This is a genomic window from Arthrobacter sp. Y3224198 (assembly GCF_059090025.1).
This window is the reverse complement of sequence record NZ_JBNHFG010000011.1, coordinates 56314-112245: the sequence shown is the minus strand read 5'-3', so window position 1 is coordinate 112245 and position 55932 is coordinate 56314. Positions and strand designations below refer to the sequence as shown.

The 55932-nt window shown below is 66.4% G+C and carries 55 protein-coding genes and 1 pseudogene (2 of these 56 cut by a window edge); 29 read left to right on the top strand and 27 right to left on the bottom strand.

Annotated features, from left to right (window positions below; genetic code table 11):
- The 3 genes in view from AC5RUF_RS08610 to AC5RUF_RS08600 are tightly spaced (each overlapping or abutting the next) and all read left to right on the top strand, a layout consistent with a single transcriptional unit that may run on beyond the window.
- Positions 1–488 carry the 3' portion of a (Fe-S)-binding protein gene (locus tag AC5RUF_RS08610; protein ID WP_494130287.1) on the top strand. 331 nt of this gene lie to the left of the window's left edge, so only the last 488 of its 819 coding nucleotides appear in the window; the start codon falls outside the window, past its left edge; it ends in the stop codon at positions 486–488.
- On the top strand, positions 485–1984 hold the full coding sequence (locus AC5RUF_RS08605; protein ID WP_493996726.1) for a LutB/LldF family L-lactate oxidation iron-sulfur protein: 1500 nt from the start codon (positions 485–487) through the stop codon (positions 1982–1984). Before AC5RUF_RS08610 ends, AC5RUF_RS08605 begins: the two co-directional genes overlap by 4 nt.
- On the top strand, positions 1981–2601 hold the full coding sequence (locus AC5RUF_RS08600; protein ID WP_493996725.1) for a LutC/YkgG family protein: 621 nt from the start codon (positions 1981–1983) through the stop codon (positions 2599–2601). Before AC5RUF_RS08605 ends, AC5RUF_RS08600 begins: the two co-directional genes overlap by 4 nt.
- Positions 2602–2607: 6 nt before the next feature.
- On the opposite strand, the gene AC5RUF_RS08595 is transcribed toward AC5RUF_RS08600, so the two are convergent.
- The 4 genes from AC5RUF_RS08595 to AC5RUF_RS08580 all read right to left on the bottom strand — a co-directional run bounded on the left by AC5RUF_RS08595 (position 2608) and on the right by AC5RUF_RS08580 (position 7938).
- Complete coding sequence (locus AC5RUF_RS08595) at positions 2608–3999, bottom strand: DUF5129 domain-containing protein (RefSeq protein ID WP_494130286.1); 1392 nt, start codon at positions 3997–3999, stop codon at positions 2608–2610.
- 60 nt (positions 4000–4059) lie between these two features.
- Positions 4060–5163 carry an alpha/beta hydrolase gene (locus AC5RUF_RS08590; RefSeq protein ID WP_494130285.1) on the bottom strand — a complete coding sequence of 368 codons (1104 nt, stop codon included), beginning with the start codon at positions 5161–5163 and terminating at the stop codon, positions 4060–4062.
- 205 nt (positions 5164–5368) lie between these two features.
- A complete protein-coding gene (locus AC5RUF_RS08585; protein WP_493996722.1) occupies positions 5369–7108 on the bottom strand; it encodes an L-lactate permease in 1740 nt (579 codons plus the stop codon).
- A gap of 122 nt (positions 7109–7230) precedes the next feature.
- Positions 7231–7938: a YoaK family protein gene (locus AC5RUF_RS08580; protein ID WP_493996721.1), complete on the bottom strand. Its 708-nt coding sequence runs from the start codon at positions 7936–7938 to the stop codon at positions 7231–7233.
- A 126-nt stretch (positions 7939–8064) separates the two neighbouring features.
- On the opposite strand from AC5RUF_RS08580, the gene AC5RUF_RS08575 reads away from it, so the two are divergent.
- Both AC5RUF_RS08575 and AC5RUF_RS08570 read left to right on the top strand, forming a co-directional pair.
- Complete coding sequence (locus tag AC5RUF_RS08575; protein ID WP_494130284.1) at positions 8065–9876, top strand: gamma-glutamyltransferase family protein; 1812 nt, start codon at positions 8065–8067, stop codon at positions 9874–9876.
- A gap of 114 nt (positions 9877–9990) precedes the next feature.
- Positions 9991–10953 carry an L-lactate dehydrogenase gene (locus AC5RUF_RS08570; protein WP_493996258.1) on the top strand — a complete coding sequence of 321 codons (963 nt, stop codon included), beginning with the start codon at positions 9991–9993 and terminating at the stop codon, positions 10951–10953.
- A 55-nt stretch (positions 10954–11008) separates the two neighbouring features.
- Here AC5RUF_RS08570 and putP read toward each other — a convergent pair whose 3' ends face one another.
- Together putP and AC5RUF_RS08560 are read right to left on the bottom strand one after the other, a co-directional pair.
- A complete protein-coding gene (gene putP, locus AC5RUF_RS08565; protein WP_493996257.1) occupies positions 11009–12520 on the bottom strand; it encodes a sodium/proline symporter PutP in 1512 nt (503 codons plus the stop codon).
- Between the two features lie 62 nt (positions 12521–12582).
- The gene (locus AC5RUF_RS08560; protein WP_494130283.1) at positions 12583–13311 is read right to left on the bottom strand and encodes a DUF72 domain-containing protein; all 729 of its coding nucleotides are present in this window, start codon (positions 13309–13311) and stop codon (positions 12583–12585) included.
- A gap of 117 nt (positions 13312–13428) precedes the next feature.
- Here AC5RUF_RS08560 and AC5RUF_RS08555 point away from each other — a divergent pair, with 117 nt between their 5' ends.
- Positions 13429–13944: an SRPBCC family protein gene (locus tag AC5RUF_RS08555; protein ID WP_494130282.1), complete on the top strand. Its 516-nt coding sequence runs from the start codon at positions 13429–13431 to the stop codon at positions 13942–13944.
- Here the strand turns inward: AC5RUF_RS08555 and AC5RUF_RS08550 are convergent.
- Complete coding sequence (locus tag AC5RUF_RS08550) at positions 13941–14636, bottom strand: hypothetical protein (RefSeq protein ID WP_494130281.1); 696 nt, start codon at positions 14634–14636, stop codon at positions 13941–13943. The genes AC5RUF_RS08555 and AC5RUF_RS08550 overlap by 4 nt on opposite strands.
- Positions 14637–14775: 139 nt before the next feature.
- Here AC5RUF_RS08550 and AC5RUF_RS08545 point away from each other — a divergent pair, with 139 nt between their 5' ends.
- The 4 genes from AC5RUF_RS08545 to AC5RUF_RS08530 all read left to right on the top strand — a co-directional run bounded on the left by AC5RUF_RS08545 (position 14776) and on the right by AC5RUF_RS08530 (position 17335).
- On the top strand, positions 14776–15765 hold the full coding sequence (locus tag AC5RUF_RS08545; protein WP_494130280.1) for an LLM class flavin-dependent oxidoreductase: 990 nt from the start codon (positions 14776–14778) through the stop codon (positions 15763–15765).
- 44 nt (positions 15766–15809) lie between these two features.
- Positions 15810–16292: an acyl-CoA thioesterase gene (locus AC5RUF_RS08540; RefSeq protein ID WP_493996252.1), complete on the top strand. Its 483-nt coding sequence runs from the start codon at positions 15810–15812 to the stop codon at positions 16290–16292.
- 104 nt (positions 16293–16396) lie between these two features.
- A complete protein-coding gene (locus tag AC5RUF_RS08535) occupies positions 16397–16939 on the top strand; it encodes a DUF421 domain-containing protein (protein WP_494130279.1) in 543 nt (180 codons plus the stop codon).
- 192 nt (positions 16940–17131) lie between these two features.
- Positions 17132–17335: a cold-shock protein gene (locus AC5RUF_RS08530; RefSeq protein ID WP_146362594.1), complete on the top strand. Its 204-nt coding sequence runs from the start codon at positions 17132–17134 to the stop codon at positions 17333–17335.
- 365 nt (positions 17336–17700) lie between these two features.
- Here the strand turns inward: AC5RUF_RS08530 and glsA are convergent, their stop codons facing one another.
- Positions 17701–19515, bottom strand: coding sequence for a glutaminase A (gene glsA, locus AC5RUF_RS08525; RefSeq protein ID WP_494130278.1), 1815 nt, complete (start codon positions 19513–19515; stop codon positions 17701–17703).
- A 210-nt stretch (positions 19516–19725) separates the two neighbouring features.
- Between glsA and AC5RUF_RS08520 the strand changes: the two genes are divergently transcribed.
- From AC5RUF_RS08520 to AC5RUF_RS08495, 6 genes are all read left to right on the top strand, one after another.
- Positions 19726–19929 carry a cold-shock protein gene (locus tag AC5RUF_RS08520; protein WP_493996249.1) on the top strand — a complete coding sequence of 68 codons (204 nt, stop codon included), beginning with the start codon at positions 19726–19728 and terminating at the stop codon, positions 19927–19929.
- Positions 19930–20165: 236 nt separating this feature from the next.
- Positions 20166–21458, top strand: coding sequence for an Nramp family divalent metal transporter (locus AC5RUF_RS08515; RefSeq protein WP_494130277.1), 1293 nt, complete (start codon positions 20166–20168; stop codon positions 21456–21458).
- A 186-nt stretch (positions 21459–21644) separates the two neighbouring features.
- Positions 21645–23018, top strand: coding sequence for a serine/threonine-protein kinase (locus AC5RUF_RS08510; RefSeq protein WP_494130276.1), 1374 nt, complete (start codon positions 21645–21647; stop codon positions 23016–23018).
- A gap of 68 nt (positions 23019–23086) precedes the next feature.
- A complete protein-coding gene (locus tag AC5RUF_RS08505) occupies positions 23087–23482 on the top strand; it encodes a YchJ family protein (protein WP_494130275.1) in 396 nt (131 codons plus the stop codon).
- Between the two features lie 152 nt (positions 23483–23634).
- On the top strand, positions 23635–24690 hold the full coding sequence (locus tag AC5RUF_RS08500) for a zinc-dependent alcohol dehydrogenase family protein (RefSeq protein WP_494130274.1): 1056 nt from the start codon (positions 23635–23637) through the stop codon (positions 24688–24690).
- A gap of 133 nt (positions 24691–24823) precedes the next feature.
- Complete coding sequence (locus AC5RUF_RS08495; RefSeq protein ID WP_494130273.1) at positions 24824–25852, top strand: zinc-binding dehydrogenase; 1029 nt, start codon at positions 24824–24826, stop codon at positions 25850–25852.
- Positions 25853–25917: 65 nt separating this feature from the next.
- Here AC5RUF_RS08495 and AC5RUF_RS08490 read toward each other — a convergent pair whose 3' ends face one another.
- Positions 25918–26568 carry an NADPH-dependent F420 reductase gene (locus tag AC5RUF_RS08490; RefSeq protein WP_494130296.1) on the bottom strand — a complete coding sequence of 217 codons (651 nt, stop codon included), beginning with the start codon at positions 26566–26568 and terminating at the stop codon, positions 25918–25920.
- 116 nt (positions 26569–26684) lie between these two features.
- On the opposite strand from AC5RUF_RS08490, the gene AC5RUF_RS08485 reads away from it, so the two are divergent.
- Positions 26685–27782, top strand: a complete 1098-nt coding sequence (locus AC5RUF_RS08485; protein ID WP_494130272.1) for a HoxN/HupN/NixA family nickel/cobalt transporter — start codon at positions 26685–26687, stop codon at positions 27780–27782.
- A gap of 28 nt (positions 27783–27810) precedes the next feature.
- Here the strand turns inward: AC5RUF_RS08485 and AC5RUF_RS08480 are convergent, their stop codons facing one another.
- Positions 27811–28419 carry an NADPH-dependent F420 reductase gene (locus tag AC5RUF_RS08480; protein ID WP_494130271.1) on the bottom strand — a complete coding sequence of 203 codons (609 nt, stop codon included), beginning with the start codon at positions 28417–28419 and terminating at the stop codon, positions 27811–27813.
- Between the two features lie 109 nt (positions 28420–28528).
- Between AC5RUF_RS08480 and AC5RUF_RS08475 the strand changes: the two genes are divergently transcribed.
- Positions 28529–28963, top strand: coding sequence for a MarR family winged helix-turn-helix transcriptional regulator (locus AC5RUF_RS08475; RefSeq protein ID WP_493997330.1), 435 nt, complete (start codon positions 28529–28531; stop codon positions 28961–28963).
- Between the two features lie 9 nt (positions 28964–28972).
- Here AC5RUF_RS08475 and AC5RUF_RS08470 read toward each other — a convergent pair whose 3' ends face one another.
- The 7 genes from AC5RUF_RS08470 to AC5RUF_RS08440 all read right to left on the bottom strand — a co-directional run bounded on the left by AC5RUF_RS08470 (position 28973) and on the right by AC5RUF_RS08440 (position 34311).
- The gene (locus AC5RUF_RS08470; protein ID WP_494130270.1) at positions 28973–29842 is read right to left on the bottom strand and encodes an urease accessory protein UreD; all 870 of its coding nucleotides are present in this window, start codon (positions 29840–29842) and stop codon (positions 28973–28975) included.
- Positions 29817–30584 carry an urease accessory protein UreG gene (gene ureG / locus AC5RUF_RS08465; RefSeq protein ID WP_494130269.1) on the bottom strand — a complete coding sequence of 256 codons (768 nt, stop codon included), beginning with the start codon at positions 30582–30584 and terminating at the stop codon, positions 29817–29819. Before ureG ends, AC5RUF_RS08470 begins: the two co-directional genes overlap by 26 nt.
- Entirely contained in the window at positions 30577–31260 is a 684-nt protein-coding gene (locus AC5RUF_RS08460; RefSeq protein WP_494130268.1) for an urease accessory protein UreF, read from the bottom strand. Before AC5RUF_RS08460 ends, ureG begins: the two co-directional genes overlap by 8 nt.
- A 2-nt stretch (positions 31261–31262) precedes the next feature.
- Entirely contained in the window at positions 31263–32969 is a 1707-nt protein-coding gene (locus tag AC5RUF_RS08455; protein WP_494130267.1) for an urease subunit alpha, read from the bottom strand.
- A gap of 2 nt (positions 32970–32971) precedes the next feature.
- Positions 32972–33289 carry an urease subunit beta gene (locus AC5RUF_RS08450; RefSeq protein WP_493996273.1) on the bottom strand — a complete coding sequence of 106 codons (318 nt, stop codon included), beginning with the start codon at positions 33287–33289 and terminating at the stop codon, positions 32972–32974.
- Positions 33286–33588 (bottom strand): urease subunit gamma, encoded by a 303-nt coding sequence (locus tag AC5RUF_RS08445; protein WP_493996274.1) that lies wholly within the window; start codon positions 33586–33588, stop codon positions 33286–33288. Before AC5RUF_RS08445 ends, AC5RUF_RS08450 begins: the two co-directional genes overlap by 4 nt.
- A gap of 114 nt (positions 33589–33702) precedes the next feature.
- Positions 33703–34311, bottom strand: a complete 609-nt coding sequence (locus tag AC5RUF_RS08440) for a hypothetical protein (protein ID WP_494130266.1) — start codon at positions 34309–34311, stop codon at positions 33703–33705.
- Positions 34312–34538: 227 nt separating this feature from the next.
- Here AC5RUF_RS08440 and AC5RUF_RS08435 point away from each other — a divergent pair, with 227 nt between their 5' ends.
- A complete protein-coding gene (locus AC5RUF_RS08435; RefSeq protein WP_494130265.1) occupies positions 34539–35435 on the top strand; it encodes a phosphodiesterase in 897 nt (298 codons plus the stop codon).
- Between the two features lie 17 nt (positions 35436–35452).
- On the opposite strand, the gene AC5RUF_RS08430 is transcribed toward AC5RUF_RS08435, so the two are convergent.
- Entirely contained in the window at positions 35453–35878 is a 426-nt protein-coding gene (locus tag AC5RUF_RS08430) for a pyridoxamine 5'-phosphate oxidase family protein (protein ID WP_493996277.1), read from the bottom strand.
- Positions 35879–36015: 137 nt separating this feature from the next.
- On the opposite strand from AC5RUF_RS08430, the gene AC5RUF_RS08425 reads away from it, so the two are divergent.
- Complete coding sequence (locus AC5RUF_RS08425; RefSeq protein ID WP_494130264.1) at positions 36016–37689, top strand: catalase; 1674 nt, start codon at positions 36016–36018, stop codon at positions 37687–37689.
- 111 nt (positions 37690–37800) lie between these two features.
- On the opposite strand, the gene AC5RUF_RS08420 is transcribed toward AC5RUF_RS08425, so the two are convergent.
- Both AC5RUF_RS08420 and AC5RUF_RS08415 read right to left on the bottom strand, forming a co-directional pair.
- Positions 37801–39246 (bottom strand): stealth family protein, encoded by a 1446-nt coding sequence (locus tag AC5RUF_RS08420; protein WP_494130295.1) that lies wholly within the window; start codon positions 39244–39246, stop codon positions 37801–37803.
- Between the two features lie 439 nt (positions 39247–39685).
- A complete protein-coding gene (locus AC5RUF_RS08415) occupies positions 39686–40177 on the bottom strand; it encodes a GNAT family N-acetyltransferase (RefSeq protein WP_494130263.1) in 492 nt (163 codons plus the stop codon).
- A 152-nt stretch (positions 40178–40329) separates the two neighbouring features.
- Here AC5RUF_RS08415 and AC5RUF_RS08410 point away from each other — a divergent pair, with 152 nt between their 5' ends.
- Together AC5RUF_RS08410 and AC5RUF_RS08405 are read left to right on the top strand one after the other, a co-directional pair.
- Complete coding sequence (locus tag AC5RUF_RS08410) at positions 40330–40998, top strand: DUF6318 family protein (protein WP_494130262.1); 669 nt, start codon at positions 40330–40332, stop codon at positions 40996–40998.
- A gap of 116 nt (positions 40999–41114) precedes the next feature.
- On the top strand, positions 41115–41894 hold the full coding sequence (locus AC5RUF_RS08405; RefSeq protein WP_494130261.1) for a hypothetical protein: 780 nt from the start codon (positions 41115–41117) through the stop codon (positions 41892–41894).
- Here AC5RUF_RS08405 and AC5RUF_RS08400 read toward each other — a convergent pair.
- The 3 genes from AC5RUF_RS08400 to AC5RUF_RS08390 form a co-directional block, all read right to left on the bottom strand.
- Complete coding sequence (locus tag AC5RUF_RS08400) at positions 41891–42685, bottom strand: MSMEG_6728 family protein (RefSeq protein WP_494130260.1); 795 nt, start codon at positions 42683–42685, stop codon at positions 41891–41893. The two genes, AC5RUF_RS08405 and AC5RUF_RS08400, sit on opposite strands and share 4 nt — an antisense overlap.
- Before the next feature lie 6 nt (positions 42686–42691).
- On the bottom strand, positions 42692–43288 hold the full coding sequence (locus AC5RUF_RS08395) for a GNAT family N-acetyltransferase (RefSeq protein WP_494130259.1): 597 nt from the start codon (positions 43286–43288) through the stop codon (positions 42692–42694).
- Positions 43289–43355: 67 nt separating this feature from the next.
- Complete coding sequence (locus AC5RUF_RS08390) at positions 43356–43991, bottom strand: DUF1684 domain-containing protein (RefSeq protein ID WP_494130258.1); 636 nt, start codon at positions 43989–43991, stop codon at positions 43356–43358.
- 22 nt (positions 43992–44013) lie between these two features.
- Between AC5RUF_RS08390 and AC5RUF_RS08385 the strand changes: the two genes are divergently transcribed.
- Together AC5RUF_RS08385 and AC5RUF_RS08380 are read left to right on the top strand one after the other, a co-directional pair.
- Positions 44014–44760, top strand: a complete 747-nt coding sequence (locus AC5RUF_RS08385; protein ID WP_493996283.1) for a TSUP family transporter — start codon at positions 44014–44016, stop codon at positions 44758–44760.
- A 79-nt stretch (positions 44761–44839) separates the two neighbouring features.
- Positions 44840–46138 (top strand): cell division protein PerM, encoded by a 1299-nt coding sequence (locus AC5RUF_RS08380; RefSeq protein WP_494130257.1) that lies wholly within the window; start codon positions 44840–44842, stop codon positions 46136–46138.
- Here AC5RUF_RS08380 and AC5RUF_RS08375 read toward each other — a convergent pair.
- Positions 46135–46563: a hypothetical protein gene (locus AC5RUF_RS08375; RefSeq protein WP_493997846.1), complete on the bottom strand. Its 429-nt coding sequence runs from the start codon at positions 46561–46563 to the stop codon at positions 46135–46137. The two genes, AC5RUF_RS08380 and AC5RUF_RS08375, sit on opposite strands and share 4 nt — an antisense overlap.
- A gap of 40 nt (positions 46564–46603) precedes the next feature.
- Between AC5RUF_RS08375 and purN the strand changes: the two genes are divergently transcribed.
- The gene (purN, locus tag AC5RUF_RS08370; RefSeq protein ID WP_493997847.1) at positions 46604–47179 is read left to right on the top strand and encodes a phosphoribosylglycinamide formyltransferase; all 576 of its coding nucleotides are present in this window, start codon (positions 46604–46606) and stop codon (positions 47177–47179) included.
- A 65-nt stretch (positions 47180–47244) separates the two neighbouring features.
- Here the strand turns inward: purN and AC5RUF_RS08365 are convergent, their stop codons facing one another.
- Positions 47245–48597, bottom strand: coding sequence for an MFS transporter (locus AC5RUF_RS08365; protein WP_494130256.1), 1353 nt, complete (start codon positions 48595–48597; stop codon positions 47245–47247).
- A gap of 137 nt (positions 48598–48734) precedes the next feature.
- Between AC5RUF_RS08365 and AC5RUF_RS08360 the strand changes: the two genes are divergently transcribed.
- The 4 genes from AC5RUF_RS08360 to AC5RUF_RS08345 all read left to right on the top strand — a co-directional run bounded on the left by AC5RUF_RS08360 (position 48735) and on the right by AC5RUF_RS08345 (position 54230).
- A complete protein-coding gene (locus tag AC5RUF_RS08360) occupies positions 48735–49724 on the top strand; it encodes an endonuclease domain-containing protein (protein ID WP_494130255.1) in 990 nt (329 codons plus the stop codon).
- A gap of 371 nt (positions 49725–50095) precedes the next feature.
- A complete protein-coding gene (gene purH / locus AC5RUF_RS08355; RefSeq protein WP_494130254.1) occupies positions 50096–51709 on the top strand; it encodes a bifunctional phosphoribosylaminoimidazolecarboxamide formyltransferase/IMP cyclohydrolase in 1614 nt (537 codons plus the stop codon).
- A 176-nt stretch (positions 51710–51885) separates the two neighbouring features.
- On the top strand, positions 51886–53121 hold the full coding sequence (locus tag AC5RUF_RS08350; RefSeq protein ID WP_494130253.1) for an NADP-dependent isocitrate dehydrogenase: 1236 nt from the start codon (positions 51886–51888) through the stop codon (positions 53119–53121).
- 143 nt (positions 53122–53264) lie between these two features.
- The gene (locus tag AC5RUF_RS08345) at positions 53265–54230 is read left to right on the top strand and encodes a bile acid:sodium symporter family protein (RefSeq protein WP_494130252.1); all 966 of its coding nucleotides are present in this window, start codon (positions 53265–53267) and stop codon (positions 54228–54230) included.
- Between the two features lie 292 nt (positions 54231–54522).
- Here AC5RUF_RS08345 and AC5RUF_RS08340 read toward each other — a convergent pair.
- Both AC5RUF_RS08340 and AC5RUF_RS08335 read right to left on the bottom strand, forming a co-directional pair.
- Positions 54523–54960: pseudogene (locus tag AC5RUF_RS08340) on the bottom strand (Hsp20/alpha crystallin family protein); the annotation flags it as partial.
- A gap of 194 nt (positions 54961–55154) precedes the next feature.
- On the bottom strand, positions 55155–55932 hold the 3' portion of the coding sequence (locus AC5RUF_RS08335) for a glutamate-cysteine ligase family protein (protein WP_494130251.1). It continues 689 nt past the right edge of the window; 778 of the gene's 1467 nt are visible here — the last part of the coding sequence; the start codon falls outside the window, past its right edge; the stop codon is at positions 55155–55157.

Here is a 55932-nt window from a genome sequence, read left to right as displayed (position 1 = left end):
GAACCTACGAACTCTCCGCCCTGCTCACCGATGTCCTGGGCATCACGGACGCGGCCGCACAGCTGGGCTCCTGGTATCCGCACCGGATCACCTATCACCCCAGCTGCCACGGAATGCGGCTGCTGCGGCTGGGGGACCGGCAGGCGGACCTGCTGCGCACCGTGGCAGGCCTGGAACTGGAACCACTGCCGCAGGCGGACCAGTGCTGCGGTTTCGGCGGCACCTTCTCGATTAAAAACGCCGACGTCTCCTCGGCCATGCTGGCGGACAAAAACACCAACATCCGGGCCACGGGCGCTGACCTGTGCACCGGCGGCGATGCCTCCTGCCTGATGCATATCGGCGGCGGACTGTCACGGGAAGGCAGCAGCGTCAGTACCCTGCACTTCGCCGAAATCCTTGCCAGCACCCGCGAACACCCTGCGCCCGCGCCGGCGGAGATCCTCGCCGGGGGCAGTACCTCCGTGGCGGAAGGAGCGGGCCGATGAGCTCCACCTACCTTGGCATGCCAACCGTCTTCGGCGAGGGCAACCTGCACGCCACCGAGCCCTTTCCCCAGGCTGCGCGGCGGGAACTGGGCAACACCCAGCTGCGCGCCAACCTGGGCCATGCCACGCACACCATCCGCGACAAGCGGCTGCGCGTGGTGGCCGAACTGCCGGACTGGGAAGAGCTGCGCGAGGCCGGCAGCGCCATCAAAGCCTCCGTGATGGCCCGCCTGCCCGAGTTGCTGGAGGAGTTCGAAGCGAACTTCACCGCCCGCGGCGGAACCATCCACTGGGCGCGGGACGCGGCGGAAGCCAACCAAATAGTCCGGGACCTGATCCGCGACGCCGGCGCGGACGAGGTAGTCAAGGTCAAGTCCATGGCCACGCAGGAAATCGGGCTGAACGAATACCTCGAAGAGCAGGGCATCGCCGCGTTCGAAACCGACCTGGCGGAACTCATTGTCCAGTTGGACCATGACAAGCCCAGCCACATCCTGGTGCCGGCCATCCACAAGAACCGCAGCCAGATCCGGGACATCTTCCTGCGTGAAATGCCCGACGTTGACCCGGACCTCACGGACGCCCCGGCACGGCTGGCCGAAGCGGCCCGGCTGCACCTGCGCCGGAAGTTCCTCTCCGCCAAGGTGGCAGTTTCCGGCGCCAACTTCGCCATCGCCGACTCCGGGACACTCGCCGTCGTCGAATCCGAAGGCAACGGCCGGATGTGCCTGACGCTGCCCGAAACCCTCATCACGGTGATGGGGGTGGAAAAGCTGCTGCCATCCTGGCAGGACTTGGAAGTGTTTATGCAGCTGCTGCCGCGCTCCTCCACGGGGGAGCGGATGAACCCGTACACGTCTATGTGGACCGGGGTTACCGAGGGCGACGGGCCGCAGGACGTTCACTTGGTGCTGCTGGACAACGGGCGGAGCGCCGCGCTCGCGGACGAGATGGGGCGTTCGGCACTGCACTGCATCCGCTGCAGCGCCTGCATGAACGTCTGCCCGGTGTACGAGCGGACCGGAGGGCATGCCTACGGGTCCACTTATCCGGGGCCGATCGGTGCCATTCTGTCACCGCTGCTGACCGGGATCACATCTGAAGAGAATGCCTCCCTGCCGTACGCATCGTCGTTGTGCGGCGCCTGCTACGACGCCTGCCCGGTCAAGATCAACATTCCCGAGATCCTGGTCCACCTGCGCTCCGAAGATGTGGAAAGCCGGCGGAAGAGCGGCAAAAAGAAGCTTCCGGGGCAGATGGATGCAGCCATGAAAGCCGCGTCCTGGGCCATGGGAGGCGGACACCGGATGGCGTTGGTGGAAAAGGCGTTGCCGCTGGGACGGCTGGCGGCAGGTCCGGACAGGAAAATCAAGAAACTTCCCGGCATAGCCGCCGGGTGGACACAGAGCAGGGACCTCCCGGCTCCGCCTGCACGGTCCTTCCGGGACTGGTGGGCCAAGGAGCACGGGAACACATCGTCGAAAGAGAAGGCATGAGTGCGCGTACGGAGATCCTGGACCGGCTGCGGTCGGCCCTCCATGACGCACCGGTAACGCCGGATGTACCCCGGGATTACCGGCATGAGTCCGGCCTGGCTGAGGGCGAACTTATTGAGCTGCTCAGCGACCGTTTGGCCGACTACAAAGCGGGAGTCTGTGTGGTGGAGGAGGCAGATGTGCCCTCCCGCGTGGCCGAGCTGCTCAAGGACACCCCTTCCTACGTGGTGCCGGAGGGACTCGAGGAACAGTGGACCTCCCTTGCAACCGGAAAGGTGGTTGATTCCCCGGAGGAACCGTTGAGCATCCCCCAGCTGGACGCCATCGGCGCGGTGGTGACCGGTTGCGCTGCCGCGGTGGCTGAAACAGGCACCATCATTTTGGACGGCAGCCCGGGCCAGGGCCGGCGCGCCATCTCCCTGGTCCCTGACCACCACATCTGTCTGGTGCGGGCCCGGGACATCACCGGGGTGCTGCCGGAAGCGGTGCGCCGGTTGGACGGAACCCATCCGCTGACCTGGATCAGCGGCCCGAGTGCCACCAGCGACATTGAGCTGGAACGGGTGGAGGGTGTGCACGGCCCGCGCCGGCTGGACGTGGTGATTGTCCGCAGCTGACGAGCGCTAGCGTGCCACGGCCGCATCGGCGGCAGGGCGGCGGGAGGATCCCACACCGATTTTCGCGGTGGCGGCCTGCAACCGGCTGTCCAGGGTGGCCACGGAATAGCGGGGCGCCGGGAAGGCGGCATCCACAATTCCGGGGCGCTGCCCGTCCTCGCCCGGCATCCGGCACGCACTGTCCATGGCATCGCGCATCAACCGGCGTTCGCTGTCTGTTTCCGCATAGGTGTCTATGGCCGCCTCCGCGTGCAGGGTGAGCAGGTCCGCCAGCTTTGCCTGCGCCGCCCGGAGGCAATCCAAGGCATCGTCCGGGGCAAGGCTGCCGTCCGCCAGTCCCGCACCCCAGGAGATGAGCTCCTGCCGGGCGGCGGACTGGAAGCCGAACAGGGCGGCCGTGCTCCCGGAGCCGCTGAGCAACGGGTCCCGCCCAGCCAGGGCCGTCAGTGCGTCCAGCTCGGTTGTAAGGGGACCGGCCTGCCGGTCCCAGGCCCGTTCCCAGCCCGGCGCCTTGGTCAGCAGCGTGTTGGCGTCCGCAATGATGTCGTCCAGGCGGTCCAGCCGCAGCACCGCTCCGGCGTAAGCGGTGACAACGGCGGTGCTTCCGGGGCTGCCCAGGTCGGTGAGGCTTGCCGCGGCCCGGTTCCGCTCAGTGGCGGTGGCATAGCCGGCCATAAAGGTACGGTGAAGCTCCAGTACCCGGGAGCCGTAGCGGGAGTCCGCGGGGATGGTCCGGGCATTGAGCTCGGTCACCTCCAGGTCCAGGCTCACGGACGCATACGCTGCATCGGCCTCCTGCAACAGGACGGTGTTCTTCTCCCTGCGGTTCCTGCGACGGGAGAAATGCGCCCGCAGCCAGAGGAAGCCTGCGAGCACTCCGGCACCCCCGGCACCGTAGGCGGCGTCGCTGGCGTACCAAGGCTGGTTGATGAGGTCCGCTGCCTTGTCGACGGCGGCGGCCGTTCCCTCGGTCCACCGGCCCTCAGCGAACAGCTGCTCGGCCTCCTGAAGGACCTCGTCCTTCTGCTGCACGGACAGGATACGGTCCTTGCCGAAGTAGGTGCTCGCGGAACCGCTCCCGGCATCAACAACGAACACAAACAGGCCGTCGGCCCAGCTGCGGCCGTCCGCAGCGATCCACTGCGGATGCGCGGTTTCCACGAAGTCCAGGAACCCGGCGTTGGGGTCGGCTCCCGTTTGTGCGTTGTAGGTGTACACCAGGACGGTGGTGGAGCCGCGGAATTCGGTCCGTTCAAGGGCCGCCAGGAGCGCGTCGTGCTCCAGGATCCCGGCGGTGTCCTCCACGTACACGTTTCGGGGCTCGAGGGCATTCCCGGCCCCGGCGCCTCCGATTAGGCAGAACAGGACCAACAGCAGGACAAACGGAGCGCGGCGCATGACTTCCCTTCGCGAGTGAACCCCATGAGCCTAACCGCGGTCCCCGCGCGGATGCGGAACCTACGCGCTGATCCGCGGTTTGTGGCGCTGGTGCGTGTGCCCGTGGCGGTGCGCTCCGTGGGCGGGCCGGTGCCCGGAGCCCGGCAGCGACGGAACCGCGGTCACGGACGCCAGGAAGCGGACCGTTTCCTGCAAGGTCTGGGCGGCTTCCGGCCGGTCCAGCCGGAACTGGTACTCATGGCCAAGGGCAGGTTTGTACTCCTTGGGCCAGAATCTGCGGGTGACCGGAACCCCGAGTTCCTCCAGTCTGTCCGCCAGGGGAACGGATTGGGTAGCCGTCAGCGGATCAGCGTTGCCGGCGGCAATGTAGGTGGGCGGGAAGTGCCCGTTTACATGGTCGAAGATCGACATGTGTTCGGCGGCGTCGGTGGATGCCCAGTCCTTGGACCCGGTATAGGCCCACAGTGCCTTCCGCAGTCCCCACCCGAACGTGCCGGGAAGCTTTGCGACTGACTGGAAGTCGTACACCCCGCAGTTCAGCACGATCCCGCGCAAATGCTGCGGTGCCGCGGCAGGGGTTACTCCGGTGCGGCGGGCGTAGGCGGGGTTGGTGATGCCCAAGGCCAGCTGGGCGGCAAGCTGCGCCCCTGCGGAGTCGCCGGCCAGCACAATCCGGTCCGGGTCCAGGCCGTATTTATCGGCATGCTCGCGCAGATAGGCGAGGGAGGCGTTCAGCTCGCGGACCGCCGTCGGATAGCTGGCTTTGGGGGAGATGCTGTAACCCACCCCCACCACCGCATAGCCGTAACCGGCGAGGACCCGGAGATAGGGTTCCACGTCCTTCTTGGACCCCGAGATCCAGGCACCGCCGTGAACCCAGACCACCACGGGCAGCGGCTCGGTGGCACCGGTGGGCAGGAAAAGGTCCAGGGTGGGGTCGACGGCGGAACCCAGGTAACGCAGCCCCCGGTGGCCGGTGATGCTGCCCTTGGGCAGGTGCTGGGCGATTCTGGACGGCTGGAGCTTTCCGGCGCCGTTGAAGACACCGCGGATCAGGAAGGCCGAGGGCCGGGGATCCCAATGCAGGGCGGCAGCGGCGGCTGTTCCGGCAACGGCGGCCGCCCCGGCCAGGAACCCCGCTGCCGTCAGCGACAGGACATTCACGTTTTTCAGGGTAGGGGCGGAAAATGTGCTGTTTTTGACGGGGTTGCCGCCTGACAACGGCTTTCAGGCAGGGCGGGTGCGGGATCTCATACGGTCTCGTGGCCGGGGCCACCGGTCGCGGGCCCGGGGCCGACCGCCGGGGCCACCGGTCGCGAGTCCGGTCGCGAGCCCCGCCGCGGCATCGGAGGCGGCCGGAGGCCGGACGCTAAGGCAGCATCCACTCCAGGACCGGTGTGGACTGCAGATACACCAGGATGCACAGCGCCAGCAGCAGCAGCGCGCTCCAGCCCACCACCTTGCGCAGCAGGACCGATTCCTGGCCGCTCATGTTCACGGCTGCGGCACCGATGGCCAGGTTCTGCGGGCTGATCAGTTTGCCCATCACGCCGCCGCCGGTATTCGCGGCCACCAGCAGCTGCGGGTTCAGCCCGGCTTCGAGCCCGGCGGTCTGCTGCAGTTTCGCAAACAGGGCGTTGGCGGAGGTGTCGGACCCGGTCACTGCGGTGCCTATCCAGCCGAGCACGGGTGAGAGGAAGGCGAAGAAGGGACCGGTGGCCGCCAGCCAGGTGCCGATGGACACGGTTTGGCCGGAGAAGTTCATCACGTAGGCCAGGGCCAGCACCGCGAGGATGGTCAGCGCCGCCGAGCGCATCCGGACGGCGGTAGTCCAGATCTCCCGCAGGGCTGCTCCGACAGGCAAGGGATACCGGCCGTTTTCGTTGAAGCGGGAGTAGGCCACGGTGACAATCAGGCCGGTAATCAGCAGCAGCGTGCCGGGGCTGATGAGCCATTCGAAGGAATAGACAGTTGAGGACTGCCGCTGGCCGTTGCTGTCCAGCAGTGCATCGTGCAGCACCGGCCACGGGATCTTGATGATGGTTTTCTCCAGCGCTTCGGGAACGTTGACGCCCCACGTCCACAGGTTCACGAAGCCAAACACCACGATCACGGCAACATACGGGAACAGGGCCATCCAGGCCCGCGACGGCGTCAGGCGGTCATCCGCGGTGTCATGGGCGGACGTCTGGACGTCCGCGGCGGCTCCGGACCCGGCGGGGGTCCAGCCGGCGACCCGGGCCTCCGCGAGTTCGGCATTCATCCGCTGGCCGGCCTCCGCTCCGTTCCGGGGATGCCAGATACGCAGGAAACCCACCGCCGCCAGCATGGCGGCCAGTGAGGCCACTATGTCGGTGAGCTCGTAGGAGAAGTAGTTGGAGCAGAGGAACTGGAATACGGAGAACACGACGCCGGTGAACAGCGCCACCGGCCAGCAGTCGCGCAGGCCGCGGCGCCCGTCGAGGATAAACAGCAGGATCAGGGGGACAAACAGGGCGAGCACCGGGGTTTGGCGCCCCACCACGGCCCCGATGTCCTCTCCGGCATAGTTGGTGAGGTTGGCTGCGGTGGTGATGGGAATCGCCAGCGCCCCGAAGGCCACCGGCGCGGTATTGGCCACCAGCACTGCCGTGGCAGCACGGATGGGCGCGATGCCCAGCGCCAGCAGCATGGTCACGGTGATGGCCACCGGGGCGCCGAATCCGGCCAGGGCTTCCAGCAGTCCCCCGAAGCAGAATGCCACCAGGATCGCCTGGACCCGAAGATCACCGCCGCCAATGGCATCAAACACCCGGCGCAGGTCCTCGAACCGGCCGCTGAGGACGGTCACCTGGTACAGCCAGACGGCCATCACAATGATCCAGACCACCGGGAACAGGCCGAAGGCGGCGCCCTGGGTGGCGGAGAGCAGCGCCAGTCCCACCGGCATGCCGAAGCCGAAGACCCCGACGGCGAGAGCGGCCAGCAGTGCCCAGGCCCCGGCCACGTAGGCACGGGTTTTGGCAAAGGCAAGCAGCAGGAAGAAAAGCAGCAGGGGCAGCAGGGCCACCAGTGCCGAAAGGGCCACGCTGCCTGCAACCGGATCAGTGCTGGGAGTGAAGCTCTCCATGGAGACCTCGAGTCAGTCCGCTGAGTGGAGTAAGCGTCCCTTAAGCCTACGGCGGCCCATCCGGCGGGTAACCCCTGACCGCCGGGCGGCACGTCCCGGGCCGGAAATGGGTGCCCCGGGCTTTAATCCGCGACCAGTTCCCCGGCGCCGCGTTCGCGGTGGTGGCGTACGTAACCGGCCGCTGCCACGGCAATGGAAATGACCGCGGAAATAGCCAGTCCCAGCCACAGCCCCACCTTCAAGGCGAGCGCACCGGTCAGGGCCCCGAGCATGATCAGCCCGATGGCCAGGACACGGCGGACCCAGAACCGGCTGTTCCCCCCGGCCAGCCGGGAATCGGAGGCCAGACCCGTGATGGTGGAGGTCACCACCACGGTGGTGATCTCGGCGACCTTCAGCCGTTTGGCGGTGGCAGCCTGGACGCCCATCGCAGTGGCGAGGGCCGACGTCGTAATGCCGCTCAGGAGCTCGTCCCCCTGGACATCGGCCAGCAGGGTGAACACCGCCAGGGCGGAGATGAAACCGGCCACCAAGATGAGCGCAATGGAAGTGCGCGGACTCCAGCCTTCCGGCCCCTTGCGCAGCATGCGTCCGGCGAGGGCGGCACCGAGCATAAAGAAGGCGAGAGCCAGGGCGGGCCGCAGGATGGGCAGGCCGGTACCGCCGGCGAAAGCCATGGCCAGCAGCACCACGTTGCCGGTCATGTTGCCTGTGAAGACGCGGTCCAGGCCCAGGTACCCGACAGCGTCGACCACGCCGGTGGAGAAGGTCAGGGCCAGCATAAGCCACAGATGCACGCGTTCGGTGGGTACGGCGTTCAGGCGCTTCACTGGGGACTATCTCCTTAGGCGGGCTTATTGGCCCGGGACACATCCCGGGCCGAAGGTCCGATTGTATTCAATAGCGGGCGGTGCAAGGATGCCCCTGACCGCCCCTCCCGCATGAAAGACGCTGCCGTGACCTATACCCCGCCCGCTTCATTCACCACCCGGCCCACCCTGCAGGGGAGCTTCGGGATGAGCGCATCGACGCACTGGCTGGCGACGGCGTCGGCCCAGGCCGTTCTTGAACGGGGCGGCAACGCCTTCGACGCAGCGGTGGCTGCCGGGTTGGTGCTGCATGTGGTGGAACCGCACCTGAACGGTCCCGGCGGGGACATGACGGGAGTGTTTGCCACGGCGGCCAATCCGTCCGAACCCGTGGTGCTGATGGGACAGGGCCCGGCCCCGGCCGGCGCCACGCGGGAGCACTACCTCGCCGAAGGGTTGGAACTGGTTCCCGGGGCAGGTGCCCTGGCGGCGGCGGTGCCGGGCGCCGTGGACGCCTGGCTGCTGCTCCTGCGGGACCACGGCAGCTGGGAGCTGGGAGACGTGCTGGCCTTCGCGACGGGCTATGCACGGAATGGGCATCCGGTTGTGGGGCGTGTGGGGGCCACCATCCAGGCCGTGGCAGAGCTGTTTAGCGATCATTGGCCCACGTCCGCGGCGCAGTGGATGCCCGAGGGGAGGGCGCCGCAGGAGGGCGAGATCATCCGCAACGAAGCGTACGCGGCGGTGCTGGACCGGCTGGTGGCCGCCGGCGCTGGGGAAGACAGCCGTGCCGCGCGCATTGATGCCGCACGGAGGGAATGGCGCGAAGGGTTTGTGGCCCGGGCCGCCGTTGAATTCCTTGCCGCTCCGCACCGGCATTCCTCGGGGACGGACCATGCCGGCGTCATTTCCCTGGCTGACTTCGCCGGCTTCGAGGCAGGCTTCGAGCCCGCGGTGACGTATGAGTTCCGGGGCTACACCATCGCCAAGACCGGCGCCTGGGGGCAGGGCCCGGCGCTGCTGCAGACCCTGGCCATCCTGGCAGGGTTCGGGGACGAAAGGCTGGACCCCTCCACGGGCCTCGGCGCCCACACCATCCTGGAAGCCCAGAAGCTGGCGATTGCGGACCGGGAGGCCTATTACGGCGATGCTCCGGTACCCCTGGACTACCTGCTCAGCGAGGAATATGCCGCCGGCCGGCGGGCACTGATCGGTGACACTGCCTCCCCTGAGTTCCGGCCCGGCACGGTGCCCGGCTATGTGCCCTTCATTCCGCCGCTGCGCACGGAGTACCGGCCGCCGGCCCTGGCCCGGGAGGCGGCCGGCTTCGCCGGCGTGGGCGAACCCACGGTGGCGCCCACCGGAGAGACCCGCGGGGACACCTGCCATATCGACGTGGTGGATCAGTGGGGAAACATGGTCTCCGCCACCCCGTCCGGCGGCTGGCTGCAGTCCTCGCCCACCATTCCGGCACTGGGGTTCTGCCTGGGCTCCCGGCTGCAGATGACGTGGCTCCAGGAGGGGGCGCCGTCCACCCTGGCACCGGGTAAACGTCCGCGGACCACACTGACCCCCACCCTGGTGCTGCGGGACGGTGAACCCGTCACTGCGCTGGGTTCCCCCGGCGGCGACCAGCAGGACCAGTGGCAGCTGCTGTATCTGCTGCGCACCATTGTGGGCGGCTACACCCCGCAGCAGGCCATTGATGCCCCGGCCCTGCACACCACCTCCATCCCGGGCTCGTTCTGGCCCCGCACCTGGACCCCGGGCGGTGCCGTGGTGGAGGACCGGCTGGGCGGGGAGGTCATCACAGACCTGGAGGCGCGCGGCCATGTGGTGACGAGGGCGGGGGACTGGTCCCTGGGGCGCCTCTCGGCAGTGACGCGGGCTGCCGGAACCGGCCTGATGCAGGCCGCCGCGAACCCCCGGGGGATGCAGGGATACGCCGCCGGCCGCTGACGCAGGCATATCCGCCCCGAAAGGGACCGGACGGGTCCGTGCTCCGTTCCGCTGTGGGAAGCGCCCGCCTATCGTGGGAGAGGGGTCCCTTCCTACTGCGAGTGAGGCAGCGCCATGGCCAATATCACCACCCGACCCGTCACCAAACTCGGAATCGTGGGCGCCGGAAGCGTCGGCACCTCGTTGGCCTACGCGGCCATCATCCGTGACACCGCCCGCGAGATTGCCATCTACGACATCGATGCCGTCAAAGCGGAGGCCGAATCGCTGGACCTGGCCCACGGCACCCAGTTCACCGGAGCCAATACGGTTACCGGCGGAGGCAACATTGAGGCGCTCGCCGGTTCCGACGTCATAGTGATAACCGCCGGGGCACGCCAGCAGCCGGGCCAAAGCCGGCTCGACCTGGCCGGCACCAATGTGCGGATCCTGGAGTCGCTGATGCCGCGGCTGATGGAACAGGCCCCGGACGCGGTGTATATCCAGGTCACCAACCCTGCGGATGTCCTGGCGGTAGCGGCGCAGAAGATCGGCGGGCTGCCCCGTAACCGTATTTTCTCCTCCGGCACTGTCCTGGATACCTCGCGGTTGCGTCTGCTGCTGGCCCGTGAGGCACACGTGCTGATGACCAGCGTGCATGCCACCATCATCGGGGAGCACGGAGACTCGGAATTCCCCGTCTGGTCCAACGCAACCATCGGACCCGTGCCCATCCGGGAGTGGCAGGTCAGCGGACGCCAGGTCTTCACCGATGAGTTCCTGGCTGCTGCCACCCATGACGTGGTCAACGCCGCCTATCAGGTGATCGAGGGCAAGGGAGCCACGAACTATGCCATCGGCCTTGCCGGTGTGCGGATTGTGGAAGCGGTCCTGAATGCCGAAAACGCCGTGCTCCCGGTATCGGCCACGCTCGCCGGGGAGTACGGGATCCGGGGAGTGGCCCTGTCGCTGCCCTCTATCGTGGGGCACAACGGCGTCTACAAGATGCTGGAGATGCCGCTGGATGACGCGGAGAAAAACAAGCTGATGGACTCGGCGGAGACCCTGCGCAAGACACTGGATTCCTTGGGGATTTAGACAGCTCCGGCGGCGCCTTCCCAATCCGGAGAGGACGCCGCCGGTTGTGCGGGACCTAGCGGACCCGTGCCGGCTCCGCGCCGTACGCAGCAGGCTCCTTGGCCAGGCGCACGGCGTCGTCGAACTCGGCCTCCACCTCCGCGGATGGCTTGTGCGTCAGCAGGCTGACCACCACGGACAGCAGCACGTTGATCACGAAGCCGGGCACGATCTCGTAGAGGGTGCCGGACAATGCATCGATGCTGCCCCAGACGTATGCGGTGACCGCACCGGCGATCATGCCGGTGAGCGCGCCGGAAGTGCTCAGGCGCCGCCAGAACAGGGCCAGCAGGATGGTCGGTCCGAAGGAGGCGCCGAAGCCTGCCCAGGCGAAACCGACCAGGTCCAGGATGGTGTCATTGCGGCCCAGGGCAATCAGGATGGAAATCACGGAGACCACCAGCACACCCAGCCGGCCCAGCAGCACCAGGAACTTGGGCGATGCCTCGCGCTTCAGCACAATCCGGGATAGGTCCTCCACCAGGGCGGAGGAGGTGACGATCAGCTGGGAGGAGATGGTGCTCATGATCGCGGCCAGCACGGCGGCCAGGACAAAGCCGGCCACCAGCGGGTGGAAGAAGATCTGCGCCAGGCTCAGGAACACAGCTTCGGGCTCATCCAGGGTCAGGGCGTTCTGCTGGAAGTAGGCCACGCCCACCAGCGCCGTGAGGATTGCCCCCACCACGCTGAACAGCATCCAGCCGACGCCGATGCGGCGTCCGGCCTTCGCGTCGGCGGGGGAGCGCAGGGCCATGAACCGGACAATGATGTGCGGCTGGCCGAAGTAGCCCAGGCCCCAGGCCAGGGCGGAAATGATGCCCAGCGCGGTGCCGCCGGCAATCGGGTCCAGCATGTCCGGGTTCACCTCGCGCAGTGAATCCGTCATGCCGCCGAAGCCACCCACCTTGGTCAGGCCCACCACGGGCACCAGCACCAGGGCGGCCACCATCATCAGGCCCTGCACGACATCGGTGTAGCTGGCGGCCAGGAAGCCGCCGAAGAGGGTGTAGGCAATGGTGACGACGGCGACGATCAGCATGCCGGTCACATAGGTGGAGCCGAAGGAGCTCTCAAAGAAGACACCGCCGGCCACCATGCCGGAGGAGACGTAGAAGGTGAAGAAAACCAGGATGATCAGCCCGGAGACCACGCGCAGCATCCGGGAACGGTCCCGCAGCCGGTTCTCCAGAAAGCTGGGCACGGTGATCGAATTGTTGGCCACCATCGTGTAGGTCCGCAGCCGCGGCGCCACGAACTTCCAGTTCAGCCAGGCACCCACGGTCAGCCCGACGGCGATCCAGCCCTCCACCAGACCCGAGACGTAGATGGCGCCGGGCAGGCCCATCAGCAGCCAGCCGGACATGTCGGATGCGCCGGCACTGAGCGCGGCAACTCCCGGTTTCAGGTCCCGGCCGGCCAGCATGTAGTCATCCAGGTCATTGGTTTTGCGGTACGCCCAGAACCCGATTCCGAGCATGGCGAGCATGTAGATCGCCATGGCGATCACTTGGTACGTCTGGTCAGTCATTTACTTGGTGCCGTTTCAACTAGGGTGCGAGTGAGGAGTACGGCGTCCAAGTATGGCAGAGATCACACCGCCGTGAGTTCGCGCAGCCGCCGCGCGTTACGCACCGCGTGCCCCTCGCCGTCGTTGTTGAAGTAGGCGTACACGTCCCGGCCTTGCTGCTCCCATTCCCGGATCCGTTCCGCCCACCACTGCAGATCCGCCTCCGAGTAGGAGCCGGCGTACAGGTGCTCCGGGTCAGGGCCGTGCAGGCGGACGTAGACAAAATCGGCCGTGGCCCGCAGGATGCACGGCAGGTGCGCGCCGCTCATGACGGTGTACGCCGCGCCGCGCCGTTCGAGCAGGGCGAAGACCTCCTCGGCGTTCCAGCTGTCGTGGCGGAATTCCACCGCCACCCGGATCTGCGGCGGCAGGTGGGCCAGCACGTAGTCCAGGCGGTCGTCGTCGCGCTCCATGTCCGGAGAGAGTTGGAACAACAGCACGCCGGCGCGGTCGCCAAGTGCCTGGAAGCAGCGGTCAATCCGTCCGATCCACTCATCCGGGTCCCGCAGCTTCCGGGCATGGGTGAGCCCTCTTGGGGCCTTCACCGAGAAAACGTAGCCCTCCGGCAGCCGGTCGCGGTAGGCGGCGAACGCCTCCTCCCGCGGCCAGCGGTAGAAACTGCCGTTCAGTTCCACGGTGTCGAATTCCTCCGCGTACCTTTCCAGCCACACGCGCGCCGGCACACCCTTGGGGTACAGCACGTTCCGCCAGTGGTTGTAGGCCCAGCCCGATGTTCCGATATGGATGCTCACCCCATCCAACCTAGCCGCTGGCCCGGCACGGTTGCGGGATTGTGCCGGCCGGGCAGGGGTTTCACACTGGAGGCAGGCCCTGACATGCCCGCCGTCCCCGTGCAACTAGGAGCGCCCATGAACAGCAGGCTTCCCGATGAGGAGTTTCCCGACGACGGCGAGGACTTCCTACACATGGTGCGGGACCTTGCGGCCAGCCCGCTGGCAATCTATTCGGCGTGGACGGATTTCTCCAGCATCACGTCCTGGTGGGGGCCGGAGGGCTTCATTGTGCCGCCGGACCGTGTATCTGCCCATGAACAGGTGGGCGGGGAATACCAGGCCTGCATGATCAACGTGGTGAGCGGCGACGAACTGTGGTGGGGCGGCGAATTCCGCATCCTTGATCCGCCGCACCAAATGGAAGCAACTCAGCAGTGGCAGGAGGCGGATGGCACCCCCACCGGTCCGCAGCGGCTGATCAACGTGGATTTGCAGCCGCTGCGGGATCGGGACGGAGAAGCCGTGACCCGCATGACGTTCCGCCATGGGCCCTTCAGCGACGACCGCGAACTGCGTTTACACCTGAGCGGCTGGGACGCATCGTTTTCCAGATTGGCAGGCTACCTGGCCCGGCGGCGAAGGCCGGACTAGGCGTCGGCTTCCCGGGTGCCAGCGGTTGCCTCGCGGGCCGCGGCCAGCGCGCTCGCGGTCATTTCGTCGGCCAGCGTCAGCACGTCATACAGGCCGGTTTGCTGAACGTCCTGACTGAACGCGTGGACGCGCGTACCGGCATCGTCCGGGCCCGGCAGGGCGAACACCAGGATGGCTGGCCGGAACTTCAGGTGTTTCAGGGCATCCTGGTGCCGCCAAGGGTCCTGGCTTGGAGCCGGCCGGTACTCACGGCTTAGTTCCACCAGGACGCTCTCGCCTATCCGGGACGCGGTTGCGCCCGGAGAAGGGAAGGCCCGGACCATGGCGTCGAGCACTTGTTCCGGATGTTTGGGCGACAGCCACGTTTCCTCTTGGTTGTAGCGTTCCCGGGCCAGGGCAAGCATGTGCTGCTGCGGCAGGGCCAACGGCCGGCGCATCCGGTTGGCCAGGACCACGGCGGCGAAGGTCCAAGCTCCCCACCACAGCACGTCGCGGAGGACCAGGGCCGGGTGCCATGGATTATCGTCCTGTACCAGGCTCAACAGGAGCCAGGTGACTGCTGCCCCGAGGAAGCCCAGGACCTTCCGCCTGAAGGGCGTGAAGAACAACACAAGGCGGGACAACAGCGGCAGGTCCCGTACCGGTTTGGCCGGGCGGGTCCGGTGTGCGGCCCGCTTCTGAGACTGGGACATGGCAGGAGTGTGGCACCGGCGATGGGGGAAGGGAACCGTGGTGGAACGGGTCACGAAATAAGCTGGCAGCCCCTGCGGTTGCATTTAGCGTGCCGGGACAAAACCGCCCGGCATGCAGGCAACTGAAAGGCAAGCCCCCATGACTGTCCCGCTCTCCATTCTCGATCTCGCCATCATCGATGAGGGCGAGAGCGCGAGGGATTCCTTCGCTTCCTCGCTGGCGCTGGCCAAGGAAGCGGAAAAGCTCGGCTACACCCGCATCTGGTACGCGGAGCACCACAACATGCCCACCATCGCCTCCTCCGCCACCAGTGTGCTGATCGGCTACATTGCCGCCCACACCGAAAGCATCCGGCTGGGCGCCGGCGGCGTGATGCTGCCCAACCACGCCCCGCTGACCATTGCCGAGCAGTTCGGCACCCTGGAGACCCTGTTCCCGGGCCGCATCGACCTGGGCCTTGGCCGGGCACCGGGCAGTGACCAGAAGACCATGCGCGCCCTGCGCCGCGACCCTATGTCCGCGGACAGCTTCCCGCAGGATGTCCAGGAACTGCAGGGCTACCTGACCGGCAACACCCTGATCCCGGGCATCAGCGCGACGCCGGGAGCGGGCACCAACGTGCCGCTGTACATCCTGGGATCTTCCCTCTTCGGCGCCAAGCTGGCCGCAGCCCTGGGCCTGCCGTACTCCTTCGCCTCGCACTTCGCCCCGCAGGCTCTGCAGGACGCGGTCAGCATTTACCGCCGGGACTTCAAGCCCTCGGCGCAGCTGGCCGAGCCGTACGTCATTGCCGGCGTCAACGTAGTGGCCGCCGAAACCTCGGAAGAGGCGCAGCAGCTGTTCAACGATTCCATGCGCCGCCGGGTGACCCAGCTCTTTGGCCGCGACCGTACATTCACGGATGAAGAAGCCGATGCCATCCTGCAGTCCCCGGGTGGACAGCAGGTCAAGCAGATGGGCCGTTACTCCGCAGTCGGTAACCCGGAAGAAGTCCGCGACTACCTCGACTGGTTCACCGGGCACGCCCAGGCGGACGAGCTGATCGTCGCCACGCAGACCGCCACCCTGGAAACGCGTCTGCGCTCCTTCCAGCTGCTGGCGGAGGCTGCGCTGCCGGTCAGCGCCTAGGCGAGCGGTGAGGCGGCGTGTTGCTGCTGTGCTAGATATGAAGGATGAGCCCTAGCAACACAGCCGCACCCGCCCCCATCCGCTGCGCGGTTCCCATGCGGTGGGGAGACATGGATGCCTACGGACATATCAACAACGTGGAAATCGTGCGGATGCTTGAAGAGGCACGCGTGCATGCCTTCGGCCCTCCGGGCGGCACGGGAGGGCCGGGAGTGGCACCCGCCGTCCCGCTGTTCACCAACGTTCCAGCCGGCACGCAGTCGCTGGTTGTCGAACACCGCATCCGGTATGTGGCGGAGCTGGCCTACCGGAACATCCCGGCCGACGTCGACGTCTGGATCAGCGCGCTCAAGGGCGCCAGCCTCACGCTCGGCTACGTAATCTCCGATCCGGTGACTGGCAAACCCTGCGTGCGGGCGGAAACCACCCTGGCGTTTGTCGACGGCGCCACGGGCGCGTTGCAGCGGCTCACTCCCGAACAGCGGGACATGGCGGCCCCTTACCGGGGCGACCCGGTCTTCGGCTGACCCGCTGCGGCCCCTCAGGTACGGGAGGCACCTTATGCGGGCCCGGCCCCGGCGCTAGCATCGGGAAATCTTCCCTGATATTTCCTAGTGCAAGGAGATGCGCTGTGGAGCACAACCTTGGTATCGCCCCGCTGGAAGCACTCTGGGTTGTCCTGGGGGCCGTAGGCATCTACGCGGCGTTTTTCCTGTTTGTCCGGGCCTTCGGCCTGCGTGCGCTGGCCACCTGGTCCACGCTGGACAAGGCTGTGGTCATTGCCCTTGGCTCCCTGCTGGGCCGGGTAATTCTGGGCTACACGCCCACCCTGGCGGCCGGCATCGTGGGGCTGGCCACCCTGTTTGCCATGCTGCGGTTGGAGCGCTGGATACGGGAGAAGGACGTGGCGTTCCTCGCCAGCCGCCCCATCCTGCTGATGGCCGGCAGCGAGGTGCTTCCCGACGGACTGCGCAAAGCGCGCGTCCTGGATGAGGAGCTGTACTTCAAGCTGCGGCAGGCCGGCATCCGGAACTTCTCCGAGGTGGCCGCCGCCATCCTGGAAACCACCGGTGACGTGACCGTGCTGCGGCGGGGACAGCGGATAGACCCGCTGCTGCTGAACCGGGTGCCCGGCCGGTCCCGGATCCCCGCCGACCTGCTCCTGCCGGAGTAGGTGTGCAGGCCGCCGTTTGGACTTTCGGCCCCGGTCCTGTAGGCTGAAACGCAGTTGTTGTGTTGCGCATTTTGTATTTCAAGCGGCGAAACCCAAACGGGCTAGCCGCTTTTCTGTAAAAGCGGTAAAGGAACACCGCGACTGAAACCTCCCGAAAGTCGGGAAGTGTTTCAATCCAGAAGGAATATTAAAATGGCTACAGGTACCGTGAAATGGTTCAACTCCGAAAAGGGCTTCGGCTTCATTGAGCCCGACGACGGCAGCGCCGACGTCTTCGCTCACTACTCCGCTATCAACTCCAACGGCTACAAGTCGCTGGACGAGAACCAGAAGGTTAGCTTCGACACCGAGCAGGGCCCCAAGGGTCCGCAGGCCTCGAACATCCAGGCCCTCTAATTTCTTAGAGACTTTGTAACGGCTTCAGTGCCGTAACAGCATCAAGCAGGACGGGTTCGCCCGTCCTGCTTTTGCGTTAACGGCCCCTTCCCCACCCAAGCGGCACACCCACGCTGACCGTGGTTTCAAAGCCGCTGATGCAGCGGTGCCGGCATGCACGGTGCTGTGCTGTTACTGCTCTGCCGCCCCATCCGGCTGGCCCGCCTGCGTAGCGGCGCAGGCGTCCGGGTAAGGCGGCTTTAATATTCCTGCGAGCTCTGCGAGCAAGGAATTTCGTTGCCGCCGTCCCGGGCACCGGTGCCGCGGACCTGCCGCGGGCACCGGTGCCGCGGACCTGCCGCGGACACCGGAGCCGCGGACACAACCTAGTCGCGAATCCGCACAGCAGCCTCGCGCAGATACTGTTCCACGCGGGTGTACGCGTCCTGGGTCAGCGCCTTCCACAGGTTCATGCTCAGCACCGGATCCTTTTCGGCCAGGTCCTCGATCGCCTCAGCGGTCAGCACCTTCAGCTTCAGCGGTCCGGCGGCCTTCACTGTGGTTTCCTGGCGCTTGTCCTCGCCCATGGCCATTTCCCCGAAGGTCATGCCCGGACCCAGGGTGGCGAGCTTGACCCGGACGCCGTCCGGCCCGGGCATGGAAGTGGTGATGTGCCCGGAGACGATAAAGAACACACCGCCGAAGCGCTGGCCCACGCGCCGGACCACATCGCCGTCGTCGAACGTGCGGTCTTCCATCCTGTCCTGCAGCAGCCTGGCCTGCTCCGGTTCCAGCGGGCCGAGCGCGGGGGAGTCGGCCGGTTCAATGGCGTCCGGCAGCACCAGCTCGGTGCCGTAGCCTTCCAGCAGCTTGTTCTCGCTCCACTCGATGGCGGCGGAGCGGGTGGCGAAGGAGGCGGTGTCCCGGCCCTTCTCCAGCAGTGCCTCGGTCACCGAACCCTCGATATCAACCAGGGCCAGTTCGCGTCCGTCCCTGCGCAGCATGTCTTCCGCCTCGGCGATCAGCCGGATGGCGACGTCGGACACCTCGTCCACGCTGCGCAGGTCGGCCACCACAATTTCGACGTCGTCGTCCAGCTCGCTGAGCGCACGGACCATCGATTCGGCGCCCGCGAAGAGCAGGTCCCCGTTCAGTTCGATTACCTGTACGCGGTGGCCGTGACCCGCGAGGATCTCCGCCGCTTCATCGGTGCGGCGGATGCCCGAGGGCGTGGCGGTGATGTCATACATGGCCCGGATGGCCGAGCGGCCGGTGCGGGCGGCCCGCACAAAGTGCAGTCCGAGGTCCTTGGACAGCCGCTGGCTGACGGCGACGCCCCGCACGCTGTTGCCGTGTTCGTCCAGGGGCGGGGAGTATATGGCGAGGCCTACCTGCCCCGGCAGGACGGCGAGAATGCCGCCGGCCACGCCGGATTTGGCGGGCATGCCGACGCTGCTGATCCAGGAGCCCGCGTCGTCGTACATGCCGCATGTGGTCATCACCGACAACACGCGTTCCACCGAAGCCAGGTCAAGGACTTCCTCGCCGGAGAGGGGATGCCGTCCGCTGTTGGCCAATGTGGCGGCCATCAGTGCCAGATCCCGGGCGTTCACCATGACCGAACACTGCCGGAAGTAGTCCTTGATGATCGGTGCCGGATCGGATTCGATGATGCCGAAGGAGCGCAGCAGGTAGGCCAGTGCGGTGTTGCGGTGGCCCGAGCGCACCTCGGAGGTGTAGATCCGCTGGCTGACGGAGAGGTCCCGGCCGGCGAAGGCGGAGTAGGTGTCCAAAATGCGCTTGAACCGGGTCCGGCCGCCGGAGCCTTTGACCAGGGACGTTGCAGTGAGGGCGCCGGCGTTAATCATCGCGTTGGCGGGCCGGCCGGTGCCCTCCGCCAGCGAGATTTCGTTGAAGGAATCCCCGGACGGCTCCACGTCCACCTTTTCGTCCACGGCGTCCATGCCCAGGTCGGCCAGGGCCAGGCCGTAAGTGAACGGTTTGGAGATGGACTGGATGCTGAACTCTTCGCGGGTGTCGCCCACTTCGTAGACATAGCCGTCGGCAGTGGCCAGGGCTATGCCGAAACAGTCCGGATCCACGCTGGCCATGGCAGGGATGCCGCTATACGGTGTGCCGTCCTTCAACCCGGCCAGTTCGGCGTGGATCTTGCGGAGGTAGTGCTCAATGGGGGAGTCCATACTTCCAGACTATGGGCTCCCAGAGGGGTGACTCTGCTCAGGGCCCCGTTGTATGCTTATAGCAGTTGCGGAGTTGCGCAATATGTAAGTTCAAGCGGCGAAACCCAGATCCAGGGCCAGCCGCTTTTTCTGTAATTTGCCACCAAGGACGACGCAGCCTGAAACTCCCCGACGGTCGGGGCTGGTTTCGCTTTAGAAGGATGATTAAAAATGGCAACAGGTACCGTGAAATGGTTCAACGCTGAAAAGGGCTTTGGCTTCATCGAACCCGATGATGGCAGCGCCGATGTTTTCGCCCACTACTCCGCTATTAACGCCAGTGGCTACCGGTCTCTCGAAGAGAACCAGAAGGTCAGCTTCGACACCGAGCAGGGCCCCAAGGGTCCGCAGGCCGTCAACATCCAGCCTGCCTAATTAGACTTACAGGTCCGTTTCACGGGCCCGCTTGACTCAGGAGCAGGACGGGAGAAATCCCGTCCTGCTTTTGTTTTGCCCGGGGCCGCAGTGCTGCCGGCCGAACCCGACGCATACCCGCCGTTTCTTTTCCCGCGCATATCCCGGATGTAAGAATGACCATGCCGGGTGATGCGCGGCACACTACTGCGCAGGTATCCTCGCCCGGCTCCTCGGCCCAAGGTAAGGAACCCGGAATGTCCAACATCCCCCAGAGACCGCTTAACCACGCACACGCAGTGGACGACGACGGCGGCGCCCCCGCCAAATGGAAGGTGATCGGCCCGGGCCTGGTGGTGGCGGCAACCGGCGTCGGTGCCGCCGATATGGTGGCCACGCTCGTGGCCGGCTCGCGCTACGGCTACGCCCTGCTGTGGGCCGTCGTCCTGGGTGTTGTCCTGAAGATCATCCTGGTGGAGGGTGCGGGCCGCTTCACGCTGGCCACCGGCCGCACCATCTTTGAGGGCTGGCGTTCCCTGGGAAAGTGGACCACCTGGTATTTCGGCCCCTACATCATGGTGTGGGGTTTCATTTACGGCGCCACCGCCATGTCCTCCGCCGCCCTGCCGCTGGCCGCCGTGTTCCCGGCCCTTCCGCTGACTGCCTGGGCAGTCCTGATGGGTCTGGCCGGTTTCGTGATGGTCTGGTTCGGGAAATACGCCACGTTCGAGAAGATCACCGCCGTCCTGGTGGGCCTGATGTTCGTGACCGTGGTGGGGCTCGCAGTGATTGCCACGCCCAACATCCCGGCGATGTTCGCCGGACTGGTTCCGATGATCCCCGCGGGCGGCGTCGTCTACACTCTGGCGCTTGCCGGCGGCGTGGGCGGCACCATCACCCTGGCCGCGTACGGGTACTGGCTGCGGGAAAAGGGCTGGTACACGCCCAAATGGATGCGGGTGATGCGGATCGACAATTCCATGGCCTACGTGATGACCGGGATTTTCGTGGTAGCCATGCTCATTGTCGGCGCTGAAGTGGTGCGGTCTGCCGGCGTTGCCCTTTCCAGCGGCGACGCCGGCCTGCTGGACCTGTATGACGTGCTGAAAGCCGAGTACGGAAACGTGGTGGGCACAGGCTTCCTGGTGGGCTTCTGGGCGGCGTCCTTTTCCTCGATCATCGGGGTGTGGAACGGTGTCTCGCTGATGTTCGCGGATTTCTGGGGAAACATCCGCGGCAAGGAATCCGGGCATCCGGATACCCGGGTAGGCGGCAAGTACTTCCGCTTCTACGTCCTGTGGCTGACTTTCCCGCCGATGATCCTCTTCCAACTCGGCCAGCCGATCGCCCTTATCCTGGCCTACGGAGTGCTGGGTTCGCTGTTTATGCCGTTCCTTGCCCTGACGCTGCTGGGCCTGCTCAACGGCAGGCGCATACCCAAGGAATGGGCCAACAAGCTCCATACCAACCTGGCCCTGGGACTGACCGCGTTGCTGTTTGTGGCACTTGGCCTGCAGCAGGCGTGGGACGCCATCCAGAAAGCCCTTTAGCCCCCCGGATTGAACGGCAGTACAGTCCTTCAGAGACCATCGCCGGTGCTGCGGCGGCGGCCCAGTTTAGCGCAGTAACCGGGCTTCCACGAGGGGTAAAACCGGGTAGAAAAAAAGTGGTTACGGGCCATCTACGCCATGAATCTGCTCCGCTACGCTATATGGAGGGCGAGAGAAGGTTGCAGCATGGAAACCAGTGCAACGGGTGGCCTGGGCAGGCTCATTGCAGGCAGGTACCGGCTTATCGAACCTATCGGCCACGGCGGCATGGCAACCGTCTACCGCGGCCAGGATGAAGCGCTCGGGCGCGACATTGCCGTGAAGCTCTTCAGGGCCAGCGCCCTGGCGGCAGACGACGTCGGGCGGCAGGAAAACGAGATGCGGCTGCTGGCCTCCCTGTCGCATCCGGGGTTGGTGACCCTGTTCGACGCCGGCAAGGACGACGCCGGGCGCGACGACGGCGAAGCGGGTGAGCCGCGCACTTATCTGGTGATGGAACTCGTGGAGGGCCCCGACCTCCGCAAGCGCCTCCGTGAGACCGACGTGCAGCACACGGACATCGGCTTCATCGGTGCCGAGCTGGCGGGGGCCCTGGCCTACATCCATAACCGCGGGGTGGTGCACCGTGATGTGAAGCCGGCCAACATCCTGCTTCCGCCCGCCATTCCCGGCACCGCCCTGCGGGCCAAGCTGACGGATTTCGGCATTGCCCGGATCCTTGACGGCGCCCGTATCACGGCCGCCGGCGCCACGCTGGGGACAGCGAACTACCTCAGTCCGGAGCAGGCCTCCGGCATCGAGGCGCAGGCGTCCAGCGACATCTACTCGCTGGGCCTGGTGCTGCTCGAATGCGTGACCGGCCGGGTGGAATACGGCGGCAGTGCCATCGAGTCCGCCGTTGCCCGTCTCAGCAGGGATCCGGATCTTCCGGCCTCGCTGGATCCGAAGCTGCGCGGGCTGCTGGCGGCGATGACCAGCCGCGACCCGGACCTACGGCCCACTGCCGCAGAAGTCTCGGCCGGGCTGCTGGACTACCGCTGGGCCGAAGGCACCGTCCGGCCGGTTTCCACCACGGACTCGTCCGCTCTTCCCGGGGCCGGGGCCGGGGACCTGTGGACCGGACCGGTAACGGCGGAGGCGTCCCCGCCGGAACGGCGGTCCGAACCGCAGCCCGCCGCCCGGCAGCAGGTACCGGGATCCGCCGTCGGATCTGCTTCCCTGCCGGCAGGGGAGGAAGTTCCCCTGCTGCGGCCGGCCGTACTGGCGGGTGAACTGCATCCCTCGGCGCCGCTGCCGCTCAGCTCCCCGCCTGCCGATCCGCCCACGGTGGGGAAAGCCGCCTCCATGGTTGCCGCGGCCCAGGTGTCGCGGGTGCAGGTGATGGCGGACCAGCGTCCCTCGCCGGCCGGACGGGCACTGCTTGCCGTCCTGGTGATGACGGTGCTGACCGCTGCCGTGGTCCTGATGCTGGGCCGGGTGGGGGCCCTTCCGGACGGGCAGGTGGTTCCCGGGGATATCGGCCACAACCTGGAACGGCTGCAGGACAGCTTCGGGCCCTAGCCGGTTGGGATCAGCCGGCCGGAAACACGCCGTCGGGCAGGACCGCCCCGCCGGGCGATACTGGATAGGTGAGTATTTCTGCCCTGACCGCTGATTCCCGTTGCCCCTGCCTGAGCGGGGAAACCTACGGCAGCTGCTGCGGCCGGTTCCACTCCGGCAGCGCATCCGCGCCCACCGCCGAGGCCCTGATGCGTTCGCGCTACAGCGCGTTTGCCGTCGGCAATGCCCCCTATCTGCTGGCCACCTGGCATCCCGACCACCGACCGGACCAGTTGGACTTGGACCCGGAGCTTGAATGGCGGCGGCTGGACATCCTTGCCACCTCCGGCGGCGGCCCCCTGGATTCCACGGGAACGGTGGAGTTCACTGCCCACTACCGGCAGGACGGCCAACGCGGCAGCCAACATGAACTGAGCCGCTTTGTCCGGGAGAACGGCCAATGGCTCTATCTGGACGGCGTATAGCCGTCCGCTTCTTCCAACCCCGGCGGCCCACGACCTAGGCTGGATAACATCCGACGGCTGCCGGCCGGCGAGGCAGGTACGCTCCGGGAAGCTCCCGAAATGCAGGTGCATCCCAGGCCCTGCATGCGGTCGGATGAGCAGGCGAGGACACTATGAAAGCACTCGTTTACGAAGGTCCCGGGCAGAAGTCCTGGAAGGATGTACCGGATCCCCAGATCCAGGACCCAAGGGACGCCATCATCAAGATTGATTCCACCACCATCTGCGGTACTGATCTGCACATCCTCAAAGGCGATGTGCCGGCCGTGACGCCTGGTCGGATCCTGGGCCATGAAGGTGTCGGCACCATCACCGAAACCGGCAGCGGGGTCACCAATTTCAAGGTGGGCGACAAAGTCATCCTTTCCTGCGTGTCCGCAGACGGGTCCTGCAGTTTCTGCCGGGACGGCCTGTACTCGCACTGTCTGGGCGAGGAAGGCAGCGTGGGCATCGGCTGGATATTCGGCCATCTGATTGACGGCACCCAGGCCGAATATGTCCGTGCCCCCTACGCTGACACCTCGCTGTACCACCTGCCGGAAAACGTGTCGCAGGAACACGGCGTTCTGCTGAGCGATATCTTTCCCACCGGATTCGAAATGGGTGTGCAGTACGGGCGGACCAAGCCCGGTGACGTGGTGGCCGTGATCGGTGCGGGCCCGGTGGGCCTGGCCGTGATCTCCACGGCACGGCTCTACGGGGCCGCGAAGGTCATTGCCGTGGATTTGGATGCCAACCGGGTTGAGCAGGCCCGAAAGTTCGGGGCAACGCACGGCGTCAATTCCGGGGACGCCGACTGGCGTGACCAGATCATGGCCCAAACCGACGGCTGGGGAGTGGACGTGGCCGTTGAAGCGGTGGGCATCCCGGCGACCTTCGAGATGTGCACCAACATTGTCCGCCCCGGCGGCAACGTTGCGAACGTGGGTGTGCACGGGAAGCCGGTCAGCTTGGAACTGGACCGGCTGTGGATCGAGAACATCGACATCAGCATGGGCCTGGTGAACACCAATACCCTGCCCATGCTGCTGAAACTGGTGGCGGAGGGAAAGCTTCCGGCGGAGGAATTCATCAGCCACCGGTACCCCCTGCACGACATCATGGAGGCCTATGACACCTTCTCGCGCGCGGCGGAAACCGACGCGTTGAAAGTGATCCTGCAGGCCTAGTCCGATCGCGGAAGCAGCCGGGCGGGCAGCCGGATGCCCGCCCGGCTGTTTTTTGCGCATTCGGGGTGCGGGCAGATAATGAGAACCGCGGTGAGCAACTGCCGCCGCAGTTTTCGCTCAAAAGAGGTTTTCCATGTCCAATGGCACTTCCGCCGGCACCATGATTGCCGGACGTCTCAACGTTGAAACGGGCACTTTCGCCATGAAGGAGGTCCCGATTCCCGAGCCCGGCCCCGGGTTCGTCCGGATCAAGGTCGGTGCCGCCGGAGTCTGCCTCTCCGACGTCCACCTGATCCAGGGTTTGCTCCGCCCGCAGTTCCTCAAGGGCAGCGAGGTCACCCTGGGCCACGAGGTGGCCGGCACTGTGGACCTGCCCGGCGCCGGCGTCACCTCCGTTGCCCCCGGCGACCGCGTGGTGGTCCAGGCCGGTTACGAGTACAACGGCGTCACGCTCACCATGGGAGTGGACTACGACGGCGGCTGGGCCGAGTACCTGGTGGTTCCTGCCGGCGTGCTGGTTCCGCTGGGCGACGACATCCCCTTTGACCAGGCCTCCATCATTCCCGACGCCGTTTCCACCCCGTGGGGCGCCATCGCCTCCACCGCGGATGTGCGTGCCGGAGAAGCAGTGGGCGTCTGGGGCATCGGCGGACTTGGAGCCCACGGGGTCCAGTTGCTGCGCCTGATCGGTGCGGCGCCCATCATCGCCGTCGACCCCATTCCCGAAGCGCGGGAACGCGCCCTCGAATTCGGCGCCGACCTGGCACTGGACCCGATGGCCGCGGATTTTGCCGAGGCCATGAAGGCCGCCACCGGCGGCAAGGGACTGGATGTCGCCCTGGACTTCGCCGGCGTGGACGCCGTCCGCAGCCAGGCCGTCAACTGCCTGGGCCTGCGCGGCCGCCTGGTGCTGGTGGGGTTGTCCGGCAAGCCGATGACCATCAATGACAGCACCGGTTTCTCCTATGCCCGCAAGCAGATCCGCGGGCACTACGGCTCCGAGGCGCACCACGTTCCGCAGCTGGTTGCCCTCACCCGGCTGGGGCGGCTGGACTTCGCCAAATCCGTCAGCGCCCGCATCCCGCTGGCCGATGCCGAGAAGGCCGTCCAGGCCCTGGACGCCAAGGAAGGCAACCCGATCCGCCTGGTGCTGATCCCGTAGCCGGTCCTTAACCTCAGCAGCCTCCCGCGTTCCGGCGGGAGGCTGCTGCTGTTCTGCGGCCCGGATCAGGGCATGTCGGCGTACCGGACAGCGTCGGCCAGGGCCTGTTCCATCCCCTTGCTGTCCAGCGCCGTGACGTAGGCGGGGGTGTCCCGCTGCCAGCGCCAGCCTTCGGACAGCGGGCCGGCGTTCACGACGTCGAACCCGAACTCATTGATCAGGGATGAGACAAGTTCCTTGGACGCGGCGTCGTTGCCCGCGATCGGCAGGGCACGGCGGTTGGGTGTGCCCGGCAGGGAGCCCTGGCTGGCCAGGTGGTCCGCAGTGATGTTGTTGAACGCCTTCACCACGTGCGAATCCGGCAGGTGGTTCTGCAGCAGTTCGCTGGTGGTGGTGGACTCGTCGTCGAGCTCGGCAATGTTGCCATCACGCTGGGGGTAGTAGTTCATGGTGTCGATGACGGTCTTGCCGCGCAGCTCTTCCACCGGGACCTGCGGGTAGTTCTTCAGCGGAATGGTGACCACCACAATGTCCCCAGCTGCCGCAGCCTCCGCCGGGGTGGCGGCGCGCGCGTGCTCACCGAGTTCCATGATGAGCGGCTGCAGCGTCTCGGGCCCGCGCGAGTTGCTCAGGACGACGTCGTAGCCCTGCCTAATCGCGAGACGTGCCAGCTGGGAGCCGATGTTCCCGCTGCCGATGAAGCCGATGGTACGAATCCGTGGGGTGCTCTCCAATGTGCTCATACAGGCTTAAACCCTGTGACGTACGAAATATTCCGACGTAGTTCCCGTGCTGTTACGTCTCGGAAACCTGCGGTTCCTAGGATCGGCGCATGTCTGCAGCCGTATTTGCCCCTGACCCCGTAGCCGTTCGTAACTCCCGGCGGAAAACGCTTTTGTGGATGGGGGTGGGCATTGTCCTGCTGCATCTGCTGGGATGGGGCGGATTCCTGCTGCTGGTGCTCCCGCACGGTTACACGGCCGCCGGCGGCTCGGGGTTCGGTGTCGGACTGGCGTTGACGGCGTACCTGCTGGGAGTACGGCATGCCTTTGATGCGGACCATATTGCCGCTATCGACAACACCAGCCGCAAGCTGGCCGCAGGCGGTAACCCGCCGGTTTCCACGGGGTTCTGGTTTGCGCTGGGCCATTCAACTGTGGTGCTGCTGGCCGTGGGGCTGTTGGCTGCCGGCGTGAACGCCGTCGCCGGGCAGCTGTCCGACGACGGCTCCGTCCTTCGGCAGTTTGCCGGTGTCTGGGGGCCGGCCGTGTCCGGGAGCTTCCTGCTGCTGATCGGGGCCATCAACCTGCTGGCCCTGCGCGGGATCATCCGTGCCTACCGGAAGCTGCGCGCCGGCGGCTACAACGACGCCGAGCTGGAGGTGGCGCTCGACCAGCGCGGGCTTCTCGCCCGGCTGCTGGCTCCGGTGTCGCGCCGGGTGGACAAGGCATGGAAGCTGTATCCGCTGGGATTCCTGTTCGGCCTGGGACTGGACACCGCCACGACCATCGGCCTGTTTGTGGTGGCCGGCGGCGCCGTCGTTGTCCTGCCGTGGCAGGCCGTGATGGTGCTGCCGCTGCTCTTCACGGCCGGCATGGTGCTGTTCGATTCGCTGGACGGAATCCTCATGAGCCGGGTCTACCGGTGGGCGTTTGACCGTCCTGCACGGAAGGTGTTCTACAACCTGGTGATCACCGGGGTGTCAGTGCTGGCGGCGTTCGGCGTAGGGACTGTTGTCCTGGGCGGGCTGTTCACGGAAACCCTGTCCCTGTCTTCGGGGCCTGTGGCCTGGGTGGGGAACCTGGACCTGGAGTACCTCGGATTTGCCGTGGTGGGCCTGTTTGTTGCGGCTTGGGCTGCGGCGTACTCGTGGTGGAAGGCGTCGGGGACAGAGAACATGTCCGGGGTGCGGGGGAGCCAAAGCACCTGAGTACGGCTCGCCGCCGTTGGTGGTCCAGCTACCGGGTGACTGCGATGTTGAATGCCGGGCTGCGCAGGGCACCCATCAGCGCTGCGAACAACAGGAAGTAGTGTTCCACCGCCCGGGCGGTGGCTATGCCGCCCAGGTCCACCTGCCGGTCCGGTTCCCAGCCGAGGTCCGCCAGCAGGCCGGACACCACGGCCTTGGCCTCGGCGTCGTTTCCGGAGAGGAACACATTGGTTGGCGCCGACAGCTGCGCCGGGTTTATGCCGATAGGACCGCCAACGGTGCTGAGGGTTTTGACCACCTGCGTTTCGGGCAGGGCACGCTGCAGTCGTTCACCCAGGCTGGAGTCCGGATAGATGAGATCCATCTGTCCGTTCACCGCATTGCCGATATCAATCAGCACACGCCCGGACAGCTGGTCGCGCAGCGGGGTCAGGACCTCCAGCGAGTGGGCCGCCGCCAGTGCGCTGAGGACCACGTCCGAGCCCGCGGCCGCTTCGGCATAGCTGACCGCAGGGCCGGGCAGCCCCGTTTGCTCCTCCGGGGTCCGGGATCCGTAAACGACGTCGTGCCCTGCCTTGGAAAAACCCTCTCCGAGGGTCCTGCCCATGTGGCCGGTACCGAGAATGGAAATACGCATGGCTGGTCCTGTCCGGCGGCGGATGCCGCCTGCTATTATTCGAATTTGAACTAACATCGAGAAACGTAACAGGTAGTTCAAATTTGAACAAGACCCCGGGGGAGAAACTTTGACAGCCCGTCTCAGTGAGGATGAACTTGCCGCCTACTTCGCCCTCCGCGGCGCGGGGGACCGGCTGCAGCGGGAGGTGAGCCGGCAGCTTCGGTCATACGGGCTCACGGAGGTTCAGTTCTCCATCCTTGCCAGTCTCAGCGGAGCGCCGGAGGGGATGGGAATGACCGAGCTGGCCGGTGCCCTGGTGGTGACCAAAAGCGGTCTGAGTTACCAGGCCGGCCAGCTCGAAGGTAAGGGGCTGGTGCTCCGGTCCGCCGCCGCCGGTGATGAACGCGCGGTCCGGCTCGTGCTGACCGAAGCAGGACGCGAACTGATTGCACGGGTGCTCCCGGAGCATGTGCAACTGGTCCGCCGGCTCTTTATCGACCGTTTGGATGCGGCCGATCTGGCAACGGTGCGTTCCTCGCTGGCCAAGGTGGCCCGGGACTGACGCAGCGGGTCAGGCCAGCTGGGTCTTCCAGTGGGCAAACTCCGGTTCAACCTCCCCGTCCGCGGCATGCGCGGTTGAGCTGAGGGCACGCACGACGGCGCCCGGCAGCGCCAGCTCGAACCGGCGGGCCGCGGTTTCCGTTCCGCCGGATGCGGATGCGGATCCGGTTGGGGATGCGGCGGATCCCGAGTCGGATGCAGGCCGCCAGCCGGCGGCCGTCACGCTAGCCAGCACCTTGGCGCGGCCCAGGACGCCGACGGCGCGGTGCCGCATCCCGTGCAGGTCCAGGTCCTCATACAGGTAGTCGCCGCCGTCTGCGCCGGTCACCCGGATCACGCTGCGCAGCGGACCGGCATCCTCCCCGGAGCGGCCCAGGACCAGGGTTTCCCGGAGCAGCACCCGGGCGTCCGTGCCCAATCGGATATGGGTCTCGCGCAGCACGTTGGACCCGGCAGCCGCCACAAAGGGAGCTCCGGACCAGATCAGCACCGATCCCTCGGCCAGGACAGCGTCCAGGCACCAGCGGGACTGCCGGCCCTCGGCGTCGTATGCCACCATGCCCGCCGGTTCGACCACCTCGAGTGTGACACCGGGACCCACGGAGACCTCGATGCGCACGTCGTCGCCGCCCAGCAGCATCATGTGGATGCCGATCAGCGCCACCCGCAGGTGCCGCCGCCCGTGCGCGGAGGCGCCGGACACAGGACCGCCGGACACCGGCCGGGGAGCCAGATAATGGCCCTGGTCCAGCACGGCAAACCGCGCCCCGTCTCCGGAGGCCTCGACGGCGATGCGTGTGGGCCGCGGCCGTGCCGGGAAAGCGGCGCCGGCCGGGCCCGCCGCATGTCCGGCCTCAGTGCTGATGGACAGTGTCCGCATCCTCGCTGCCGTGGGTGTGGATGTACCCGCCGTCCTCGTCCGCGTGGAAGTGCGGTGCCATGGGACCGGGATCCTGGGGAGTGTGCTGCCCGGACCGGTGGCTGGCCACCATGGAACGCACCCACGCACTGAGTTCATCCACGGTGTCCTGCCGCTTGCGGGACAAGGCCAGCACGGGTCCGCCTTCCCGGGCCTCGACGGCGTCGGCCACCATCTGCTCCACGTCCACGTCCACGTAGGGTGCCAGGTCGATCTTGTTGATCACCAGCAGATCTGCCCGGGCAATCCCGGGGCCGCCCTTCCGGGCCACGTCGCCGCCGCCGGCCACATCCAGGACAAAAATCTGGGCGTCCACCAGGGCGGGGGAGAAGGTGGCGGTGAGGTTGTCACCGCCGCTTTCCACCAGCACCAGGTCCAGCGGCGCGAAATCGGCTTCCAGGTCCTCCACGGCCAGGAGGTTGGCGGTGACATCGTCGCGGATGGCGGTATGCGGGCAGGCACCGGTTTCCACCGCGCGGATGCGTTCGGCGGGCAGCACGCCGGCGGAGCGCAGGAACCGGGCATCCTCGTCGGTGTAAATGTCGTTGGTGATCACGCCTATCTGCAGTTCGCCGGACATGGCGCGGCAGATGGTGGCGATCAGCGAGCTTTTGCCGGTTCCCACCGGACCGGCGACGCCGAGGCGCAGCGACCGGCCCGCCGGGACGGAAAGCGGGGTTTCGGGCAACAGGTGTTCAGGCAACGAACAGCCTCCTTGTTCTGGTGGTGTGGTCTTCGGCCCAGTGCTCCATCCACGGAGCGCTGAGCGCAGGAATGTTATGGGCCGATTGGATCCGCAGGGCATCCGCCGCAACGGCATCGATTTCCGCTGCCGCCTGCAGGATCCAGGCGGTGGCATCCATCGGGTCGATGGGCAGCAGCTTCAGCGCGGCGGCCACCACGGACTGTGCGTCGTCGTAACAGCACAACCGGGCCAGCTCGGGTTCGCCGACGCCGAGGGCGGCGGCGGTGACACCCAGGGCAACGGGACGGGTGGGTTTCGGCACGCCGCGCTGCAGTTCGATGACGGCGGGATGCCCGGGCGCAAGTTTGCCGGCCAGCCGCAGCATGCCCCGGCCCAGCCGCCGGGAGGCCTCGCGCTGGGCGGCGGAGGGGGTGCGCGCATCCAGGGCGGCTTCGATGGCCTCGAAGCCCGACGGCGGAGTTCCGCATGCTGCCCGGTGCGCCAGGACCGCCGCCGCTGTTTCCACCCGGATCACCGTGTGCAGCCGGGAGAGCAGATACGGGTACACGCCGTCGACGTCCAGCCCCGCGAGCACCGCCGGTTCCAGCCCGGCCGAGTGCGAGTAGGCCCCGGAGGGCAGCCGCGAGTCGGCGAGCAGGAACGCGGCAATGCCGGCGGTTTCGGGGACAGCCATGGCTAAAACAGCGAGTAGCGCTGGGTCAGGGGCAGTTCGGAGACCGGCGCCGGTTCAATGACCTGCCCGTCGATGCTGACCATAAAGGTTTCCGGGTTGACGCGTATCTCCGGCAGCGCGGTGTTGTTGGGCAGCGACGCCTTGGTGACGTTACGGGTGGAGCGGATGGGGGTCAGCGACCGGGTCAGGCCCAGCCGGTCCGCCAGACCGTCCTCCAACGCGGCCGGCGCCACGAAGGAGGTGGACAGGTGCGGTGCGGACGACGGCGTCCCGGCCAGAGCCTCCCGCATCCAGACGGGCTGGGGCGTGGGCAGCGTGGCGTTGGGGTCGCCCATCTGGCCGGCAACAATGGCGCCGCCCTTGATCACCAGGAGCGGACGGATGCCGAAGAACGCCGGATCCCAGAGCACCAGGTCGGCCATCTTGCCCACTTCGACGGATCCCACCTCGTGGTCGATGCCGTGGGCCACCGCCGGGCAGATGGTGTACTTGGCGATGTACCGGCGCACCCGCTCGTTGTCTGCGGGGAGCGCTGATTCCGTGGCGCCCATGTAGTCCTTCATCACGTGGGCCACCTGCCAGGTGCGGGTGATGGTTTCCCCGATGCGGCCCATGGCCTGCGCGTCGGAGGACGTGATGGACATGGCGCCCAGATCCTGCAGCACGTCCTCGGCCATCATGGTGTTGGCCCGGATACGGGACTCGGCAAACGCCAAGTCCTCCGGGATGCGCGGATTCAGGTGGTGGCAGACCATCAGCATGTCCAGGTGCTCGGCCACCGTGTTGACCGTGAACGGCAGTGTCGGGTTGGTGGAGGCGGGCAGCACGTTCGCCGCCGCCGCCACCGTTATGATGTCCGGGGCGTGGCCGCCGCCGGCTCCCTCGGCGTGGAAGACGTGGATGCCGCGGCCCTTGATGGCGGCCAGGGTGTCCTGCACGTAGCCGGCCTCGTTGAGTGAGTCCGCGTGCAGCGCCACTTGGACGCCCCACCGGTCCGCTGCCGTCAGGGCCGCGTCGATGGCGGCCGGCGTCGAGCCCCAGTCCTCATGGACTTTGTAGCCGGCGGCCCCGGCCAGTGCCTGCTCGGCCAGGGCCGCCTGGCTGACGGTGTTGCCCTTGCCGTAGAGCAGGAAGTTCATCGGCAGGTGGTCCAGGGCCCGGTGCATCACCTGCAGGTTCCAGGCCCCGGGGGTGACCGTGGTGGCCTTGGATCCTTCTGCGGGCCCGGTGCCCCCGCCGCCCACGGTGGTGATGCCGGAGGCGAGGGCCTCACGCAGCGCTTCGGTGCCCAGCAGGTGGACATGGGTGTCGATGCCGCCGGCCGTGAGGATCCGGCCTTCACCGGCAACCACTTCGGTACCGGGTCCGATCACCAGTGCGGGATCGATGCCGTCCATGATGTCCGGGTTGCCGGACTTCCCGATCCCGGCAATGCGGCCGTTCCGCACCCCGACATCGGCACGCACAATGCCCCAGTGATCCACGATGATGACGTTGGTGATGATCAGGTCCGGTGCGCCCTCCGCGGAGGTGCGGGTGGACTGGGCCATCGATTCGCGGATGTTCTTTCCGCCGCCGAAGACGGATTCGTCGCCGCCGAAGGTGTAGTCCTTCTCGGGGCTGATCCACAGGTCGGTATCCCCGAGCCGGATCGAGTCGCCGGTGGTGGGTCCGTACAGGTGCGCGTATTCGTTCCTGCTGATCCGCATGGTCAGGCTCCCTCCCCGTTTCGCAGCTGCAAGCCGGGAACCGTCCCCGTGCCGGCCAGCCGTACCAGAGTCACTTCCCGCGAGGCACCGGGTTCAAACCGGACGGCCGTTCCGGCAGGTACACCCAGCCGGAAGCCCACGGCGGCGTCCCGGTCGAAGCTCAGCGCCGTGTTGACGTCCGCGAAGTGGAAGTGGGAGCCGATCTGGACCGGACGGTCGCCGTCGTTGGTGACCACGAGCACCCGGGTCTCCCGTCCGGCGTTGATTTCCAGGTCTCCCTCTGCCGAGCGGATCTCGCCGGGAACCAAGCGCCCGCTCATGAGATGGGGTCCGTAATGGTGACCAGCTTGCGGCCGTCCGGGAAGGTGGCTTCAATCTGCAGGTCCGGAATCATTTCCGGTACCCCCTCCATCACCTCATCCCGGCGCAGCACCTGGCGGCCCTCGCTCATGAGGTCAGCAACCAGGCCGCCCTCTCGGGCGCGCTCCATCACCCAGCAGGAGAGCAGGGCAACGGCCTCGGGGTAATTGAGCCGGACACCGCGGCCCAGCCGGTCGCGGGCAACCATGCCGGCAACGCTGAGCAGCAGCTTGTCCTTATCGGCGGGAGTGAGGAACATGCGGTGATTCTGCCACCGGGTTGTTTCCGTGGTGTTGCGTAATTGCCGAATATGACGCCGATGTTTTCCGGCAGGTCCGGGGCGGGCCGGACCTGCCGGGGGCCGCGGTGGTGCTCAGCCTTTGGCTTTGGCTTTTTCCGATTTGGCCGACTTGGCGGACTTGGCAGCCTTCGCCGCTGCCTTGCCGGACGCCCCGGCCGTGGCGGCCTTCCCAGCGTTTTTCCCGGAGCCCTTGACGGCCTTGGCTATTTCCTTGGCGCCCACGGCCGCGGCGGCTCCCTTCACGGGTGTGGGGACCTTGACCGTCTTGACCTTGGTCTTGGGCCTCTTGCGGTCCAGAACCAGCGAGGCGGCTATCCCCGACATCCAGATGTCCTTCGCCAGGCCCGTACCCGCGGCGGAAGGACGGATACCGTCTTCCTCGGTCATGCCCGGTGTCTTCAGATACATACGGACCATGCCGCCGGAGAAGGCCCCCAGCACCAGACCGGCCAGGCGGCTGGGGATAAACGGGAGCAGGAGGGTCAAGCCAACGCAGATCTCGGCATTGCTCAGGAGCTTGCCGAACTTGACCGGCTCAATGTCCTCCACCTGAGGGAAGGCATTAGCGGCCATCTGCTGCAGCCCGGCGGCACTTTCGGCGTCCAGGCCGCGTTTGTTCAGGCCGGAATTGAGGATGTACGCGCCGGTGACCAGCCGCAGGGGGATATGGCTGAGTTTCATGGAAGTCCCTTCTCAGACGTTTGCCACCGAGCCTACGACCGTGCCGGTGCGGTGCGCCAGAGCAATCCATTGAACGAGCCGCAGCGAGGTCCGCACCCGGCCCCCGGGGCGGCGCCGGTTCACGGCGAAACGCGGCAAAACGCCCACGCGCAGGTTACTCGCGGGTCACAATTTCTGCTTTCATGGAGGTGTTACGCAGTAGCAGCTGTCGACACAAGAAGGTTCTGATGGACTCCCTCTCGGCCGAGCACCCCCGCCCGGACCACTTCATCCTTCATCTCAGCGACACGCACCTGCTCGGAGGTGCGGATCCGCTCTACGGAACAGTCGACAGCCATGCGAACCTCCGGTCCGTCTTTGCGCGGATCGAGGAGAGCGGCCAGCGCCCGGAGGCCATTGTCTTCACCGGGGACCTGGCGGACCGCGGCGAGGCCGGCGCCTACGCCCGGCTCCGCGACGTTGTCCTCCCGGCCGCCGACCTCATGGGCGCCCAGGTCATCTGGGCCATGGGCAACCACGACAACCGGGCAAACTTCCGCAAGGTCCTCTTGGAGGAGGCACCGGAAATGACCCCGGTGGACCAGGTCCACCACCTCGGCGGACTGCGGATCATCACCCTTGACACTACGGTTCCCGGATACCATCACGGGGAGCTGGCCCCGGACCAGTTGGCCTGGCTGCGCCGGGAACTGCGGACCGCTGCCCCGGAAGGGACCGTCCTGGCGATGCACCATCCGCCGGTGCCCAGCGTGCAGGATCTGGCCGTCCTGGTTGAACTGCGGGACCAGCAGGAGCTGGCCGGCGTTATTGCCGGCAGCGACATCCGGGCCGTGATCGCCGGACACCTGCACTATTCAACCTTCGGCACATTCGCCGGAATTCCCGTATCCGTTGCCTCCGCGACCTGTTACACCCAGGACCTGGCAACGCCGGGCACACGCGGGCAGGACGCCGGGCAGTCCTACAACATGGTCCACCTGTACCGGGATTCGGTGGTGCACTCGGTGGTGCCGCTGCAGGAAGCCCGGACCGTGGGGGAGCGTGTGGATCCCCGGGAAACGGCGGCCCGGCTGGCCGCGGCGGGGATCCGGATTCCGGGGGACCGGGCCCTGGCCTCCGCTTAGTCAGGTTCCAGCCGGAATCAGTCGCGGTCCGGTTCCGGGCCCAGGTTGAAAAACCGCCCGACGACGGACGTTGGCGTGATCTCCAGGTACCGGTACTTCTCGGTCCGCACCCAGGGGCGCAGCGGCAGCGAATCTGCGGCTGCTATCTCATCGGTGGTTTCAAGTTCCCGGACGGTTCCCTTCACGACGACGGACCAGGCCTGGTCGCTCGTAATGCCGTCTGCCTCCAGTGCCACATGCGAGTTCACCGTCAGTTCGGCCAGCTTTGTACCCGGGGCCGTACGCAACAGGATCACGCCGTCGTGCGCGTAGTAATTGATGGGATAGATGTCGGGCTGGTTGAGCACGCTCAGGGCCAGCCGGCCGTGCTGGGTGTGTTCCAGGTACGTCCAGCTCTGCTCGGGACTGAGTTCGACAACCGGGGGCAGCTCTTCACTAGTCATTGGTTCAGTCTGCCAAGCCGGCCCTCCCGCCGCTACTATCAGATTGCTTATCAACTTGACTGGGGCCCGGGTTTTCAAGAGAGTGGAAACGGTACTTATGCCAGCCAGCTATGGACCTCACACTCAGAGAGCACGTGATGACAGACGCAGAAACGCAGAATCCCGCTAACGGCCAGAACAACGCCAATGACCCCAAAACCCTGACCACTCGGCAGGGCCACCCGGTCTACGACAACCAGAACACCCGCACTGTGGGTGCCCGCGGACCGGCCACGCTGGAGAATTACCAGCTCCTGGAAAAGATCAGCCACTTCGACCGTGAACGGATTCCGGAACGTGTGGTGCATGCCCGCGGTTTCGTTGCCTACGGCGAATTCGAGGCCTCCGGCAAGTGGGGCGACGAGCCCATTGCCAAGTACACCCGCGCCAAGCTCTTCTCCGAACCCGGCAAGAAGACCGACGTCGCCATCCGCTTCTCCTCGGTGATCGGCGGCCGTGATTCCTCGGAAGCTGCCCGCGACCCGCGCGGTTTCGCGATCAAGTTCTACACCGAGGACGGCAACTGGGACCTCGTAGGCAACAACCTGGGCGTCTTCTTCATCCGCGACGCCATCAAGTTCCCGGACGTGATCCACTCCCTGAAGCCGGACCCCGTCACCTTCCGCCAGGAGCCGGCCCGCATCTTCGACTTCATGTCGCAGACCCCCGAGGCCATGCACATGCTGGTGAACCTGTTCAGCCCGCGCGGCATCCCCGCGGACTACCGCCACATGCAGGGCTTCGGCGTCAACACCTACCGCTGGGTCAACGCCCAGGGCGAGTCCAAGCTGGTCAAGTACCACTGGCTGCCGCAGCAGGGCGTGAAGTCCCTGACCGAGGAAGACGCCGCCAACATCCAGGCCAATGACCTGGGGCACGCCTCCAAGGACCTGTACGAGGCGATCGAACGCGGCGACTACCCCAAGTGGGACCTGTACGTGCAGCTCATGGATGACCACGACCATCCGGAACTGGACTTCGATCCGCTCGATGACACCAAGACCTGGCCGGAGCAGGAGTTCGAGCCCAAGTACGTGGGCACCATGACCCTGAACCGGAACGTCACCGACCACCACAACGAAAACGAGCAGATCGCTTTCGGCACCGGTGTGCTGGTGGACGGGCTGGAGTTCTCCGACGACAAGATGCTCGTTGGCCGTACCTTCAGCTACTCCGACACGCAGCGCTACCGTGTGGGCCCGAACTACCTGCAGCTTCCGGTGAACTCCGCGAAGAACGCACGGGTGGCCACCAACCAGCGCGGCGGCCAGATGTCCTACGGCGTTGATCTCGCGCCGGGTCAGAACCCGCACGTGAACTACGAGCCGAACATCACCGGCGGACTTCAGGAAGCGCCCAAGCCGGAGCAGGCCGAGGTCGGCCCCGAGCTCGAAGGCCGCCTCACCCGCGCCCGCCTGCCGCGCACCAACGATTACATGCAGGCAGGCCAGCGCTACCAGCTGATGGAGCAATGGGAGAAGGACGACCTGGTTGCCAACTTCATTGCCAACGTCGGCCAGGCGATCCGCCCGGTTCAGGAGCGCATGCTCTGGCACTTCTACATGACGGACGACGAGCTGGGCGCCCGCGTGGGCGAGGGACTGGGCATCACGCTGGAGGAGATCAAGGATCTCGGCCCGCTGCCCACGCAGACCCTCAACGAGGAAGAAACCGAGCGGATGAAGAACCTGGGCCACAACGGTCCCCGCAAAGTGGAAGGCCTCACCATGACGCACTGCGTGCCCAACGAGCACGTGGTGGTCACCCGGTAACTCCGGCTGTGTAACGACGACGGCGTAACCAACGACGGCGTAACCAACGACGGCGGCGGCGCACCCACGGTGCGGCGCCGCCGTCGTCGTTTAACGCACTTGTCGAAGCGGCTAGTTCTCCCAGGGTGCCTTGACCGGGAAGTACTTTTCGAGGAAGTCCGTGACCCGCTCGGCGCGTTCGGCGGCAGGCACCTCGGGGAAGCTGCCGTCATTGAGGCAGAACATGTCCATGTTCCGCTTCGCGAGCAGCTTCCGCAGGGTCTCCAGGCCGGCGTAGGAGGTGGTGTCCACGTACTTCACCTTCGCCGTTTCCTGGGTCACCGCACGGCCGGTCAGCAGCGAGTAGTAGTGGTACAGCGAGTTGGTCACCGAGATGTTGTCCTTGGCCCGGAAGGTGCTGGCCGCGGTGGCGGCAAACTCCTCGGGGAACTCCGCCTCCATCTCCAGCAGCACGCTGCGGCGCAGCGGGGCGGCGGTGTGCTCCAGGTGCCGGGTGGTAATCCGGCCAAAGCGCTCCCACAGCAGGCGGCGGTTCACCCGGGCGGCGTTCTCGAAGCCGCTGCGCTCGGCGTCGTTGGCGCCCAGCCCGATCCGGGTGGTGGCCTCGATGAACTTGGTGATCCCGCCGGGGGAGAAGAACATGTCCGGGGCCACGGGGCGGCCGAAGAACATGTCGTCATTGGAGTAGAGGAAGTGCTCCGCCAGCCCGGGAATGTGCTGCAGCTGGGCTTCCACGGCCTGCGAGTTGTGCGTGGGCAGCACCGAGGGGTCCTTGAAGTGCTCCGCCGCGGGCACAAAGGTCACCGAGGGGTGTTCCGCCAGCCAGGCCGGGCGGGGCGAGTCGGAGGCGATGAAGATCCGACGGATCCACGGCGCGAACATGTGCACCGACCGCAGCGCGTACTTCAGTTCGTTGATCTGGCGGAAGCGGGCTTCGTGGTCGTCGCCCTCGCCCACCACTGCGCCCTTCATCCGGGCGGCACGGGCGGCCTGGAACTCCGGGGAGCTGCCGTCCACCCAGGAGAAGACGAGGTCGATGTCGAACCGGATGTCCGTGGCGTGGTCGGCGAACATGTTCTCGATGGTCGGCCAGGTCAGTCCGTGCTTTTCCACGGTTCCGCGCACCATTTCCGACGCCGGGAGAGTGCGCCGGGTCAGCGAGTTCTCCACCGGCAGGGTGACGTTTGCACCCTCCAGGTCCCAGAGTTCAATCTGCACCCCGGCGGCTGCGGAGAAGACCAGGTTGGTGCCGGTGAAGGCCCGCGGCCGGTACACACGGATGATCCGGGTCTTCTCGGTGGGGGCGAGGCTGCCGTCAGCGATCAGCAGGGTGCGGCTCTTTTTCGTGTCCACGCTGCGCGCGTAGAAGGGTTCCTCGCGGCAGGCCTCCACCATGGCCTTGCGCAGCAGGTCCCGCACGCGCAGGTCAACGGCGATGACGGGGCGCTGGTCGTTGCCTCGGACCAGGAGGTAGGCGATGCCCGCGTCGTCCAGCACCCGGCGGACAAACAGCAGGTCCTCCACCATGGCCTCGTGCGGGGTGAGGCCGGTGTCCATCAGCGCCAGGCGGCCCTTGAAGAGGGTTACGTCCGGGCGTTCCTCAACCCGGCGGAGCACTGCAGGGGCGGCGGTTTGGAGGTTTTCGGGTTCGAAGTCCGGTTCCGGGGCTCCGAAGTAGACATCGTGCTCTGCAGCTGTATCGGTAATGGGAACCTCCTACGGTGGTAGGCGCCCACAGAGGCAGGCGCTTGCTTGGGTGCAGCGCTGCACGGGGAACTGCTGCCGGAGAGACCGGGTCCTGCGGGTGCCGGGTATGCCCCGGGTGCTACGGGCTCGCCAATCGGTGGGCGTTGGCATTGGTTTGGGTACGGCACGGAGATGAACGCGGAATGCCGGGAGCCGCTGTGGGATACCGTAGCACCGCAGGGCCGGACGCTGCCTCGCCAGTCCGAAAAGGCCGCGGCGCCAGTGCTTCCGTTACCGGCGGTCAGTAACTTTAAGGAGCAAGAGTCACTGAGTAGTACACGGTTCCGTCCTCGCGGCAGTACTCCCTGAAACCTGCTTTCAGCATCACCCTCTGAGACGCGACATTATCGACCGTGGTGTCGGCAATAATCTTCAGTGCCCCGGCCGAGCGGGCGATCTCGAGGGCCAGACAAAGGGCTTCGGTTGCATAGCCCCTGCCCCGGGCAGATTCAACCAATCCGTAGCCCAGTTCGGACGTCCCGGTCTCGTCCGGAGCATGGAAGAAACCCAAGCCGCCGATTGCGCAGCCGGAATCTCTTTCCTCAATTCGGTACATCGTGAACGGGTGCGATTCGGCACCCGCCCCGATTCGTGCGGCGAAGGATCGTAAAGGGTCTAGCTCGTCGGCGAAAGGATAGTCCGGCGCCCATCGGTCCTCCTCATTGGGGCTGCGATCCACGGCTCGTCGCGCTTCCTCTGCCGTGAAGGGACGCAGTACCAACCGCTTTGTCAAAGAATGCATGGTCACAGTATGCACTCGAGCTTTGAAAGTCCGCCCGCGACGGTCTTGCCGCCTTCTGCGGGGTGGTTGTGGATAAACCGATAGGGCGCGAGGGGTCTGGCTATTATGGCCGGACTGACAGTCGCGTGGCTTGCCCAACTTGGGGGTTTCGGATGACCAGCACCACCGTGAACAGAAGCTGGGCACAGCGTAAACGCATTGCCATGCTGGGCCTGCTGACGGCCGCGGCATTGGTGGGTTGCTCCGGTGCTTCGGGTGACTCCGGGGATGCCGCGGGCGGAACCCCCTCGCCCTCACGGTCGTCTGCGTCACCGAGTCCCACCGCTACGCCCACTGCGGCGTACAAGCCGGCCTCGGCCGAGGGACCAGCGGAGAACGTGCCCCTGCCGGTGATGCCGGAGGAAGCGAAGGTGCAGTCCAAGGAAGGGCTGGAGGCTTTCGCGAAGTATTGGTACGAGCTGGTGAACTACGGCTACGAAAGTGGCGACATAGGTCCCGTGCAATCGGTAAGCGACTCGAATTGTCTGGCTTGTCAGAATTACTACGAAGTTGTCACTACGAGTTATGCGGATTCTGGGTGGATTACGGCAGGTGAAATCCAAGTCAAAGATGCCGCCAGTGAATACAACCTGACGCCCGAGGGACGCTTCCAAGTACTCGTCGTCATTCAGCAAGAGGACATGGAGTTTCATAGATCACAAGGAAACCTAGGGGTGGATGATGGCGATGAGTCACCCGTGGTACAGCTATTCGAAGCAGCCTATGTTGATGGACAGTGGCGTTTGGTATTCCTAGACACAATGAAAACTCCCTCATCGTGAGCGCAATAAAGCTGGGAGTTCTGGGGAACCTCTGTGGGGCAGCCCTCGTTTTTTCCCTTGCCGTCCACCTTCCGCTGGACACCCGTGGCGAGGGCTCCTTTAGCGGCGGAAGTAATGTGAACGGATCTGCAACCTATAGCAAGGACCCGGTCACCGGCCAGTGGACGACCGTCCCGGTAGGGCTCCCCGACGATCCGTTCGGTTATCGGTTTGAACCGGTCTGTTTCGACGAACTTTCCGGAGACGTTGATTGCCTGGCAGCGAATCAGGCTGCTTGCACCGCGGGTGAAAATGGCCGGTTAGTTTATTGGTTCCGGGGCCTGAAGATCAGTGATCCCAGCGGCTGGGAAAAGGTCAGCGAAACACCGTCCTGCATCTACTCCGAAGAGCCCGTCGACGTAGGCCAGCAGATCCAGCAGCAGATCCTCACTGCGTTCCAGGAACGGCCCATCGCCGCCGGGGAGCTGGTGCTGCAGCCCAGCCCGCACACACTCGTGGGCATGGACACCAACGTCTACCTCAATGCCACGGAACAGGTGTTCGAGATGGTGCTGCTCGATCAGACTGTCAGAATTGTTGCCACCCCCACCGAATACGAAATCACCTACGGCGACGGAACCGTGTACGGTCCCACACCGGCTCCCGGGGCTTCCCTTCCCCAGGACCGCTGGGGTGAACAAACCCAGACGAGCCACAAGTATTCGGCCAGCGGCGACTACCAGGTCAGTGCCACCGTGCACTTTTCCGGAAGCTACTCCGTCAACGGCGGACCCATGATCCCGATTGACGGGCGGGCGGCGGTGCCCTCACCGGCACAAACACTGCGGGTCTGGCGGGCAGAGACCCGCAGTGTGGCGGATAACTGCCTGATCAACCCGAACGGCCTCGGCTGCTAGAGACCCACGGGCAGCGGCACCGAAAACAACGTCCGCGGGTCCTGCAGCACCGCCGGATAGGCGAACGCGGAACGGGGAATGCTGCCCGACAGCTTCACCGTCCGGGTTGCCGTGTCATTCGTCAGTTCCACAGGACCGGCCTGCCCCAAAAGCAGCTGCGACCGGTCCGCCGGCGAGATAACCGCCACCGGATCGCCGTCGTCCATGTCCTCGAGCAGCCGCACCAACTGCCGTCCCCGCTTGCCGGTGATCGGGGTGCCCTTGTCGTTGAGCATCGGCAGCACAATGGAAGCCGCATCGCCGTCGGGCACCGCACGCGCCACCCACAGTCCCTCACCGGGAGCGGGGTCCACAGGATCCGGAACATCGGCAGGCGCAGGCCAGACGTAGGGGAGGCCCGCGTCTGTCTCCGGGAAGAGTGGCCCGTACACGTCCGGGGATTTCTCGATCAGGTTGGAGCGGTGGCTGCGGTGCAGTGCCTCATCGCCCAGCCACGGCGGAAGGTCGACGGCGCCGTCCCCGGCGCCGGGCGCGAACTCCAGGATCTGCTCGCGGACGGTATCGGCATGCCCGCGGGCAATCCACTCATCCGTCATCGCCAGCCCGTACGCGGTGAGTGCCGGGACAAAGCCCTTCCACATCAGCAGGGCCGGATGGCGCTGCCAGCCGTAGTCCGGAACCACCAGCCCGCGCAGCAGCTGCAGAGTCTCCACCCGCTGCTTGCCCAGCCTCGCCTGGTCCAGGACCTGGGCGCTGCGGGCGAAACTCTCATACGGGAGGAAGGTCTGCACGGGCTGTCACTGACCTCCGGAGCCGGGTCCGGAGCCGGCATCGGACCCGGAGTCCAAGTCCGCAAGCAACCGCACCATGATCAAGTCCCGGAAGGTATGCGCCCCCACTTGGAAGGACCGGCGGCCGGAGGCCTGAAACCCGGACTTGCGGTAGAAGGACTGCGCCCGGACATTGTCCTTATTGACGCCCAGCCAGAGGGACCGCGCCCCCACGGACGCAACCGCACCGGCAGCGGCTTCGAGCAGCTGTCCCGCCACCCCGCTGCCGTGCGCGTCCGGATGCAGGTAGAACTTGCTCAGCTCGGCCGACGGCCGCAGGGCCCGGCCCTGATCCAGTGCTTCAAGCACGTCAGGGTCGGTCGGCGCTTCCAGAACCAGCAGGCTGTAGCCCACCAGCCGGCCGTCCTGCCGGGCCGCCAGCACCAGGCGCTTTTCATCCTCAAGGAAATTGGTGAACCGAGCGGCAGAAAGATTCGCGGCAACAAAGGCTGCACTGTCTTCCGGGGTGACCTCGGGCGGGCAGGCCAGGGGAAACGTCAGGGCCGCCAGTTCGACGAGCCCGGGGATATCTTCAGGCGTGGCATGTGAAATGGAAGCTTGCACCCTTCCAGCATAGGCACGGACTGCCGTGTACCCGCCCGCCTACGCGGCGGGACGGGCGCCGGGAGTCTTAGTAGTTCACGTAAAGTTCGCCCACCGGCAGCGCGGTGTCCACGGTGTTGGCCGGACCGGGCAGCGGGCAGGCCCAGGCCTCGTCATAGGCGCAGGACGGGTTGTAAAGGTAATTGAAGTCGAGCACCAGGCTGCCCGGGACGCTGCCGGTGCCCAGGTTTGCGCCCTTGATGGTGTCCAGCAGGTACCGGCCGCCGCCGTAGCTTCCACCTTCTGCGCCGGAAGTGGCATCTCGGACCGGGATGAAAATCCCGCCGCCATAGGAATCCAGGTTCCAGACCGCCAGGGCACCCACGCCATCCACGTTCACCGTTCCCAGCCGGGTGTAGGGAACCACCCCGTCCGTACCGGTGGTGACCGTCATGGTTTCCCCGGCGCCGGCGTCGTCAATCACGGCCTCGAACCGGAACGCCGGATCGTACCGGGCGGTCCGCAGGCCGCGGAACCGGCGGCGGGTCTCCTCGGGCAGGGGAGACGCCGGGTGCGTGCCGAACATCCGGTCACGTCCGGTGGCCCAGAGTGAGTGGGCGTGCGACGTCGAGATGCCCTCGGCGGCCCGCCTCGCCTGCTCATAAAGGGCGAACGTGTTACGGCGCCAATCGGCGGTGGCAAGAGCTGTGACGGGAGATACCATTTGTCCAGCGTAGTGTGTTCTGGTGACTACCGGACTTCTCATTGTGGTGCTTGTCGCCATCTTCATCGGCGCGATTGCCCAGCGGATCGCCGGTCTGGGCTTTGCCCTGCTCATTTCCCCGTTCCTGGTCATCATCCTCGGATCCCACGGCGGGGTGCTGATGGTGAACATCTGCGGACTGGTGTCCTCCCTGCTGATCATGAGCCGGGTGTGGCGGGACGTTGACTGGTCCATGTACCGGTGGCTGGCCGTTCCGGCAGTGATCGCCAGCGTCCCGGCGTCGGCCGCCGCCGTCTACCTGCCTGCGGCGCCGCTGGCCGTCACCGTGGGCGCCGTCGTGCTGGTGGCCCTCAGCATTTCCCTGCTCCTGCAACGCACCTCCGTGGTGCTGACCGGCAACGTCCCCAAAGCCGTGGCCGGGTTTGCCTCCGGCATCACCAACGCGATGGCCGGCGTGGGCGGACCGGCGGTGAGCGTGTACGCGCTGCTGGCCCGCTGGCCGCAGCGCCCGTTCGCGGCCACACTCCAGCCGTTCTTCGTCACCACGGCCGCCGTCACACTGACCTCCAAGCTCACCCTGGACCCGGGCCAGATGCCGCCGTTCCAACCCTGGGCCTGGGCCCTGGTGGGAGTCATGATCGTGGGCGGCATCTACGCGGGGGAGAAGCTCCAGCGCTACATCCGCGACGACCAGGCCCGGCTGGCCGTCATCGTCATAGCGTTCATCGGCGCCGGCACCGCGCTGGTCAAGGGCATCTACGACCTCTGACCCCGGCGCAGGCCCGAGTTAGCCGACTCACGCCGGCACCTCAGCGGGCAGCGGCAGGCCGGGTGGCACGATAGAAGCGATGAAGATTTTATTGCGGCCGAAGAAGCCGGGTGTGCCGCCCATGCCACTCTGGCTGCAGGGAACGTTCGAACTGGGGCAGGCGGCCGTGCTCTCGGCGCTGGTCGTGCTCGTTCCGCTGGTGGGGGTCTGGTTCGCCAACGGGTTCAGCTCTCTGGACTTCACGTCCCTGGCCCGGCTGAGCGGGCAGGCCTGGCTGCTGATCCACGGCGTGCCGCTGACCCTGAGCTTCCCGGCCGGGGAACTCGGCCCCGGCCCCGCTTCGGGCCTGCTCAACTTCTTTCCGCTGGGCCTGACATTGATCCCGTTCTTCCTGTCCTGGCGTGCCGGCCGCCGGCTGGCCAGGGCGTCGTACACGGATCAGCTGTGGCAGGCCCTGCTGGGTGCCCTGGGTGCCTATGCGCTGCTCGGCGCGGCGGCGGCCTACTTCTGCAGCACGGACGGCGTGCGGATCTCCGTCACCGCCGGCGCGCTGCTGCCCCTGATCGCCGCCGGCGCCGGGCTGATAGTGGGCGCACGGATCGAGGCCGGGTCCTGGGTCCGGCTGATCGGCATGGACCTCACCGACTGGATTGCCCGCACCAGCCAGCACTCGCGCTGGGCCGGCTCCTACGTGTGGGCCGCGCTGCGTGCCGGGGTGGTGGGGATTGTCGCGGCGCTGGGCCTGTCCTCGCTGCTGCTCGTGGCGGCGCTGGTGATGAACTGGGCGCAGATCGTCTCCGTCTACGAGCGGCTCGACGCCGGCGCCCTGGGCGGTACGGTGCTCACCGTCGTCGAACTGGGCCTGCTGCCCAACTTTGTGGTGTGGACGCTCGGCTGGGCCTCCGGCGCGGGATTCGCCCTGGGCACCGGCAGCCTCATCAGCCCGCTGGAAACCACGGTGGGCCCGCTGCCGGCCCTCCCGGTCCTGGCCGCCCTGCCCAACGGGGGCATGGAGTACGGCTACGTGGCGCTGCTGATCCCGGTGGCCGCCGGGATCCTGGCCGGCTGGTGGTTCCTGCGCGAGGGGGAGAACCACTTCGACGAATGGCTCTCCATCAAGATCCGGGCCCGCTGGTTCACCGCCCCGGTATCCACGCTGGTGCTGGGCGCGATCGTGGGCCTGGTTTCCGGCGTGCTGGCCGCCGGAGCGGCCTGGCTGTCCATGGGATCACTGGGCATCGGCCGGTTTGTCCACCTGGGCCCCGATCCGCTGTGGCTGGGACTGTGGGTTGCCGCGGAAGTGGGAATCGGCGTCGTCGTTGGTTACGCCGTGGGCCCGTGGCTGGAACGCGAAGACCGCAAAGCCCGGAAGGCCTAGCGCAGCTGCTGGAACGGCAGGTACCCGTCCTGGCAGGTCTCCACGGCGTCCAGCGTCAGGGCGGAGCGCATGCAGGTTTCGTATTCCGCGGTGTCGTTCCAGAGGGCCACCATGCCGGCCAGCCCGATGGTGGTGAACACGGTCATGAGCAGGCCCAGGGACACGAGCACGGGCCATGCCGCACCCATCCGGCGCCGGGCCAGCTTCACCAGGGCGATGATGCCCACCACGAGGGCGGCAAGCCCCAGAGCCAGGGGCAGGAGCTTCCACGGCAGCACCAGACCGCTGCTGAGCATCGTGGCCAATGCCAACAGCCAGAAAATGCGCACGTAGCGCATCGCGTTCTTCCGCTGCTCTTCGGTGGGTGCGGGGCGGCCGCCCGGCTGTGACAGGGTCTGGGTGTTGTGCTGCGCGCCGTCGTTCATGGGTTTAACCCTAGGCGACGCGGCACCCTATGGTTGACGCATGCGCATCGTAGTCCTCGTGTCCGGTACCGGATCCAACCTTCAGGCCGTGCTCGACGCCGTCCGCGACGGCCGCCTCGACCTGGAGATTGCCGCCGTCGGGTCCGACCGCCCCGGCACGTACGGGGTGCAGCGCGCCGCTGACGCCGGCTATGAGACTTTTGTGGTGCCGTTCCGGGACTTTGCGGTCCGCTCGGACTGGAACCGCGCACTCACGGATGCTGTTGCGGCCTACCAGCCGGACCTGGTGCTCTCCTCCGGGTTCATGCGCATTGTGGACGAAGACTTCATCAACGCCTTCAACGGGCGCTACCTCAACACCCACCCGGCCCTGCTGCCCTCCTTCCCCGGAGCGCACGGGGTCCGCGACGCCCTGGCCTACGGGGTGAAGGTCACCGGCTGCACGGTCCACTGGGCCGACGCCGGCGTGGACACCGGCCCGATCCTGGCCCAAGCTGCCGTGGAGGTGCTGGACGGCGACACCGAGGAGAGCCTGCACGAACGGATCAAGGTGCAGGAACGGCGTCTGCTGATTGAAACCCTGGACCGGCTCAGCCGTACCGGGTCCGGGTCCTAAACTCGGTTCCTAAAGGCGGGTCCTAACCGCGGTTCCTAAACGCGCGGGGGAGTCCGCAGGCGGAATCACTCCAGCGGCGCGCCGCGGGTTTCCGGGGCGAAGCGCGCCATCCAGAGCACGGCAAGCAGCACCAGCCCGCCGGCCAGCGCAAAGGACACCGCCAGTCCCAGGGTGGGCCAGAGCACCGAAACGAACAGCAGCGGCCCCAGGCCCGCCCCTACCCGGGAGACGGTGGATGCCCAGCCGAACCCGCTGCCGCGCAGTTCCGTGGGGTAAAGCTCGGATACGTAGGCGTACAGCACCGGGATGGCCACCTGCACCACAAACCCGTACACCAGCAGCCAGACAGTGGCCGCGGTGGGAAGGTCCACCACCAGCGCCACCACTACCAGGATGCCGGCGGACAGCGGACCCGTGACCGCCAGGATCCATTTCCGCCCAACTTTTTCCACCAGCAGCGCGGCGGCAATAACACCCAGCAGGCCCACGGCGGCCATGCCCGAGGTGGTCAGGAACGCCCGGTAGTCTTCGAATCCGGCGTCCACCAGGATCTTCGGCATCCACTGCAGCGCCAGGTAATAGACCAGCAGGATGCTCAGGAACAGCGACCACGCGGTGATGGTGGTTTTGCTGCTGAACCGCCACAGGTCCGTGAGCTGGGTGGCCATGGTGCGCAGGGAAAGCTTGGTCGGGGCCTCGGGTTCGGGCAACCGCCAGTCGGTTTCCGTACCGCCGGTGCGGCGGATCAGGTCATTGATGACGGCGGCGGCTTCCTCCGGGCGGCCCTTGCTGACCAGGTAGAGCGGGGATTCGGGCACGGAGCGGCGTACCCAGAACACCAGCAGGGCCGGGACCACCATCACCAGCATGGTGTACCGCCAATCGGCAAACACGGCCATGATGGCCGCCGACGTAACGCCGCACAGGGCGGCACCCACCGGCCACCAGCCGTCCATCCCGGTCAGCACCCGGCCGCGCTGCTTCTTCGGGGTGAATTCGCCCACCAGGGCGTAGTCCACCGGCACGCAGCCGCCCAACCCGAAGCCGGCCATGAACCGGAAGATGCAGAACCAGACAATGTCCGGGGAGAAAGCGCCCAGGACGGTGAACAGGGAGAAAACCAGCAGGGTGGCCGAGAACGCCCGCTTGCGGCCGATCGCATCGGCGATGGACCCCCAGACAAACGCGCCGATGGCCATGCCCAGCAGATTCGCGGTTCCGATCCAGGCGGCCTGCGCCGGGACCAGGTCCCATTCCTTTGACAACAGTGGAATCAGGACGCCGTTCAGTGTCACGTCCCAGGCGTCGAACATAAAGCCGAGGCCGCCGATGAGGAAGATCCGGCCCTGGACGTTCCACCGCCACGGCAGGTTCTGGACCACCTGGTCGCCGGTGGGCAGGGCATTGGTGATGGACATCTGGTCGGGGCCTTCCGGAGCAGGGCAGAAGATGAAGCAGAAGAGAGCGCTGTTTGCGTCGGGAAAACAGTACCGCGCGCAGGCGCATGCCTGTGGACAAAAGCGGAGGGACGCGCGGGAGCAGGAAGCATAGGGTCATGGCTGAATCCCAGCGGAGTGGAGGGCCGGCCCTTCCGGAGGCGGCACCCGGGCCGGTGTTCTCTGGGCCTGTGTTTTCCGTGGCCGAGGCACGGGCACGCGGGGTGACGCCGGCGGTTCTGCGGCGAAAGGAGTACGACGTCGCCGGGTACGGGTTGCGTGCTGTCCGCGGAGTGGATCCCTCCCTGCTGGAAATGGTCCGTCCGCTTGTGCCTGTTGGCGGCTCCACAGTGGCCAGCCACACCACCGCTGCCGCTCTGTGGGGGATGTGGCTGCCGGGACATCTGACGGACGGCCCGCTTCACCTGACCCGGCCGCTGCGGTTGTCACGGCCCAGGCGGCAGGGCGTCGTCGGGCATCAGGCTCCGCTGCTGCAGGAAGATGTAGTACGGATAGCCGGGATGCTCGTCACCTCACCGGCGTGGACGTGGTGTGACCTTGCGGCCATGCTCGGGGTCTCCGACCTGGTGGTGGCTGGAGACTCCGTGCTTCGACGGCCCGATGCGCCGTCGCGCGGCGGATACCTTCCCCGTCCCGACCCGCTGTGCCGGCTACAGGACCTGCAGGAGGTCCTGGACCGGAGGCGCGGCAGCCGGGGCCTTTCCACGGCGCGGGCCGCGGCAGGGCTGGTGCGGTTGGGCGTGGATTCAGCGCCGGAATCGAGGTTGCGGCTCCTCATCCGCTCCCTGGGCCTGCCGGAACCGGAGGTGAACCGGTGGATCATCGGTCCGGACGGACGGCCGCTGTCCCGGCCGGACCTGCAGTATCCGGTGCTGCGGATTGCCCTCGAATACGAAGGGGAGCACCACCTGCGGGATCCGGACCAATGGCACCGCGACATCGAGCGCGATGAAAGGCTCCGGCAACTGGGATGGATAGTGCTGCGCTTCAGCAAAAAGCACCTTCGGCCCGAAAACCGGGCGGCAACGGAGGAACGGATCCGCAGCACGTTGCGTGCGCGGGGCTGGTTTCCCGGCCGCGTTATGTGATGCTCGCCGGCCCGGGGCCTAGAGCGGGGCTGGTTTCCCGGCCGCGTCGTGTGACTCCGACGCACGAATGGAGCGGGGCGGACGCAACGAGCGGGGCGGTCCGAATCGAGAAGGCACGAATTACCGAAATTCGGGCCAAAAACGGTAAATCGTGCCTTCTCGAGGAGCAAAGCGGTAAATCGTGCCCTTTCGATCCGTGGATTGGTAATTTGTGCCCTTTCGATTCCACCCGCGACCCCGCTGGCGCCGCATTCGGCTCGGAGACACGTTGTTACACCGCCACACGGGCTGCCGGCAGCGGGAAGGCTTAAGCTTTTCGGAGGCCGCACGGCCTTTGCACGCCCTTCACCGACCATTTTGGAGAGTCAGCTGTGAGCAACCCCGTCCTTGACCGTGTTCCTATCCGCCGGGCCTTGATCTCGGTCTACAACAAGACCGGGCTGACGGAACTGGCGCAGGGCCTCTCAGCCGCCGGCGTCAGCATTGTGTCCACGGGCTCCACCGCCAAGCAGATTGCCGCTGCCGGCGTCGAGGTAACCGAAGTTTCCGAGGTGACGGGCTTCGCCGAGTGCCTCGACGGGCGGGTCAAGACGCTGCACCCGCGGGTGCACGCCGGGATCCTTGCTGACCGCCGCCGCGAGGACCACGTGGCCCAGCTCGAGGAAATGGAAATCGAGCCGTTCGACCTGGTGGTGGTGAACCTTTATCCCTTCGTGGAAACCGTGCGCTCCGGCGCCGGGCAGGACGAAGTGGTGGAGCAGATCGACATCGGCGGTCCCTCCATGGTCCGCGCCGCCGCCAAGAACCACCCCTCGGTGGCTGTGGTGGTGGACCCGGACAAGTACTCCGACGTGGTGACGGCCGCGGCCGAAGGCGGCTTCGACCTGGCCCAGCGACGCCGGCTGGCCGCCGAAGCGTTCGCCCACACCGCCGCCTATGACAACGCGGTAGCCACCTGGACCGCCGAGCAGTTCGGCGACGGCACCGAAGAAGGCACCAAATGGCCGGCCTACACCGGGCTGGCACTGGAACGCGCCGAGGTGCTGCGCTACGGCGAAAACCCGCACCAGGACGCTGCCCTCTATGTGGACAAGGGTGCCCGGCCCGGTGTCGCCCAGGCGGACCAGCTGCACGGCAAGGCCATGTCCTACAACAACTACGTGGACGCCGACGCCGCCCTGCGCGCCGCATTCGACTTCGATGAGCCGGCCGTCGCCGTCGTCAAGCACGCCAATCCCTGCGGCATTGCGGTGGCCTCGCCCGGCGCCGCCGATCCCATTGCCGACGCCCACGCCAAGGCGCATGCCTGCGATCCGGTGTCCGCTTTCGGCGGCGTCATTGCCGCCAACCGCACGGTCACCGCGGGAATGGCCGAAACCGTCAAGGACATCTTCACCGAGGTCGTGATCGCCCCGGACTTCGAGCCGGAAGCGGTGGAGATCCTCAGCGCCAAAAAGAACATCCGCCTGCTCGCCCTGCCGGACGGGTACGGCCGCAATGCCGCCGAATTCCGGCAGGTGTCCGGCGGTGTGCTGGTGCAGAAGGCGGACACCCTGCAGGCGGAGGGCGACGACCCGGCAAACTGGACGCTGGCGGCGGGGGAGCCTGCCGATGAGGCGACCCTGGCCGACCTGGCTTTCGCCTGGGCAGCCGTCCGTGCGGCGAAGTCCAATGCCATCCTGCTCGCCCGGGACGGCGCGTCCGTGGGCGTGGGCATGGGCCAGGTGAACCGGGTGGACTCCTGCCGGCTCGCCGTCGAACGCGCAAACACACTGGGCACGGAAGGCGAGGACCGCGTACGCGGTTCCGTGGCGGCGTCGGACGCGTTCTTCCCCTTCGCGGACGGGCTGCAGATCCTGATCGACGCCGGTGTGCGGGCGGTGGTGCAGCCCGGCGGGTCCATCCGGGACAACGAGGTCATTGAGGCGGCGGCGGCCGCCGGCGTCACCATGTACTTCACCGGAGCACGGCACTTCTTCCACTGACGCATACGCGTGTGTGCACCCCGAAACCGCGGGGCCGGGCAGGTAATGCAAGGCCCCGCGGTTTAGGGCGGCGATAGTGGGCTGTGGCATAGTTGGAGTCAAATACAAGCCAAAAAGACGGGTTCCGTCATGCCACAAGACATGCTCCGGTGCCCACCAACACACTAGGAGAACGTGTGGCCGAGAAAATCAAGGTTGTGGGCTCTGTTGTAGAGCTCGACGGCGATGAGATGACCCGTATCATCTGGCAGTTCATCAAGGACCGCCTGATCAACCCGTACCTGGACGTCGACCTGAAGTACTACGACCTGTCCATCCAGAACCGCGACGCGACCGATGACCAGGTCACCATTGACGCTGCCAACGCCATCAAGGAACACGGCGTGGGCGTCAAGTGCGCCACCATCACCCCCGACGAAGCACGCGTCGAGGAATTCGGCCTGAAGAAGATGTGGGTCTCCCCGAACGGCACCATCCGCAACATCCTGGGCGGCGTGGTCTTCCGCGAGCCGATCATCATCTCCAACATCCCGCGCCTGGTCCCGGGCTGGAACAAGCCGATCATCATCGGCCGCCACGCCCACGGCGACCAGTACAAGGCCACCAACTTCAAGGTTCCCGGCGCCGGCACCCTGACGCTGACCTACACGCCTGCCGACGGCAGCGAAGAAATCAAGCAGCAGGTTGTTACGTACAACGAAGATGGCGGCGTCGCCATGGGTATGTACAACTTCAACGATTCCATCAAGGACTTCGCCCGCGCTTCCTTCGCCTACGGCCTGCAGCGCAACTACCCGGTGTACCTCTCCACCAAGAACACGATCCTGAAGGCCTACGATGGCCAGTTCAAGGATCTGTTCCAGGAAGTCTTCGACGCCGAGTTCAAGGACCAGTTCGAAGCAGCCGGCCTCACCTATGAGCACCGCCTGATCGATGACATGGTTGCCTCCGCTATGAAGTGGGAAGGCGGCTACGTCTGGGCCTGCAAGAACTACGACGGCGACGTCCAGTCCGACACCGTTGCACAGGGCTTCGGCTCGCTGGGCCTGATGACCTCGGTCCTCATGACCCCGGACGGCAAGACGGTTGAAGCCGAAGCCGCCCACGGCACGGTGACCCGCCACTACCGCCAGCACCAGCAGGGCAAGCCCACCTCCACCAACCCGATCGCTTCGATCTTCGCGTGGACCCGTGGCCTGATGCACCGCGGCAAGCTGGACAACACCCCCGAGGTCATCAACTTCGCCGAGACCCTTGAAGACGTAGTCATCAAGACGGTCGAATCCGGCAAGATGACCAAGGACCTGGCACTGCTGGTCGGCCCCGAGCAGCCGTACCTGACCACCGAAGAGTTCCTCGCCGCACTGGACGAGAACCTCAAGGCCCGTCTTGGCTCGGAGGTCGCAGCCTAACCGCTGCCACTGCAACGACGGCGCGCTGTCCCTTCCGGGGCGGCGCGCCGTCGTCGTTTAAGGACGTTGTTGCCGTCCGGGACCAAGATGAAGGGTCCGCGTAACAAATAGCGCCGGGCAGACCGCGGTGCCACCATGTGGGGATGTCGAACTCCACCACTGCGCCGGCAACGGCCGGCACCGCTGCCGAAGAGCGAAGCGCCCGCATAGCGGTGACCGTCTTTCCGCTCCTGATCGTTGCCGGGGGACTGGTGGCGCTGTTCTTCCCCGCCCCTTTCACAGGCCTCTCCGGCTTTATCAATCCCGGCCTGATGCTGATTATGTTCGGGATGGGACTGACGCTCACCCTGCCGGACTTCGCCTTGGTGGCCCGGCAGCCGCTGCCCGTCCTGCTGGGCGTGGTGGCGCAGTACGTGATCATGCCGCTGCTGGGCTTCGGCATCGCCTGGGCCCTGGGGCTGAGCCCGGAACTGGCCGCCGGGGTGATCCTGGTGGGCTGCGCGCCGGGCGGCACCGCCTCGAACGTGGTGACCTACCTGGCCCGCGGCAATGTGGCGCTCTCGGTGGCCATGACCTCCGTGTCCACACTGCTGGCACCGCTGCTGACGCCCCTGCTGGCCCTCTGGCTGGCAGGGCGGTACATGGCCGTGGACGCCGGAAACATGGCGTGGTCCATTGTCCAGATTGTGCTGATTCCGGTGATCCTGGGGCTGGTGATCCGGTACCTGGTGCCTCGCCTGGTGGACCGGGTGCTGCCGGTGCTGCCGTGGATCTCGGTCCTCGCCATCACCTTTGTGGTGATCGCGGTGGTCTCCGGCAGCTCGGAGGCAATCTTCACCGCAGGTTGGCTGATCCTGCTGGCCGTGGTGCTGCACAACGCCCTGGGTCTGAGCCTGGGGTATGGCGCCGCCAAGCTGCTCCGGCAGCCGGTGCCGTCGCGGCGGACCATGGCGATTGAAGTGGGTATGCAGAATTCCGGCCTGGCCGCAGGGCTGGCGAAGCAGTATTTCGCGCCCGAAGCTGCCCTTCCCGCCGCGGTGTTTTCCGTGTGGCACAACGTTTCCGGTGCCGTAATGGCGGCCATCTGGCAGCGCCGGCCCACCTCCTGACGTATCAGGAACGGAAAAAAGCGCAGTGCCCGGGCGGATGCCCGGGCACTGCGCTTTTCCTCAGTAGGTTCTACACCCCGGGCTAAATGCCCGCGCCCTGGTCGCCCGAGGACGAGGGCCCCGATGAGGAGGACTGCCCGGAGCCGGAGCCGCCGGAGCCCGAACCTCCGGATCCCATGCCGCCGGAGCCCGAACCTCCGGATCCCATGCCGCCGGAAGACCCGGAGCCGCCGCTGGTCTGGCTGAACGAGCCGCTGCCGGAGCCCGAGCCGCCGGACGAAACCGAGGCCGGCTCCGACGTCGACTGGCCGGAAATGGTTTCGCCGCCCTTGTAGGCCGCAGCCACTTCGATCTTGCGCGGCTTGGAGCGTTCGCTCACCGGGATAAAGACGCTGAGCACGCCGTTTTCGTACTTCGCCGAGATGGCGTCAATGTCGATTCCCTGCCCCAGATTCAGCTGCCGCAGGAAACTGCCGCTTTCCCGCTCCCGGGTCAGCCAGTTGACTCCCTCGGTGGCATGGATGGTGCGCTCGGCGCGGATGGTCAGCAGCTGGCCGTCCACGTCCACATCCACCGAGCCCGGATCGATGCCGGGAAGGTCGGCGTTCAGGATGTAGTGGTCGCCCTCGCGGTACAGGTCAATGGGCATCAGCCGTAGCCGTTGCCGGGGGTCCAGCAGCGCGCCGGCCACCCGGTCGAGTTCGCGGAAAGGATCAAACTTCATCGCCATTGTCATCAACTCCTCTTGCGCCGGCGCCCGCCGGGCACCGGTGGTGTTGGAATGCCGGTTGTTGGAAAAGGGCCGATAAAGGTTGAGCTGGAGGCGCTCAACGATGGAAATTACGCTAGCACTCGTCATTAGTGAGTGCTAGATCACAGCAAGGATTTCCGGACGGGACCGATGCTTTTCCGGCTGCGCCCCGTTCAGACTGCCCAGGTGTGTACGGGCTCATTGCTGTGCATGTTCTCCCAGTACAGCCGGGAGAGTTCCACCAGTGCCGCAGGCCGGCTGAGTCCGGCCGCTTCAAGGCGGCGCAGTGTGGCGATTTGCCAGGCCGCGCCGTTCTGCTCGGTGCGTGTGCGTTCGGCGAGCACGTTGAGATAGCGGTCAATGAGGGAAGCATCCACCTTCAGCTCCCGCAGTCCCGCAGCGGCCTGCGGAATCAGGTGCCGGAGGATCAGCTCGGCCACGGGGATTTCTCCGAAGCCCGGCCAGTACACCGTCGCTTCCAGCCCGTACCGGGCGCAGGCGAGGAAATTGTCCGAGGCCGTCTTGAAGGCCACCCGGCTCCACAACGGCCGGTCGGCGGTGCGGATGTATTCCACCAAGCCGTAGTAGAAGGCGGCGTTGGCCACCACATCCAGGACCGAGGGGCCCGCGGGCAGGACCCGGTTTTCGAGCCGGAGGTTGGGGGTGCCGTTGCCCGGATCGTAGATGGGGCGGTTCCACCGGTAGACGGTGCCGTTGTGCAGCCGCAGTTCCGGCAGCAGCGGAGCGCCGAAGGGCGTGGTTTCGCCGCCGTTGCCTGACAGCTCGGGCAGCAGGGCCGGGAAGAAGCGGACGTTCTCCTCGAACAGGTCGAAGATGGATGTGATCCACCGTTCCCCGAACCAGACCCGGGGACGGACACCCTGGTTGCGCATTTCCGGCGGACGGGTGTCGATGGCCTGTTTGAACAGTTCAATCCGGGTTTCGTGCCAA

Coding starts and splice junctions, on each gene's coding strand:
- AC5RUF_RS08605 (WP_493996726.1), top strand. CDS start 485: ATGAGCTCCACCTACCTTGGCATGCCAACCGTCTTCGGCGAGGGCAAC.
- AC5RUF_RS08600 (WP_493996725.1), top strand. CDS start 1,981: ATGAGTGCGCGTACGGAGATCCTGGACCGGCTGCGGTCGGCCCTCCAT.
- AC5RUF_RS08595 (WP_494130286.1), bottom strand. CDS start 3,999: ATGCGCCGCGCTCCGTTTGTCCTGCTGTTGGTCCTGTTCTGCCTAATC.
- AC5RUF_RS08585 (WP_493996722.1), bottom strand. CDS start 7,108: ATGGAGAGCTTCACTCCCAGCACTGATCCGGTTGCAGGCAGCGTGGCC.
- AC5RUF_RS08570 (WP_493996258.1), top strand. CDS start 9,991: ATGGCCAATATCACCACCCGACCCGTCACCAAACTCGGAATCGTGGGC.
- putP (WP_493996257.1), bottom strand. CDS start 12,520: ATGACTGACCAGACGTACCAAGTGATCGCCATGGCGATCTACATGCTC.
- AC5RUF_RS08555 (WP_494130282.1), top strand. CDS start 13,429: ATGAACAGCAGGCTTCCCGATGAGGAGTTTCCCGACGACGGCGAGGAC.
- AC5RUF_RS08550 (WP_494130281.1), bottom strand. CDS start 14,636: ATGTCCCAGTCTCAGAAGCGGGCCGCACACCGGACCCGCCCGGCCAAA.
- AC5RUF_RS08545 (WP_494130280.1), top strand. CDS start 14,776: ATGACTGTCCCGCTCTCCATTCTCGATCTCGCCATCATCGATGAGGGC.
- AC5RUF_RS08540 (WP_493996252.1), top strand. CDS start 15,810: ATGAGCCCTAGCAACACAGCCGCACCCGCCCCCATCCGCTGCGCGGTT.
- AC5RUF_RS08530 (WP_146362594.1), top strand. CDS start 17,132: ATGGCTACAGGTACCGTGAAATGGTTCAACTCCGAAAAGGGCTTCGGC.
- glsA (WP_494130278.1), bottom strand. CDS start 19,515: ATGGACTCCCCCATTGAGCACTACCTCCGCAAGATCCACGCCGAACTG.
- AC5RUF_RS08520 (WP_493996249.1), top strand. CDS start 19,726: ATGGCAACAGGTACCGTGAAATGGTTCAACGCTGAAAAGGGCTTTGGC.
- AC5RUF_RS08515 (WP_494130277.1), top strand. CDS start 20,166: ATGTCCAACATCCCCCAGAGACCGCTTAACCACGCACACGCAGTGGAC.
- AC5RUF_RS08510 (WP_494130276.1), top strand. CDS start 21,645: ATGGAAACCAGTGCAACGGGTGGCCTGGGCAGGCTCATTGCAGGCAGG.
- AC5RUF_RS08500 (WP_494130274.1), top strand. CDS start 23,635: ATGAAAGCACTCGTTTACGAAGGTCCCGGGCAGAAGTCCTGGAAGGAT.
- AC5RUF_RS08495 (WP_494130273.1), top strand. CDS start 24,824: ATGTCCAATGGCACTTCCGCCGGCACCATGATTGCCGGACGTCTCAAC.
- AC5RUF_RS08485 (WP_494130272.1), top strand. CDS start 26,685: ATGTCTGCAGCCGTATTTGCCCCTGACCCCGTAGCCGTTCGTAACTCC.
- AC5RUF_RS08480 (WP_494130271.1), bottom strand. CDS start 28,419: ATGCGTATTTCCATTCTCGGTACCGGCCACATGGGCAGGACCCTCGGA.
- AC5RUF_RS08470 (WP_494130270.1), bottom strand. CDS start 29,842: ATGCGGACACTGTCCATCAGCACTGAGGCCGGACATGCGGCGGGCCCG.
- AC5RUF_RS08460 (WP_494130268.1), bottom strand. CDS start 31,260: ATGGCTGTCCCCGAAACCGCCGGCATTGCCGCGTTCCTGCTCGCCGAC.
- AC5RUF_RS08455 (WP_494130267.1), bottom strand. CDS start 32,969: ATGCGGATCAGCAGGAACGAATACGCGCACCTGTACGGACCCACCACC.
- AC5RUF_RS08450 (WP_493996273.1), bottom strand. CDS start 33,289: ATGAGCGGGCGCTTGGTTCCCGGCGAGATCCGCTCGGCAGAGGGAGAC.
- AC5RUF_RS08445 (WP_493996274.1), bottom strand. CDS start 33,588: ATGTTCCTCACTCCCGCCGATAAGGACAAGCTGCTGCTCAGCGTTGCC.
- AC5RUF_RS08440 (WP_494130266.1), bottom strand. CDS start 34,311: ATGAAACTCAGCCATATCCCCCTGCGGCTGGTCACCGGCGCGTACATC.
- AC5RUF_RS08435 (WP_494130265.1), top strand. CDS start 34,539: ATGGACTCCCTCTCGGCCGAGCACCCCCGCCCGGACCACTTCATCCTT.
- AC5RUF_RS08430 (WP_493996277.1), bottom strand. CDS start 35,878: ATGACTAGTGAAGAGCTGCCCCCGGTTGTCGAACTCAGTCCCGAGCAG.
- AC5RUF_RS08425 (WP_494130264.1), top strand. CDS start 36,016: ATGACAGACGCAGAAACGCAGAATCCCGCTAACGGCCAGAACAACGCC.
- AC5RUF_RS08420 (WP_494130295.1), bottom strand. CDS start 39,246: ATGGACACCGGCCTCACCCCGCACGAGGCCATGGTGGAGGACCTGCTG.
- AC5RUF_RS08415 (WP_494130263.1), bottom strand. CDS start 40,177: ATGCATTCTTTGACAAAGCGGTTGGTACTGCGTCCCTTCACGGCAGAG.
- AC5RUF_RS08410 (WP_494130262.1), top strand. CDS start 40,330: ATGACCAGCACCACCGTGAACAGAAGCTGGGCACAGCGTAAACGCATT.
- AC5RUF_RS08390 (WP_494130258.1), bottom strand. CDS start 43,991: ATGGTATCTCCCGTCACAGCTCTTGCCACCGCCGATTGGCGCCGTAAC.
- AC5RUF_RS08380 (WP_494130257.1), top strand. CDS start 44,840: ATGAAGATTTTATTGCGGCCGAAGAAGCCGGGTGTGCCGCCCATGCCA.
- AC5RUF_RS08375 (WP_493997846.1), bottom strand. CDS start 46,563: ATGAACGACGGCGCGCAGCACAACACCCAGACCCTGTCACAGCCGGGC.
- purN (WP_493997847.1), top strand. CDS start 46,604: ATGCGCATCGTAGTCCTCGTGTCCGGTACCGGATCCAACCTTCAGGCC.
- AC5RUF_RS08365 (WP_494130256.1), bottom strand. CDS start 48,597: ATGTCCATCACCAATGCCCTGCCCACCGGCGACCAGGTGGTCCAGAAC.
- AC5RUF_RS08360 (WP_494130255.1), top strand. CDS start 48,735: ATGGCTGAATCCCAGCGGAGTGGAGGGCCGGCCCTTCCGGAGGCGGCA.
- AC5RUF_RS08345 (WP_494130252.1), top strand. CDS start 53,265: ATGTCGAACTCCACCACTGCGCCGGCAACGGCCGGCACCGCTGCCGAA.